56 protein-coding genes, 1 tRNA gene and 1 riboswitch (2 of these 58 only partly in view) are annotated in these 55,397 nt (G+C 73.8%); of the genes, 34 read left to right on the forward strand and 23 right to left on the reverse strand.

Going from position 1 to position 55,397, the window contains the following annotated elements:
* Nucleotides 1-59 carry the final stretch of a DMT family transporter gene (locus FHX32_RS01830; RefSeq protein ID WP_167178893.1) on the forward strand. Its footprint begins 268 nt before the window's first position, so the window shows 59 of its 327 coding nt (coding positions 269-327); the start codon falls outside the window, past its left edge; the stop codon is at nucleotides 57-59.
* Between the two features lie 9 nt (nucleotides 60-68).
* Here FHX32_RS01830 and FHX32_RS01835 read toward each other — a convergent pair whose 3' ends face one another.
* Both FHX32_RS01835 and FHX32_RS34365 read right to left on the reverse strand, forming a co-directional pair.
* The gene (locus FHX32_RS01835) at nucleotides 69-629 is read right to left on the reverse strand and encodes a hypothetical protein (RefSeq protein WP_167178895.1); all 561 of its coding nucleotides are present in this window, start codon (nucleotides 627-629) and stop codon (nucleotides 69-71) included.
* The gene (locus FHX32_RS34365; RefSeq protein ID WP_208417899.1) at nucleotides 626-901 is read right to left on the reverse strand and encodes a hypothetical protein; all 276 of its coding nucleotides are present in this window, start codon (nucleotides 899-901) and stop codon (nucleotides 626-628) included. Before FHX32_RS34365 ends, FHX32_RS01835 begins: the two co-directional genes overlap by 4 nt.
* Nucleotides 902-1,262: 361 nt before the next feature.
* On the opposite strand from FHX32_RS34365, the gene FHX32_RS01845 reads away from it, so the two are divergent.
* Entirely contained in the window at nucleotides 1,263-1,793 is a 531-nt protein-coding gene (locus tag FHX32_RS01845) for a GNAT family N-acetyltransferase (RefSeq protein ID WP_167178897.1), read from the forward strand.
* A gap of 54 nt (nucleotides 1,794-1,847) precedes the next feature.
* On the opposite strand, the gene FHX32_RS01850 is transcribed toward FHX32_RS01845, so the two are convergent.
* Nucleotides 1,848-2,891: an Imm1 family immunity protein gene (locus FHX32_RS01850; protein ID WP_167178899.1), complete on the reverse strand. Its 1,044-nt coding sequence runs from the start codon at nucleotides 2,889-2,891 to the stop codon at nucleotides 1,848-1,850.
* 162 nt (nucleotides 2,892-3,053) lie between these two features.
* On the opposite strand from FHX32_RS01850, the gene FHX32_RS01855 reads away from it, so the two are divergent.
* From FHX32_RS01855 to FHX32_RS01865, 3 genes are all read left to right on the forward strand, one after another.
* Nucleotides 3,054-3,935 carry a fructosamine kinase family protein gene (locus FHX32_RS01855; protein WP_167182070.1) on the forward strand — a complete coding sequence of 294 codons (882 nt, stop codon included), beginning with the start codon at nucleotides 3,054-3,056 and terminating at the stop codon, nucleotides 3,933-3,935.
* A gap of 143 nt (nucleotides 3,936-4,078) precedes the next feature.
* On the forward strand, nucleotides 4,079-4,459 hold the full coding sequence (locus FHX32_RS01860; protein ID WP_167178900.1) for a YciI family protein: 381 nt from the start codon (nucleotides 4,079-4,081) through the stop codon (nucleotides 4,457-4,459).
* Between the two features lie 13 nt (nucleotides 4,460-4,472).
* Nucleotides 4,473-5,717: a DUF6596 domain-containing protein gene (locus tag FHX32_RS01865; protein WP_167178902.1), complete on the forward strand. Its 1,245-nt coding sequence runs from the start codon at nucleotides 4,473-4,475 to the stop codon at nucleotides 5,715-5,717.
* Nucleotides 5,718-7,313: 1,596 nt separating this feature from the next.
* Here the strand turns inward: FHX32_RS01865 and FHX32_RS01875 are convergent.
* Nucleotides 7,314-7,970: a metalloregulator ArsR/SmtB family transcription factor gene (locus FHX32_RS01875; protein ID WP_167178906.1), complete on the reverse strand. Its 657-nt coding sequence runs from the start codon at nucleotides 7,968-7,970 to the stop codon at nucleotides 7,314-7,316.
* Between the two features lie 81 nt (nucleotides 7,971-8,051).
* On the opposite strand from FHX32_RS01875, the gene FHX32_RS01880 reads away from it, so the two are divergent.
* The 3 genes from FHX32_RS01880 to FHX32_RS01890 all read left to right on the forward strand — a co-directional run bounded on the left by FHX32_RS01880 (nucleotide 8,052) and on the right by FHX32_RS01890 (nucleotide 11,091).
* Nucleotides 8,052-9,413: an MBL fold metallo-hydrolase gene (locus tag FHX32_RS01880; protein WP_167178908.1), complete on the forward strand. Its 1,362-nt coding sequence runs from the start codon at nucleotides 8,052-8,054 to the stop codon at nucleotides 9,411-9,413.
* Complete coding sequence (locus FHX32_RS01885; RefSeq protein ID WP_167178910.1) at nucleotides 9,410-10,651, forward strand: MFS transporter; 1,242 nt, start codon at nucleotides 9,410-9,412, stop codon at nucleotides 10,649-10,651. The genes FHX32_RS01880 and FHX32_RS01885 overlap by 4 nt, the downstream gene beginning before the upstream one ends.
* A 101-nt stretch (nucleotides 10,652-10,752) precedes the next feature.
* Complete coding sequence (locus tag FHX32_RS01890; protein WP_486481065.1) at nucleotides 10,753-11,091, forward strand: ZIP family metal transporter; 339 nt, start codon at nucleotides 10,753-10,755, stop codon at nucleotides 11,089-11,091.
* 79 nt (nucleotides 11,092-11,170) lie between these two features.
* Here FHX32_RS01890 and FHX32_RS01895 read toward each other — a convergent pair.
* The 6 genes from FHX32_RS01895 to FHX32_RS01920 all read right to left on the reverse strand — a co-directional run bounded on the left by FHX32_RS01895 (nucleotide 11,171) and on the right by FHX32_RS01920 (nucleotide 16,976).
* A tRNA-Val gene (locus FHX32_RS01895) sits at nucleotides 11,171-11,245 on the reverse strand.
* A gap of 79 nt (nucleotides 11,246-11,324) precedes the next feature.
* Nucleotides 11,325-11,792, reverse strand: a complete 468-nt coding sequence (locus FHX32_RS01900; protein WP_167178912.1) for a peroxiredoxin — start codon at nucleotides 11,790-11,792, stop codon at nucleotides 11,325-11,327.
* Nucleotides 11,793-11,909: 117 nt separating this feature from the next.
* Nucleotides 11,910-12,347 (reverse strand): DUF3052 domain-containing protein, encoded by a 438-nt coding sequence (locus FHX32_RS01905; protein ID WP_088992571.1) that lies wholly within the window; start codon nucleotides 12,345-12,347, stop codon nucleotides 11,910-11,912.
* Between the two features lie 110 nt (nucleotides 12,348-12,457).
* Nucleotides 12,458-14,923, reverse strand: coding sequence for a transketolase C-terminal domain-containing protein (locus tag FHX32_RS01910; protein WP_167178914.1), 2,466 nt, complete (start codon nucleotides 14,921-14,923; stop codon nucleotides 12,458-12,460).
* 51 nt (nucleotides 14,924-14,974) lie between these two features.
* Nucleotides 14,975-15,376: a MarR family winged helix-turn-helix transcriptional regulator gene (locus FHX32_RS01915; RefSeq protein WP_167182076.1), complete on the reverse strand. Its 402-nt coding sequence runs from the start codon at nucleotides 15,374-15,376 to the stop codon at nucleotides 14,975-14,977.
* A 166-nt stretch (nucleotides 15,377-15,542) separates the two neighbouring features.
* Complete coding sequence (locus FHX32_RS01920; protein WP_167178916.1) at nucleotides 15,543-16,976, reverse strand: MFS transporter; 1,434 nt, start codon at nucleotides 16,974-16,976, stop codon at nucleotides 15,543-15,545.
* A 77-nt stretch (nucleotides 16,977-17,053) separates the two neighbouring features.
* On the opposite strand from FHX32_RS01920, the gene FHX32_RS01925 reads away from it, so the two are divergent.
* From FHX32_RS01925 to FHX32_RS01945, 5 genes are all read left to right on the forward strand, one after another.
* On the forward strand, nucleotides 17,054-17,833 hold the full coding sequence (locus tag FHX32_RS01925) for an AraC family transcriptional regulator (protein WP_167178918.1): 780 nt from the start codon (nucleotides 17,054-17,056) through the stop codon (nucleotides 17,831-17,833).
* Nucleotides 17,834-17,912: 79 nt separating this feature from the next.
* Nucleotides 17,913-18,392 carry a MarR family transcriptional regulator gene (locus tag FHX32_RS01930; RefSeq protein WP_167178920.1) on the forward strand — a complete coding sequence of 160 codons (480 nt, stop codon included), beginning with the start codon at nucleotides 17,913-17,915 and terminating at the stop codon, nucleotides 18,390-18,392.
* Complete coding sequence (locus FHX32_RS01935; RefSeq protein WP_167178921.1) at nucleotides 18,385-19,296, forward strand: ABC transporter ATP-binding protein; 912 nt, start codon at nucleotides 18,385-18,387, stop codon at nucleotides 19,294-19,296. Before FHX32_RS01930 ends, FHX32_RS01935 begins: the two co-directional genes overlap by 8 nt.
* Nucleotides 19,283-20,080, forward strand: a complete 798-nt coding sequence (locus tag FHX32_RS01940; protein WP_486480871.1) for an ABC transporter permease subunit — start codon at nucleotides 19,283-19,285, stop codon at nucleotides 20,078-20,080. The genes FHX32_RS01935 and FHX32_RS01940 overlap by 14 nt, the downstream gene beginning before the upstream one ends.
* A gap of 125 nt (nucleotides 20,081-20,205) precedes the next feature.
* The gene (locus FHX32_RS01945; protein ID WP_167178924.1) at nucleotides 20,206-21,879 is read left to right on the forward strand and encodes an alkaline phosphatase D family protein; all 1,674 of its coding nucleotides are present in this window, start codon (nucleotides 20,206-20,208) and stop codon (nucleotides 21,877-21,879) included.
* Nucleotides 21,880-22,015: 136 nt separating this feature from the next.
* On the opposite strand, the gene FHX32_RS01950 is transcribed toward FHX32_RS01945, so the two are convergent.
* Together FHX32_RS01950 and FHX32_RS34370 are read right to left on the reverse strand one after the other, a co-directional pair.
* Nucleotides 22,016-22,420, reverse strand: a complete 405-nt coding sequence (locus FHX32_RS01950; protein ID WP_208417902.1) for a YjbQ family protein — start codon at nucleotides 22,418-22,420, stop codon at nucleotides 22,016-22,018.
* A gap of 26 nt (nucleotides 22,421-22,446) precedes the next feature.
* Nucleotides 22,447-22,872, reverse strand: coding sequence for a hypothetical protein (locus tag FHX32_RS34370; RefSeq protein WP_208417903.1), 426 nt, complete (start codon nucleotides 22,870-22,872; stop codon nucleotides 22,447-22,449).
* 228 nt (nucleotides 22,873-23,100) lie between these two features.
* Here FHX32_RS34370 and aceE point away from each other — a divergent pair, with 228 nt between their 5' ends.
* Nucleotides 23,101-25,845: a pyruvate dehydrogenase (acetyl-transferring), homodimeric type gene (gene aceE, locus FHX32_RS01960; RefSeq protein ID WP_167178928.1), complete on the forward strand. Its 2,745-nt coding sequence runs from the start codon at nucleotides 23,101-23,103 to the stop codon at nucleotides 25,843-25,845.
* Between the two features lie 154 nt (nucleotides 25,846-25,999).
* Here aceE and FHX32_RS01965 read toward each other — a convergent pair whose 3' ends face one another.
* Entirely contained in the window at nucleotides 26,000-26,446 is a 447-nt protein-coding gene (locus FHX32_RS01965; protein ID WP_167178930.1) for an SRPBCC family protein, read from the reverse strand.
* Nucleotides 26,447-26,631: 185 nt separating this feature from the next.
* On the opposite strand from FHX32_RS01965, the gene FHX32_RS01970 reads away from it, so the two are divergent.
* Genes FHX32_RS01970 through gltX form a run of 3 tightly spaced genes read left to right on the forward strand, consistent with a single transcriptional unit; the run spans nucleotide 26,632 to nucleotide 30,714 of the window.
* Nucleotides 26,632-27,981, forward strand: coding sequence for a GH1 family beta-glucosidase (locus FHX32_RS01970; protein WP_167178932.1), 1,350 nt, complete (start codon nucleotides 26,632-26,634; stop codon nucleotides 27,979-27,981).
* Complete coding sequence (locus FHX32_RS01975; RefSeq protein ID WP_167178934.1) at nucleotides 27,978-29,255, forward strand: MFS transporter; 1,278 nt, start codon at nucleotides 27,978-27,980, stop codon at nucleotides 29,253-29,255. Before FHX32_RS01970 ends, FHX32_RS01975 begins: the two co-directional genes overlap by 4 nt.
* A 49-nt stretch (nucleotides 29,256-29,304) precedes the next feature.
* Nucleotides 29,305-30,714, forward strand: a complete 1,410-nt coding sequence (gltX, locus tag FHX32_RS01980) for a glutamate--tRNA ligase (protein ID WP_167178936.1) — start codon at nucleotides 29,305-29,307, stop codon at nucleotides 30,712-30,714.
* Nucleotides 30,715-30,733: 19 nt separating this feature from the next.
* On the opposite strand, the gene FHX32_RS01985 is transcribed toward gltX, so the two are convergent.
* Nucleotides 30,734-31,333: a copper resistance CopC family protein gene (locus FHX32_RS01985; protein ID WP_486480872.1), complete on the reverse strand. Its 600-nt coding sequence runs from the start codon at nucleotides 31,331-31,333 to the stop codon at nucleotides 30,734-30,736.
* A 247-nt stretch (nucleotides 31,334-31,580) separates the two neighbouring features.
* On the opposite strand from FHX32_RS01985, the gene FHX32_RS01990 reads away from it, so the two are divergent.
* Complete coding sequence (locus FHX32_RS01990; protein WP_167178940.1) at nucleotides 31,581-32,231, forward strand: hypothetical protein; 651 nt, start codon at nucleotides 31,581-31,583, stop codon at nucleotides 32,229-32,231.
* 42 nt (nucleotides 32,232-32,273) lie between these two features.
* Here the strand turns inward: FHX32_RS01990 and FHX32_RS01995 are convergent, their stop codons facing one another.
* From FHX32_RS01995 to FHX32_RS02005, 3 genes are all read right to left on the reverse strand, one after another.
* Nucleotides 32,274-33,200, reverse strand: a complete 927-nt coding sequence (locus FHX32_RS01995) for an NADP-dependent oxidoreductase (protein ID WP_167178942.1) — start codon at nucleotides 33,198-33,200, stop codon at nucleotides 32,274-32,276.
* 36 nt (nucleotides 33,201-33,236) lie between these two features.
* A complete protein-coding gene (locus tag FHX32_RS02000) occupies nucleotides 33,237-33,566 on the reverse strand; it encodes a hypothetical protein (RefSeq protein WP_167178944.1) in 330 nt (109 codons plus the stop codon).
* A gap of 100 nt (nucleotides 33,567-33,666) precedes the next feature.
* Nucleotides 33,667-34,206, reverse strand: a complete 540-nt coding sequence (locus tag FHX32_RS02005) for a hypothetical protein (protein ID WP_167178946.1) — start codon at nucleotides 34,204-34,206, stop codon at nucleotides 33,667-33,669.
* Nucleotides 34,207-34,472: 266 nt separating this feature from the next.
* On the opposite strand from FHX32_RS02005, the gene FHX32_RS02010 reads away from it, so the two are divergent.
* The 8 genes from FHX32_RS02010 to FHX32_RS02045 all read left to right on the forward strand — a co-directional run bounded on the left by FHX32_RS02010 (nucleotide 34,473) and on the right by FHX32_RS02045 (nucleotide 42,873).
* Nucleotides 34,473-35,663, forward strand: a complete 1,191-nt coding sequence (locus tag FHX32_RS02010; protein ID WP_167178948.1) for a histidine kinase — start codon at nucleotides 34,473-34,475, stop codon at nucleotides 35,661-35,663.
* 40 nt (nucleotides 35,664-35,703) lie between these two features.
* Entirely contained in the window at nucleotides 35,704-36,372 is a 669-nt protein-coding gene (locus FHX32_RS02015) for a response regulator transcription factor (RefSeq protein ID WP_167178949.1), read from the forward strand.
* Nucleotides 36,373-36,385: 13 nt separating this feature from the next.
* Complete coding sequence (locus FHX32_RS02020; protein WP_486480873.1) at nucleotides 36,386-37,678, forward strand: PucR family transcriptional regulator; 1,293 nt, start codon at nucleotides 36,386-36,388, stop codon at nucleotides 37,676-37,678.
* A gap of 79 nt (nucleotides 37,679-37,757) precedes the next feature.
* Nucleotides 37,758-38,927: an acyltransferase domain-containing protein gene (locus tag FHX32_RS02025; protein WP_167178953.1), complete on the forward strand. Its 1,170-nt coding sequence runs from the start codon at nucleotides 37,758-37,760 to the stop codon at nucleotides 38,925-38,927.
* On the forward strand, nucleotides 38,927-39,874 hold the full coding sequence (locus FHX32_RS02030; RefSeq protein WP_167178955.1) for a beta-ketoacyl-ACP synthase III: 948 nt from the start codon (nucleotides 38,927-38,929) through the stop codon (nucleotides 39,872-39,874). Before FHX32_RS02025 ends, FHX32_RS02030 begins: the two co-directional genes overlap by 1 nt.
* 84 nt (nucleotides 39,875-39,958) lie before the next feature.
* Nucleotides 39,959-40,198 carry an acyl carrier protein gene (locus FHX32_RS02035; protein WP_007072348.1) on the forward strand — a complete coding sequence of 80 codons (240 nt, stop codon included), beginning with the start codon at nucleotides 39,959-39,961 and terminating at the stop codon, nucleotides 40,196-40,198.
* Between the two features lie 2 nt (nucleotides 40,199-40,200).
* Nucleotides 40,201-41,427, forward strand: a complete 1,227-nt coding sequence (gene fabF, locus FHX32_RS02040; protein WP_167178957.1) for a beta-ketoacyl-ACP synthase II — start codon at nucleotides 40,201-40,203, stop codon at nucleotides 41,425-41,427.
* A gap of 21 nt (nucleotides 41,428-41,448) precedes the next feature.
* Nucleotides 41,449-42,873 (forward strand): carboxyl transferase domain-containing protein, encoded by a 1,425-nt coding sequence (locus FHX32_RS02045; protein ID WP_167178959.1) that lies wholly within the window; start codon nucleotides 41,449-41,451, stop codon nucleotides 42,871-42,873.
* Between the two features lie 46 nt (nucleotides 42,874-42,919).
* Here FHX32_RS02045 and FHX32_RS02050 read toward each other — a convergent pair whose 3' ends face one another.
* Complete coding sequence (locus FHX32_RS02050; RefSeq protein WP_167178961.1) at nucleotides 42,920-43,138, reverse strand: hypothetical protein; 219 nt, start codon at nucleotides 43,136-43,138, stop codon at nucleotides 42,920-42,922.
* 87 nt (nucleotides 43,139-43,225) lie between these two features.
* Here FHX32_RS02050 and FHX32_RS02055 point away from each other — a divergent pair, with 87 nt between their 5' ends.
* Nucleotides 43,226-44,125 carry a MerR family transcriptional regulator gene (locus FHX32_RS02055; RefSeq protein WP_167178963.1) on the forward strand — a complete coding sequence of 300 codons (900 nt, stop codon included), beginning with the start codon at nucleotides 43,226-43,228 and terminating at the stop codon, nucleotides 44,123-44,125.
* Between the two features lie 17 nt (nucleotides 44,126-44,142).
* Here FHX32_RS02055 and FHX32_RS02060 read toward each other — a convergent pair whose 3' ends face one another.
* Together FHX32_RS02060 and FHX32_RS02065 are read right to left on the reverse strand one after the other, a co-directional pair.
* Nucleotides 44,143-45,873, reverse strand: a complete 1,731-nt coding sequence (locus FHX32_RS02060; protein ID WP_167178965.1) for a glycoside hydrolase family 3 N-terminal domain-containing protein — start codon at nucleotides 45,871-45,873, stop codon at nucleotides 44,143-44,145.
* A 98-nt stretch (nucleotides 45,874-45,971) separates the two neighbouring features.
* Entirely contained in the window at nucleotides 45,972-46,463 is a 492-nt protein-coding gene (locus FHX32_RS02065; protein ID WP_088992547.1) for a DUF3145 domain-containing protein, read from the reverse strand.
* Nucleotides 46,464-46,773: 310 nt separating this feature from the next.
* Between FHX32_RS02065 and FHX32_RS02070 the strand changes: the two genes are divergently transcribed.
* Nucleotides 46,774-47,103 carry a hypothetical protein gene (locus FHX32_RS02070; RefSeq protein WP_167178966.1) on the forward strand — a complete coding sequence of 110 codons (330 nt, stop codon included), beginning with the start codon at nucleotides 46,774-46,776 and terminating at the stop codon, nucleotides 47,101-47,103.
* A 155-nt stretch (nucleotides 47,104-47,258) separates the two neighbouring features.
* Here FHX32_RS02070 and FHX32_RS02075 read toward each other — a convergent pair whose 3' ends face one another.
* Entirely contained in the window at nucleotides 47,259-47,963 is a 705-nt protein-coding gene (locus tag FHX32_RS02075) for a carbonic anhydrase (RefSeq protein WP_167178968.1), read from the reverse strand.
* 147 nt (nucleotides 47,964-48,110) lie between these two features.
* Between FHX32_RS02075 and FHX32_RS02080 the strand changes: the two genes are divergently transcribed.
* From FHX32_RS02080 to FHX32_RS02100, 5 genes are all read left to right on the forward strand, one after another.
* Nucleotides 48,111-49,037 carry an alpha/beta fold hydrolase gene (locus FHX32_RS02080; protein ID WP_167178970.1) on the forward strand — a complete coding sequence of 309 codons (927 nt, stop codon included), beginning with the start codon at nucleotides 48,111-48,113 and terminating at the stop codon, nucleotides 49,035-49,037.
* 178 nt (nucleotides 49,038-49,215) lie between these two features.
* A complete protein-coding gene (locus FHX32_RS02085) occupies nucleotides 49,216-51,333 on the forward strand; it encodes an AAA family ATPase (protein WP_167178972.1) in 2,118 nt (705 codons plus the stop codon).
* Between the two features lie 100 nt (nucleotides 51,334-51,433).
* Nucleotides 51,434-52,351, forward strand: coding sequence for a cation diffusion facilitator family transporter (locus tag FHX32_RS02090; RefSeq protein ID WP_167178974.1), 918 nt, complete (start codon nucleotides 51,434-51,436; stop codon nucleotides 52,349-52,351).
* A gap of 153 nt (nucleotides 52,352-52,504) precedes the next feature.
* Nucleotides 52,505-52,636: riboswitch (cyclic di-AMP (ydaO/yuaA leader) on the forward strand.
* Between the two features lie 13 nt (nucleotides 52,637-52,649).
* Complete coding sequence (locus tag FHX32_RS02095) at nucleotides 52,650-53,711, forward strand: coiled-coil domain-containing protein (RefSeq protein ID WP_486481066.1); 1,062 nt, start codon at nucleotides 52,650-52,652, stop codon at nucleotides 53,709-53,711.
* 151 nt (nucleotides 53,712-53,862) lie between these two features.
* Nucleotides 53,863-54,369 carry a DUF2269 domain-containing protein gene (locus FHX32_RS02100; protein WP_167178978.1) on the forward strand — a complete coding sequence of 169 codons (507 nt, stop codon included), beginning with the start codon at nucleotides 53,863-53,865 and terminating at the stop codon, nucleotides 54,367-54,369.
* Between the two features lie 160 nt (nucleotides 54,370-54,529).
* On the opposite strand, the gene FHX32_RS02105 is transcribed toward FHX32_RS02100, so the two are convergent.
* Nucleotides 54,530-54,997, reverse strand: a complete 468-nt coding sequence (locus tag FHX32_RS02105; RefSeq protein WP_167178979.1) for an SRPBCC family protein — start codon at nucleotides 54,995-54,997, stop codon at nucleotides 54,530-54,532.
* A 61-nt stretch (nucleotides 54,998-55,058) separates the two neighbouring features.
* Between FHX32_RS02105 and FHX32_RS02110 the strand changes: the two genes are divergently transcribed.
* Nucleotides 55,059-55,244: a hypothetical protein gene (locus FHX32_RS02110; RefSeq protein WP_486480874.1), complete on the forward strand. Its 186-nt coding sequence runs from the start codon at nucleotides 55,059-55,061 to the stop codon at nucleotides 55,242-55,244.
* 55 nt (nucleotides 55,245-55,299) lie between these two features.
* Here the strand turns inward: FHX32_RS02110 and FHX32_RS02115 are convergent, their stop codons facing one another.
* Nucleotides 55,300-55,397, reverse strand: the 3' portion of a protein-coding gene (locus FHX32_RS02115; RefSeq protein ID WP_167178981.1) for an STAS domain-containing protein. Its footprint extends 265 nt past the window's final position; the window shows 98 of its 363 coding nt (coding positions 266-363); the start codon falls outside the window, past its right edge; the stop codon is at nucleotides 55,300-55,302.

Consider the following 55,397-nt stretch of genomic DNA (forward strand, 5'->3'; position numbering starts at 1 on the left):
TCGGCCTCATCGTCGCCGGCGTGGTGACCCTGAACGTGGGCGGGGCGACGACGCACTGACCGGGCCGGCTACGTGAGGTCGACGAGCTGGGGCGGGACCTCGCAGGTCAGCCCCACCGAGTTCAGCCGCCGGGTGAGCGGCTCGCCGTCGGCGGTCGGCACCACGAAGTGCGGCCGGCGGCCGGCGGCGAGGTCGGCGGCGTACCGTTCGCGGGCCTCGACGAGGATCTCCCAGTCGGCCAGCCACAGGTTGGTCGGGCGGTCGTCCGCGAGCAGGTCCCGGTCCAGGCCGCGCACCGGCGCCACCATGTCGGTCACCGCGGCGTCCTGCTCGCGGATCGAGCGCACCCGCGCGTCGACGGGGGCGCCGGGAGGCGCGGCCTTCGCCGCCACCGTGGCACGCATCGTGGCGCACGCGCTCTCCGCAACCTCGCTGACCGGCGGATTGTCGATCAGCTCGGGCCGGTCGTGGTTCGCGTACGTCCAGAGACCGGCGCAGAACACGACGACGCCGCCGACCGCGATCACGACGACCAGGACGCCGCCGAGGACCCACCACCGCGCCGTGCCCCGCCCCGACGGCGCCGGCCCGGCGGCGGCCTCGGGCGGGAAAACGGGCGGAAGGCTCACTCCTGCATCGTGTCGCCCCCTGTCGACGGCCGGCGTCGGGCGATCGGATCGACTCTGATGCTCACCTGGTTGCCGAGTTCGCGGAACCCGAGCCGGCGAGCGAGCCGGCGGGAGGGCTCGGGGCGGGCGCGCCACTGCGGCAGCAGGTGGTCGCGGAGGGCGTCCGCCACCGCCGCGGCGGCGAGCCCCCGGCCCCGCGACCGGACGCCGGCCAGCACGGCGAGGTGAGCGACGGAGCCTGGCCACCGGCGGTGTCCGGCCGCCGCGACCACCCGGGAATCCTCCCGTAGGACGAAGACCGGTGACGTGACGTCCCGAGGCCGCTCTCCGCGGCCTCGTCCGCGGGGACCTCCGCGAGCAACCCGGCAACGTCCGGGTGTCCCGGCGGCAGCGGCGCCACGTCGACCGCCCACCCCGGCGGGCACAGCCGCGATTCGGCAGCCACCACCACCCGCACGCCGTCGGCGGGGAAGCTGGTCGGCACACCGGCCAGGTGCACCCAGAGATCCTGCGCGCGGCGCAGTGGGGTGGAACGCTGCATCGACGCATCCTCCCCGGGCGGGGCCCCGCCGGCCACCGACTTTGTGCCACCGAGTGGAGGTGGCCCGACCGGCGCTGGCTAGATTGCCTGCCGTGCGCACCATCACCAGCGACCGCCTCCTGCTGCGCCCCTGGCGCGACGACGACGCCGACTTCCTGCTGGATCTGGAGTCGCGCTGGGAGGTCGTCCGCTTCCTGGGCGCGCACCCCGCCACGATGAGCAGCCGCGCCGACGCCCTCGCCTCGATCGGCCGGCGGCGCGCCGTCGACCACCCGATCCACGGGATCTGGGCCATCACCACCGCCGGGGACGGCCGGCTGGTAGGGAACCTGCTGCTCAAGCCGATCCCCCGGTCGGCGGGCGAGCCCGCCGGCGGGCCGGGCGAGGTCGAGATCGGCTGGCACCTGCACCCGGACGCCTGGGGGCACGGCTACGCCACCGAGGCGGCCCGGGCCGTCCTCGACGACGCGTTCGCCCGGGGCCTGACCCGGGTGGTCGCCGTCACGGATCCGGAGAACCACGCCTCCCAGGCCGTCTGCCGGCGGCTCGGCATGACCCACCAGGGCCGTACGACGCGGTACTACGACGCCCCGTACGAGCTCTTCGAGAAGCTGCGCGGCTGACCGGCCGGTAGCGCCGTCACGGCGGCCGGTCCCGCCGGGCCGGGATGGGAAGCTCTACGGCTTGTCGATCCACTGGACAGTGACGGGGCGCCGGCCGGTGCGGAGGAACTCGTGCCCGGCCCGGCGGGCCTGCTCCTCGGTGAGCTCGAAGGGTTCGGTGTCGTCGGCGGTGAACCACGGGTCGGCGTAGGCGTGTTCGGCATCGCCGGCCGTCTGGCCGGGTGGGGCGCCCGAGGGCACCGGTCCCCAGCTGAGCATGATCTCTTCCTCGTCCTCCCAGACCAGCGCGGAGCTGTCACCGTGCAGGGTGATGTGCAGACTCCGCACGCCATCCTCGCTGACCAGCGTCACGCCGCTGGCCGGTACGCGGTCGAGGACGGCGTCCAGCACGGTAGGGCCGGTCACGGCGGTCCGGGCGTCGTCGATCCAGGCGTCCAGAGCGTTCACCGGTTCACCGGCGGTGGGGTGGCGCAGCCAATCCGGCACCGCGGTGAGCTGGTTGCCGGCCAGGTCGACCCGGGCGAGAGCGGTAAGGTCACCCAACGACTCCGGCAGCACGGTGAGCTGGTTGCCGGTCAGGAAGAGCTGGGTGAGAGCGGTCAGGTCGCCCATCGATTCGGGTAGCGCGGTGAGCTGGTTCTCGGTCAGGTCCAGCCGGGTGAGGGCGGTCAGCCCGCCCCACCAGTCCGGCAGCTCCGTGAGCTGGTTGCGGGACAGGTCCAGCCAGGTGAGAGCCGTCAGGTGACGGATCGGCTCCGGCACCGTTCGTAGCTGGTTGCCGGAGAGGCCCAGCCAGGTGAGAGCGGTCAGGTTGCCGAGTGACGCCGGCAGCGCGGTGAGCTGGTTGGCGCCCAGGCCCAACCGGGTGAGGGCGGTCAGCTCGCCCAACCAGTCCGGCAGTTCGGTGAGCTGGTTGCCGACCAGCAGCAGTTCGGTGAGGGCGGTCAGGTCGGCCAGCGACTCCGGCAGGGCGGCCAACGACAGGTGACTCAGATCCAGCGACGTGGCGCCGCTACGCCGTGCCGCCTCGATCCGGTCCCCACTGCTGCGCTGTGCCGCCTCGGCGTGGTTCCGGGAGTTGTCCATCGCGTCGGGCACCGGCCGATGGTCATGAATGCGGGCGCTGATGTCAAAGCAACGGTCTCCCGCTTCCGTGCGACCGGTCGTCCAGCGTTGCCGAGCCTCGCCGCTCGGGGAGTGCGACTGTTGTTCACATAAGATCTTGTGAACAAGCAACCGGACAGAGAGCGGCCCGTCGTGATGCGCTCGGCAACGTACCTGCTCGAGTGCTTGCTCCGGGCCGGGATGCGCGACGTCGTCGCGGTGGAGCCGGCGACGGGTGGGCTCGCGGCGCTCGCCGGCATCGCCACCCGCCGGGACGCGCCGCCGGTGTTCGTCAAGGCCTTCGTCGACGCGCCGGCCGACGACGTCTTCGTCGCGGAGGCCGAGGGGCTGGCCGCCCTGCGCGAACTCGGCGGCGTGGCGACGCCCGAGGTGATCCTGGCGGACCGGGAACTGCTCGTGTTGTCAATGCTGCGGCCGAGGCCGCGCAGCGAGACCTTCTGGCAGCAGTTCGCGCACGCGCTGGCCCGCCTGCACACGAGCACGACCCATCCGCGCTTCGGATGGCACCGCGACAACTGGCTGGGCCGCCGCCGGCAGATCAACACGTGGGACGACGACGGCTTCGCGTTCTTCGCAGAGCACCGGCTACTTCGGTGGCTCGGGCAGCCCCGCGTCGAGGCGGCGCTCGACCGCGAAGACCGGGCGGCGCTGGAGCGGCTGTGTCACCGGCTGCCGGACCTGCTGCCGGAGCGGCCGGCCTGCCTGACGCACGGCGACCTGTGGGCACAGAACGTCCTGGCCACCCCGGACGGCCAGCCCGCACTGATCGACCCGGCGGTGTCCTACATGTGGGCCGAGGTCGACCTCGCCCATGTGTGGTCCACCGCGCCCCCGCCCGAGGCGCACCGGTTCTTCGCGACCTATGCGGAGCTGACCTCCCTCGACAGCGACTGGCCGGCCCGCATGCCGATTGTCCAGCTGCGACAACACCTCGCCGTGCTGGCCCAGTTCGACGACGACTGGGGCGCGGCCGACCAGATCCGTGCCACCCTTGCCCCGTTCCGGCCCCGAACCTGACCGGAGCTGCCTTGAACGGAGTCACCGGGATGGTGTCGTATCAAGGCGCAGCCGTTCGTGGAACTGGTGTGCGGCGACCGGCCAGGCCGCCGGACACGAGGAGTCGGGAGAGCCCCCCGTCCGGGGACCGAGAGGAGACGACCATGACGGAGTACCTGATCACCTTCAACGACGAGTGGGTGCCCGAGCACACGGCCGAGGAGGTGCGCGCGAAGGCCGTGGCCGCCCGGGCCGTGATCGAGGAGATGCAGGCCGAGGGGGTCCTGATCTTCTCCAACGGTGGGCTGGACCGGTCCACCGCTGTATGCAGTGTCGAGTCGGTCGACGGCAAGCCCGTCTTCACCGACGGCCCGTACGTCGAGACCAAGGAACACCTCGGCGGCTTCGCCGTGGTGGAGGTGCCCGACGACGCGGCAGCGCGGTACTGGGCCGGCCGGCTCGCGACCGTGCTCGACTGGCCGCAGGAGGTGCACCGGTTCCGAGGCCCCGGAGAGGCTCGGCGTTGCGGCTCCGGGGTGAAGTGAGCCTGCTGAAGCCGTGACCGGTCCCACCGTCGAGCAGGCGATCACCCGTCTTCACCGCGAGGAGTGGGCGCGGACGGTCGCCGGCCTCGCGCGCCGTTTCGGTGACCTCGACGTCGCCGAGGAAGCGACGGCCGAGGCGTTCGTAGCGGCTGCGGAGCGGTGGCCGCGCAAGGGCGTACCGCCCAACCCCGGCGGCTGGCTCGCCACCACCGCGACCCGCAAGGCGATCGATCGGCTCCGTCGCGAATCGCAGCGCGACGCCAGGCACCAGGCGGCCCGGATCTGGTACGACGACACCCCTGCCGAGCCGACCGGTCCGGTCGAGGACGACCGGCTCAGACTGGTCTTCACCTGCTGCCACCCCGCGCTCGCGATGGAGGCCCGGGTGGCGCTCACCCTGCGCCTGCTCGGCGGCCTCACCGTCGCCGAGATCGCCCGCGCCTTTCTGGTGCGGGAGACCACGATGGCGCGACGGATCACCCGCGCCAAGGCGAAGATCAAGGCGGCCCGCATCCCCTACCGGGTGCCCTCGGCCGACGACATCCGCGAGCGGCTCGCCGGCGTGCTCGCGGTCGTCTACCTCGTCTTCAACGAGGGCTATCTCGCCAGCGAGGGAAACGCCCCGGTGCGCGTCGACCTCACCGACGAGGCGATCCGCCTCGGCCGCCTGCTCCGAACGCTCCTCCCGGACAACGGCGAGGTGGCCGGCCTGCTTGCCCTGATGCTCCTCACCGACGCCCGGCGGCCGGCGCGCGTGTCCCGCACCGGGGAGCTGGTGACCCTCGACGAGCAGGACCGCGGCGCATGGGACCGCGCCCTCATCGCCGAGGGCAACGCCTTGATTCGCGAGCGGATCGAGGCGGTGGCGACCGGCGGTGACCCACCCGGGCGCTACCAGTTGCAGGCGGCGATCAACTCGGTCCACACGAATGCCCCGTCCGCCCGGGACACCGACTGGTCCACGATCGTCGCCCTCTACGGACGCCTGGTGCTGCTCGACCCCTCACCGATCGTGCGGCTCAACCGGGCGGTCGCGGTCGCCGAGGTCGACGGCCCCGGGGTCGGGCTCGCCGAGGCCGACCGGCTCGCCGAGGTCCTCGACGGCTACCACGCCTTCCACGCCGCGCGCGCTGACCTGCTGCGGCGACTCGGGCGCAGCGGCGAGTCGCGGGCGGCGTACGACCGGGCCATCGGTCTCGCCGGCAACCCCGCGGAGCGGACCTACCTCACCCGTCGCCGCGACCAGCTCGCCGGCTGACCGACGCGTGCGGCCAGCCCGTTTCAGCACCGTGGGCGGCATGACCGGACTGTGGCCGTTTTGTCGCGTACGCCTGGATGGCTGACCGCGTCCCGCTGCCCGAGGCCTTCCCTCGGGGTCGACGATGGGGTCGGGGCGCTCACCGTCGTCGCCGGTACCAGGCCGGTCCTGACCTTCGTTCGCGACCGGTCATGAGCGACGCACGGAGCGCCGGGTGATGCCGTCCGGGGCAAGGCCACCTTGCCTCTCGCCCAGGCTCGGGCCCACGGCGGCGGCTCACCGCAGGACAGCCGAGAAGGCCCGGTGAGTTCTGCGGTTCAGCCGAGTACCGCTCTGGACGCGGTGAGCGACCTGCCCGCAGCCGATGCCCAACCGACTGGGCGATGAGCCGTCCGGGGCGAAGGGGCACGGTCTCGTCGAAGGCGACCGGAACCTGGATCGGCCAGGGGCTTTCGGGAGGAGGCGGGGCGAGCAGTTCCCAGCAGGAGCCCCACCCCAGGGCGAACCGGTTACGCCCGGCGATCAGCGGGTCGAGGAAGACGCGGGCGACGAGGGCAGCGGAGTTGCCGCAGTGGCCCTGCAGCACGATATGAGGACGCGTAGACATGATCTCTCTTCGGACGTGACGGAAGGCATGGGGAAAGAGCCGACGGTGACGTCGGCGACCGATGCACTGGGCAGGTGTCAGGTCTAGAGAGCAGGCGGCGTCACGCGGGGTGAAGTCCTCTCGTGGGTGCGTCGGAAGAAGATCCAGCTACCAGGTTGGGCGGGACGGGTTGGCGGGGCCACCCATTTTTGTCCCGGTGCCGAGCACGGTGCGCCGCCGTCCGTCATCGCTGCTACGCCGTCGATCAACGGACCAGCGGATGGAAACGGACGGCGGGCCCATGGTCCTTGGACCGTCGCCGCGGTCCGCCTACTGCCACACAGGGTCAGGGCGTGATGTCGGTTGCACGGATGAATGAGCGGGCACGATGGCCCCGACCCCGGCCCCGACCCCGGACCTGCCGTCAATCGCCGCTACGCCGGTATGCGCGTTTGACGTTCTCCCCGCCCTAAAGGGCGGGGATTCCCTCCGCGCTGCGCGCGGAACAGCGCGCGGCGCCCGAGCGGATTCCTGCGTAGCCGTCGTGTGCACGTTGGCAGCCCGGGTCTTTCGCTGCCTGCCGATCAAGGCAGGGACTCGGACGGTCGTGCTTCGTCGTAGTTGATCAGAGGGTGCGGACCGGGTCGGCCTCGACGATCCATGCGGCGCGTTCATCCATCGTGGAGCGGGCGGCCTCGGGATGAGGCGGGTGGAGCCAGGTGATGGCGCCGACGGGAGGACCTCGCGTGGCCGCCAGGGCTGGGCTGCATCGGTGGGCACGCTGGCGGCGGCGACCTGCACCGCATAGGTGGGCCGACCGGGAGTGGGAACCGGGCCGAGGTAGGTGTGGCCGGTGAGGTGGCACCAGGCGGGCAGGTCCAGTGGCGCGGCGGGGTCGGTGACGATGAGGTGGATGACGGTGCCGGCGGGCGCCGCGACGGTGCGGCGGCGCAGCTCGATGAGGAGTTGCACGCAGCGGCGGTCGCCGCCGTCGAGCACGACTGGGCGGTTCACGCGGCGATGGGCAGGTCGGCCAGACGCCATTCGAGCATGCCGTCGGCGAGGCGGACGGCACGGCGACCTCGGGCGGTCAGTAGTCGCACGGCGTCGTGGGCCAGGACGCAGTAAGCGCCGCGACAGTACGCCACGATCTCGATGTCGTCGGGAAGTGCGGCAAGCCGGTCGTCAAGCTGGTCCAGGGGGGCGGACACCGCGCCGGGGATGTGACCGGCGGCGTACTCCTCGGCTGGGCGCACGTCGACCACGACAACGTGCCCGGCCGCGAGTCTGCGCTGCAGTTCCTGCCGCGTGACGGCCTCGGTGTCCTCGCTGCCGAGGTAGGCGTCGCGGGCGGCGACGACCTGGGGCGACCGGGCACTCGCCACGTCGCGGAGCAGGGCGTACAGAGCGGCGACGTCCGGGCCGGCGAGCCGATAGTAGATCTTGGTGCCTTCGCGGCGGGTGGCGGCGAGCCCTGCCTGCCTCAGGGTCTGCAGGTGCGCCGAGCAGGTGGAGAGGCCGAGCCCGGCGGCGGCGGCGAGGTGCTCGACGCTGCGCTCGCCCTGGGCGAGCAGGTCGAGCAGTTCGAGGCGTTTGCCGTTGCCCAGGGTCTTGCCGACGTGTGCCAGCGACTCGAACAGCTCCGCCTTGGCGGTTGGATCACCCATGCTCGTCATCCTCCAAGATTCCGTGGAATAGTGTATTACCAAGCGAGGTGGCGCCGCCACCACCGGAGGGGAGGGTGCCCCATGGATGTCTGCGAGCATTTGGTTTCGCTGGTCGACGAGGGCTTGGGCAACAGCGCCTACCTGCTCGACGTCGGTGACGGCCGCGCACTGGCTGTCGATCCGCCACGCGACCTGCGGGCGCTGCGCTCGGCGGCCGCCCGACGTGGCCTTCGAGTGGCGTGGGCGGCTGACACCCACCTGCACGCCGACTTTCTGACCGGCGCGGTGCAACTCGCCGCGGACGACGGCGCGCAGGTCTTGGCGTCAGGCGCCGGGATGCGCCGCTTCGACCACCGTGGTCTGGTCGACGGCGACGAGGTCGACCTTGGCGGGCTCACCCTGCGGGCGCTCGCCACACCCGGGCACACCGACGAGCACCTGTCGTTTCTCCTGCTCGACGGGTCGACACCGGTGGGGGTGTTCACCGGCGGTTCGCTGATCGTCGGCTCCGCCGCCCGCACCGACCTGCTCGGCGACGACCGCACCTTGGAGCTGACCCGGGCCCAGTACGCGTCGTTGCACCGCCTCGCGCAGTTACCGGATGCCACGCAGGTATGGCCGACCCATGGTGCGGGCTCGTTCTGCTCGGCCCCGCCCGGCGCCGCACGCACCTCCACCATCGGCGCGGAAAAGGCGCACAACCAGCTGCTGGCCGCTCCGACCGTCGACGCTTTCGTCGACCAGTTGCTGGCCTCCCTCGGCTCCTACCCGGCGTACTTCCGTCGGCTGGCCGAGGTGAACCGGCGCGGCCCCGTCGTCCTCAGCAGCGCCCCGCAGTTGCCCGGCCTGGCCATGGACGAGGTGCGCCGACTGGCCGCGAACGGGGCCGCCATCGTCGACGTGCGTCCTGTAGCCCAGGTGGCCGCCGGTCACATTCCGGGCGCGGTGGCGATCCCGCTACGGGCGCAGTTCGCCACCTGGCTCGGCTGGCTCCTGCAGCCGGACACGCCGATCGTCATAGTGCGAGATCCAGAGCAGGACCCGGAAGACATCCTGTGGCCGGCGTGGAACATCGGCGTGAACCGCATCGTCGGCGAGCTGGCCGGCGGTATGCACGCCTGGACGGACGCCGGCGGCGAGGCCGTCACGACCCGACTCGTCACCCCGCACGAGGTCGACGGCGCGGTGCTGGACATCCGGCAGACCACCGAGTACGTCGCGGGGCACCTCCCCACGGCGGTCCACCTCGAGCTCGGCGACCTTCCCACGGCCCCTGACGCGGCCCCCGGCGGCCCGACTGTGGTGATGTGCGGGCACGGCGAACGCGCGATGACCGCTGCCACCCTGCTGGAGCGCACTGGCCGCCGCGACCTGGCCGTCCTCGTCGGCGGCGCCCAGGACTGGGCTGCTGCGACCGGCCGGGCCCTGCGGGAGGGAGCATGACCAGCCCCGCCGCCGCGCTGCACCTCGGCCTGCGGGCCAACGCCGCCCAGTTCACACTGCTAGTCGCGGTCAACGCCCTCGTCGGCGGGCTGCTCGGCAGCGAACGCATCGTCCTGCCCCTGCTCGCCGAGCAAGAGTTCCACCTCACCGCCTACACCGCGGCCCTCACCTACATCTTCGCCTTCGGCGCCACCAAGGCCGCCACCAACTTCTTCGCCGGCGCCCTGTCGGACCGCTACGGCCGAAAGCCGGTCCTGATCGCCGGGTGGCTTGCCGGCGTCCCGGTCCCCCTCATGATCATCGGGGCGCCGTCCTGGGGCTGGGTCGTCGCCGCGAATGTCCTGCTGGGCATCAGCCAGGGCCTGGCGTGGTCCACCACCGTCATCATGAAGATCGACCTCGCCGGCCCCACCCGGCGCGGCCTGGCCATGGGACTCAACGAAGCCGCCGGCTATTTCGCCGTGGCCACCACTGCCCTGCTCACCGGCTGGCTGGCCGCCGAACACGGGCTGCGTCCGGCACCATTCCTGCTCGCCCTCGCCTACGCCGCGCTCGGCCTCGGTCTCTCGCTGGTGTTCGTCCGCGAGACGCTCGGCCACGCTCGTCTGGAAGCCGCCACTCACACTGGCAGGCACCACTCCGCCCTATCCACCGCCCGGGTCGCTGCGCTGACCTCGTGGCGCGAGCCCGCCCTCTCCTCGGCCAGCCAGGCCGGCCTGGTCAACAACCTCAACGACGGCCTCGCCTGGGGGCTGTTCCCCCTGCTGTTCGCGACGAGCGGCCTGTCCCTGACCCAGATCGGCGTCCTCGGCGCCCTCTATCCCGCCGTCTGGGGCCTCGGGCAGCTCGCCACCGGCCAGGCCTCCGACCGCTACGGTCGCAAACCCTTCATCGTCGCCGGCATGCTCGCCCAGGCCGCCGCGCTGGCCTGGATCGCCCTCACCGACAGCTTCGTCGGGTGGGCTGTCGCCGCTGTCCTTCTCGGCGCTGGCACCGCGGCGGTCTATCCAACTCTCCTCGCCGCCATCGGCGACGTTGCCCACCCCACCTGGCGGGCGCGCGCTGTCGGCGTCTACCGGCTCTGGCGTGACGGAGGATTCGCTGTCGGCGCCCTACTCGCCGGGGCTGTCGCCGACCTCGCCGGAATCCGCGCCGCGGTCTGGGTCGTCGCCGCACTCACCGCAGCCTCCGGCCTCCTGGCCTGGGTACGCATGTACGAGACCCACCCACGGCACTGACCTCTGATCAGCAGTGGAAACGTAAGCAAGTTGCCGAGTGCGGTGCTCGGCCGGGGCAAGACTCAAGGCAAGGCGGCCACTGGCAGAGGAGCAGGCTGGGCATCGTCACCTGGCTGATCGCCGCCGCGCACGAGATACCGCAGGAGATCGGCGACTTCGGCATCCTCGTCCACAGCGGGTGGACCCGTCGCCGTGCCCTGGTCTGGAACCTGGTCTCCGCCTCGACGGTGCTGCTCGGCGCGCTCACCGCATACGGACTGTCCGGGCACTTCGACATAGCCGTCCTGATCCCGTTCGCCGCCGGCAACTTCATCTACATCGCGCCGGCCGACCTGGTACCCGAGCTCATCACGAAGCCGGCCGCCCACGACAAGGCCATCCACACCACCGGATTCGCCCTGGGACTGGTCCTGCTCTTGAGCGTCGCCCTGGCCACCTGACCGGCGCTGCACTGACGTCAGGCACCCGCCCGGTCACCGGAAGCAGCTCGGATCCGGGCGGGTGTCGCCTGGTCAGATGTGGTGGGCGCGGCAGGTTTCGAACCTGCGACCCCTCGCTTGTAAGGCGAGTGCTCTCCCGCTGAGCTACGCGCCCGGAACGCCCGTACGGGGCCGGAGGTTGGCAAGCTTACCCTGCCCGCCACCGGCCCGGTCGCACGGCGTGCCCGACCGGGTCAGGCCGCGGCGGCCTCGGCCAGCGCCTTGCGCCACGCCTGCTGGTCGCGCGCCTCGCCCGGGCCGTTGCGTTCGGCGAAGCGGACCACGCCGGCTTTGTCGATCACGAACGTGCCCCGGTCGGCGAAGCCGGCGGTCTCGTTGAACACGCCGTACGCCTGGGCGACTCCACCGTGCGGCCAGAAGTCGGCCAGCAGCGGGAACTGGTAGCCCTCCCGGTCGGCCCACACCTTGTGGCTGTAGACCGAGTCGACGCTGACGGTCAGCACCTGGACCTGGTCGTTGACGTAGTCGTCGAGGTTGTCCCGCACCTCGGCCAGTTCGCCCTGGCAGGTGCCGGTGAAGGCGAGCGGGTAGAAGACCAGCAGCACGGTGCGCCGGCCGCGGAAGTCCGAGAGCCGGACCTCCTGGTTGTTCTGGTCCTTCAGCACGAAGTCCGGCGCCTCGGCGCCCACCTCGATCGGCATGCCAGCTCCTGGGGTCGAAGTCGGGACGGCACCCAGCCTGTCACACCCGGCGGCGGCCGGGTGTGGCCGCCGGGCGGGGCCGCCGGCGGCAGCCGCTGCCGGACGGGGCGGAAGCGCCTACTTGCGGCTCTTGGCGCCGCGGCGCAGGACGAGCCGCGCCCCGCTCCAGTCCCGGCCGGCGTTGACGGTCGAGGTCTGCTGGAGGCCGGCGGTGGGTGCGGACTCGGCGATCTCGCTCGGCTCGACGTGCCCCTCGCGCCCCGCCTTGGGCGTGAGCAGCCACACGACACCGTTGTCGGCCAGCGGGCCGAGGGCGTCGACGAGGAGCTCGAAGAGATCACCGTCGCCGTCGCGGTACCAGACCAGCACCGCGTCGACCACCTCGTCGGTGTCCTCGTCGACCAGCTCTCCACAGCGGTCGGTCAGGGCGTCCCGGAGATCCTGGTCGACGTCGTCGTCGTACCCCATCTCCATGACGACCATCCCCGGCTCGATCCCGAACCGGTCCGCCAGGCTGCGTACCCCGTCGGCGGCCTGACCAGCGGTCGCGCTCACTGTCGCGTGCCTCCTCATCTCATCCCTGCTGGCGACGTCGGCGACGCCGTCAGGCAAAGTCCACACAGTTGTGGCTCCCCGCGCAAGTGGCGCACCGGGTGGAACGGAATTTACCGTGCCAGGAGCGTACGGGCACCCTGGGTAATGGCTTCCTCGGAGACCAGAACCTGACGTGCCGCCGGACCCAATGGTACAAACGAGTCAACTCCGGCAACTCGCCGCGCCGCACCGACATATCCGGCATCGACCAGAGCGGCGATCACCCCCTCGCCGACCCCGCCGGAGCGGCGGGTCTCGTCCACCACCAGCACCCGGCCGGTCGCGGCCGCCTCCCGGATGATGTCCGCCACCGGCAGCGGCGCCAGCCAGCGCAGGTCCACCACCCGGGTGCCGATCCCCTCGTCGGCGAGCGTCGCGGCCGCGCGCAGCGACATCCGTACGCCGTTACCGAAGGTGATGATCGTGACGTCCTCGGCCGAGCCGACGCCGTAGACCCGGGCCCGGCCGATCGGCACGTGCCCGCTCACCCAGGCGCCCGGCTCGGGATAGCCGGCCAGCCACTCGCCGTCGCCGTCGGCGTACAGGTCGCGGGTGTGGTAGAGCGCGATCGGCTCCAGGAAGACGCAGACGCTGCCGTCCACCGCCGCGCTGGCCAGGCAGGTCCGCAGCATCGGCGCGGCGTCGTCCGGCCGCGCCGGCACCGCGATCACCAGGCCCGGCACGTCCCGGAGTACGGCCACCGAGTTGTCGTTGTGGAAGTGCCCGCCGAAGCCCTCCTGGTACGCCAGCCCGGCCACCCGCACCACCATCGGGTTGCGGAACGCCCCCTGCGAGAAGAACTGCATGGTGGCCGCCTCGCCGCGCAACTGGTCCTCGGCGTTGTGCAGGTACGCCAGGTACTGGATCTCCGGCACCGGCAGCAGCCCGGCCAACCCGGCGCCGAGCCCGAGCCCGAGCACCGAGGTCTCGTCGAGCAGCGTGTCGAAGACCCGGGCCGCCCCGAACCGGTCCCGCAGCCCCTTGGTCACCCCGTACACCCCGCCCTTGGCGGCCACGTCCTCGCCGAAGACGGCCATCTGCGGGTGGTCCAGCATCCCGTCGGCGAGCGCGGCGTTGATGCTCTGCGCCAGCGTCAGCGGGCCGGCCAGTTCGGGCGGCTTGCCACCGAACGACTCCGCTCGGGCGGCCGCGCCGGTGCCGCTGGCCCGGGCCGCCGCGTCGGCCACCGCCCGGGCCACCCGCACCGGCCGCCGGGGCGCGAGCGGGGCGACCACCTCGGCCGGGGCGGTCAGTTTCGGCTCGTCGAGCACCTCCTCGGCGATCCGCCGCACCCGCCAGCCGATCTCGTCGTACCGGGCCAGCAGGTCCGCGCCGGTGGCCACGCCGGCCGAGACGAGCAGCCGCGCGGTGCCGACGACCGGGTCCCGCTCCAGGTCGGCGGCGATCTCCTCGGCTCCGCGGTACGCGGTCTCGACGTCCGCGCCGGCGTGCCCCATCAGCCGCACGGTGGTCAGGTGCAGTACCGCCGGCCGCCGGTGCCGGCGCACCCAGGCGGCCGCCTCCGCCGCCACCTCGTACGCCCGCGGCAGGTCGGTGCCGTCCGCGGCGAAGTAGCGGATCCCCGGCCTGGCCTGCAACGCCGTGGCCACCCAGCCCTTCGGGGAGCGGACGCTGATGCCCAGCCCGTTGTCCTCGCAGACGAAGAGCACCGGGATGCGCAGGCCGGTGTGGTCGTACCAGCCGGCGGTGTTGAACGCGGCGGTGGCGCTGGCGTGGTTGACCGAGGCGTCGCCGAAGGAGCAGACCACGATGGCGTCCGGTGGCCAGGGCGTGTGTTCGGCGCCGCCGCCGCTGCCGATCCGCACCCCGGTGCCGGTGCGCCGCCCGGCCATGTCCAGCCGGCGCAGCCGTTCCACCGCCAGCCCCATCCCGACGGCACGCGGCAGGTGCGAGGCGATGGTCGACGTTGTCGGTACGACCGCCAGGTCGGCGCGGCCGAAGACCTTGTGCCGACCGCCGGCGATCGGCTCGCGCGCCGAGGCGACCATTCCGCGCAGCACGTCCCGGGCCGCCTCGGCGTACCCCCGGGCGAACGGCCGGTCCACGGCGGGCCCGCCGGCGTCCTCGCCGCTCTCCGCGCCATCCGCGGCCTCGTCGGCGGCCGGGACCTGGTCGGCGGGGGTGTCCGCGGCGCCGGTCGCGCCCGGCGTGCCGGCGGGAACGGATTCGGCGGTGGCCTGCGCGGCCCGGACGCAGTAGAAGGCGCCGGAACGGTAGTGCAGCAGCGCCGGGTCGGTGGCCCGTACCGCGGCGGCGACCGCGGCGTTGCCCTCGTGGCCGGCCGAGCCGATCGTGTAGTAACCCTCGCCGAAGCTGCGCAGCCAGCGCCCGGCGAGGTCGAGCTGCCGGCTGGTGACCTGCGCGTCGAACAGGTCGAGCGCCTGCGCGCCGGTCAGCGCCGCGCCGTCGGTGACCGGCTCGGCCGGGTCACGCCGCTGCTCGGGGGCGGCCAGCGCGGCCAGCGCCTCCCGGAGCCGGTCGTCGAGATCTTGCGGGGTGGTCACGTCGGACAGCATTACCGACGAAGGCCCGGCTCGCCCAGTCGGACACGAACCGCCCCCGGCTGCTCAGTCGGTGCCGCAGGCCTCCGGGCAGCCGCCGTCGGAGACCTTCCAGACCAGGTCACGAAGGGTGGACAGTTCGTCGGTGGTGAGCCCGGCGAGCAGGCGGGAGTCGGACATCACCTCGTGCACCCGCTGCCGCATCCGGCGGCCGGTGTCGGTCACCACCAGGGTCTTCTGCCGCCGGTCGGCCGGGTCCACCTTGCGCTGCACCAGCCCGGCCTGCTCCAGCTTGTCGACCAGCGCGGTGACGTTGGAGCGGTCGCAGCGCAGCTGCTCGGCGAGGTCGCGGGCGGGCAGCGGACGGTCCGGGTCGAGCTCGTGCAGGGCCCGGGCGACCGCCGGGGTCAGCCCCAGCGCGGCGATCTCGACGTCCTGGTGGTGCCGCATGGCGGAGGCGACGTGCATGATCCGCCGCACCGCGTCCCCGGCCAGCCCGGAGCGCCGGTCCACGTCGGGCCCGGTCGAGGGAACGGTGCTCTGCGCCACGCTCCCATCCTACTTTGCCGCCAAATAGTTGAGCAGCTCCACTATTAAGCACACCCTGGTCACCCGGATGCGGCGTCCGAACCCACTACGTCGCCGACGGTGCCCGCTCCCGCCGCGACCCGTCGCGCCGGGCATCCGGCCGGTGAGCCGGCGGGGCGGCCGCCCGGCGGGAGCGGTGGGCGGCCACGGCGCCCACCAGCAGGAGAGCGGCCGTCGCCGTGGCGGCCGCCCCCGGCGACCGGGTCAGGTGAAGCCCGCCGAGGAACGCGACGCCCAGCACGGCGGCCAGCAGGGTGCCGGTGGAGACCAGCGCGGAGAGCGCCGCCGCCGCGCCGACCGGCACGGCGGCGGCCAGCCGGGCGACCAGCGGGCTGAACGCCGCGGCGTGCGCGGCGCCGCCCACCAGCAGCAACGCGGTCGCTCCCGGCCACGGCCAGCCGTCCCGGGACAGCGCCCAGATCGCCAGCACCACCACGGCCAGCACCGGCGGGCCGGCCACCGGGAGGAGGTCGCGCCACCGCCCGGGCAGTCGCGGCACGCTCAGGCCGCAGAGCGCGAAGCCGGCGGCGTACGGCAGGAAGGCCAGCCCGGCGGCGAGGGCGCTGCGTCCCAGCCCGTCCTGCAACCAGAGCGTGAGGTTGAACAGGAAGCCGGCGTAACAGCCCATCACCGTCGCGGCGGCCAGCAGACCGGTCGTCACGCCGGGCAGCCGCAGCACGGTCACGTCGAGCAGCGGCGACCCGCCGCGCCGGGCGAGCCGGTCCTCGTACCGCAGGAAGAGCCCGAGCCCGGCGGCGCCGGCGGCGGCCACGGCCGGCACCGACCACCCAGGCCACCCCAGGTCCCGGCCGAGCACCAGCGGCACCACCAGGGCGAGCATCGCGGTGGAGAGCAGCAGCACCCCGGGCGGGTCGAGCGCCTCCCGCCGATGCCCGTCCGGTGGTGCGGCGAGCACCCGCCGGCCCAGCGCCAGCAGCAGCACCCCGACCGGCACGTTGACCAGGAACGCGGCCCGCCAGGCGAGCCCGCCGAGGTCCAGGGTGACCAGCAGGCCGCCGACGATCTGCCCGGCCGCGACCCCGAGCGCCAGGATCATCGAGTACGCCCCGATGGCCCGGTTCCGGGCCGCGCCGTCGAACCGGGCCTGGATCAGCGTCAGCACCTGCGGCACGAGCAGGGCCGCGGTGGCGCCCTGGAGCACCCGGGCCACCACCAGAGCGCCCGGCCCGGGAGCCAGCCCGCAGGCGAGCGAGGTGACGGTGAAGCCGGCCAGGCCGAGCAGGAAGACCCGGCCTGGGCCGTGCCGGCTGCCCAACCGGGCGCCGGTGACCACCAGCACGGCGAAGGCCAGCGTGTAGCCGGCCAGCACCAGTTGCGCCAGCGCCGGCGGGCCGGCCAGGTCGGCCCGGATCGTCGGCGCGGCGACCGCGGCGATCGAGGTGTCCATCGAGGCCATCGCCTGCCCGGTCAGCAGGACGACGAGCAGCGCGGCACGCCGCTTCGAGGTCGACTCGCTCATGCCGGCCACCCTGCCGGCGGCCGGGCCCGCCGTCTTGTCGATCCTTGCGCCCGCCGGCGCTGGCTACCCTGGCCGGCATGCGGACCAGCACCGTGCTCGCCAGCCATCCGGACTTCCGGATCCAGGCCGTGCGCTGCCGCGACGACCACACCCGCTGGTCGGCGCCGGAGCGCAACTCCGCGTACGGGATGGTGTTCACCCGCCGCGGCGGCTTCCGCCGGCACGGACGCGGCGGCGAGGAGTACGTCGACCCGACCGTGGGCTACCTGACGGTGCCCGGCGAGGAGGAGCGCTTCGCCCACCCGGCCGGGGGCGACGACTGCACCTCGCTGCACCTGTCGGAGCGGCTGTGGCGGGACCTGTTCGCCGACCGGCCGGTGCCGGCCGTGGTGCACGTCGACGCCCGGGTCGACCTGGCCCACCGGCTGCTGCTGCGCGCCACCACCCAGCCCGACCCGGACTTCGCCGGCGCCGAGCGGCTGGTCCGGCTGGTCGCCGGGGCCACCGGGCCGGCTCCCGGCGCGCCGGAGCGGGACCGGCCGCTGGTGGCCGCGGCCCGGGCGGCGGTACGCGACGGAGCGCCCGAGGCGGCCGGACTGCTGCCGCTGGCCCGGGCCCTCGGGGTGTCGCCGTACCGGCTGAGCCGCTCCTTCCAGGCGCTGATCGGGGTGCCGCTGACCCGGTACCGCAACCGGCTGCGCGTGGGGCGGGCACTCGACCTGCTCGCCGAGGGGGCCGACCTGGCCACCGTCGCGGCGGAGTTGGGCTTCGCCGACCAGGCCCACCTGAGCCGGACGGTCCGCGCCCAGCTCGGGCAGACCCCGGGCCGGCTCCGCCACCTGCTCCGCGACGGCTGACCCCACCCGGGCTTCCGTATCGCGGCTCCGGCGCGTACTCTTCGTTCAGAACTTATTGAACGTTCGGAACGAGGAGATGATGACGGAACTGACCGCCCAGCGCCGGTACGCCGAGGACGCCGCCGTCGTCCTCAGCGGGCTCGGGCTGCCACCGGCCTACGGCAAGCTGCTCGGTTGGCTGCTGGTCTGCGACCCCCCGTGGCAGACCAGCGGGCAGCTCGCCGAGGGGCTCGGGCTCTCCAAGGGTTCGGTCAGCACCGGCATGCGGCTGCTGGAGACCAGCGGCGTGGCCCGCCGGGTGCCGGTGCCGGGCCACCGCGGCCACGCGTACGAGGTCCGGCACGACGCGATCATCCGGATCGCCGCCGACGCCACCAAGTTCCGGGCGTCCCGGGAGCTGATGGAACGCGGCCTGGCGATGGTCGGGGGTGCGGACGCCCCCGGCAGCGAACGGCTGCGCGTGATGCGCGACTTCTACGCGTTCGTCGAACGCGAGGTGCCCAAGCTCGTCGAACGCTTCGAGGCCGAATACCAGGAGAAGGGGGAGAGCGATGGCTGAGCTCGCCATCGAGACGGAGAAGCTGGTCAAGACGTACGGCCGCAACCGCGGTCTGACCGGGCTGGACCTGCGGGTCGAGCGCGGCGAGGTGTACGGGTTCCTCGGCCCCAACGGGGCCGGCAAATCCACCACCATCCGGCTGCTGCTCGACCTGATCCGCCCGACCAGCGGCCGGGTCGGCGTGCTCGGCGCGGACCCCCGTCGTGACGGGGTGGCGCTGCGCCGCCGGATCGGCTATCTGGCCGGCGACTTCGTCGTCGACGGCCGGCAGACCGCCCGCGAGCTGCTGACCTACCTGGGTAACCTGCGCGGCGGGGTGCCCCGGGCCAGGATCGAGGAGCTGGCCGACCGGCTCGACCTGGACCTCGGCCGGCGGATCAGGGGGTTGAGCAGGGGCAACCGGCAGAAGGTCGGCGTGGTGCAGGCGTTCATGCACGATCCGGAGCTGCTCATCCTCGACGAACCAACCAGTGGGCTGGACCCGTTCCTGCAACAGGAGTTCCTGTCGCTGGTGCGCGAGGCGCGGGCCGGCGGGCGGACGGTCTTCATGTCCTCGCACGTGATGAGCGAGGTGCAGCAGACCGCCGACCGGGTGGGCATCATCCGCGAGGGCCGGCTGGTGACCGTGGCCCGCGTCGAGGAGCTGCGCGAGCAGGCCGTCCGGAAGGTCGAGATCAGCTTCGCCGACCCGGTGACCGAGGCCGAGTTCGCCGACCTGCCCGGCGTCAGCGAGGTCAGCGTCACCGGCAGCACCCTGCGCTGCCGGCTGGACGGGCGGGCCGACGCGCTGGTCAAGGCCGCCGCCGGGCACACCGTGGTCGGGCTGCTCTCCGAGGAGCCGGACCTGGAGGAGATCTTCTTCGGCTACTACTCCCGCGAGGAGGGCACCCGTGTTGCTGCGTGACCCGTTCACCAAGGCGCTGCACGACGCGCGCCGGTCGCTGCTCGGCTGGACCGTGGCGATCGTCGCCGTCGGCGCCCTGTACGCCTCGTTCTGGCCGACCATGCAGTCGCCGGAGATGATGCAGGCGATGGAGTCGTACCCGGAGGGATTGCTGGAGGCGCTCAACTACAGCAACCTCACCAGCGCGGCCGGCTACCTGGGCAGTGCCGTCTACGGGCTGCTGGTCCCGTTGCTGGTCGCGGTCTTCGCCATCGCCGCCGGAACCCGGGCGGTGGCCGGCGACGAGGAGGCCGGCACCCTCGATTTGGTGCTGGCCCATCCGGTCAGCCGGGCCCGGCTCGCCCTGTTGCGCTTCGCGGCGGTGGCGGCCGGCATCGTCGCGGTGGCCGTCCTGCTCGGCCTGGCGATGGTCGCGCTGAGCGGGCCGGCGCAGTTCGACGGCATCGGCACCGGCGGCTTCGCCGCGATGACCGTGCACCTCATCCTGTTCGGAACGACCTTCGCCGCGCTCGCCTTCGCCGTCGGTGCGGCCACCGGGCGGCGGGCCGCGGCGCTCGGCGCCGGCGCCGGGGTGGGCGTGCTCGGCTACCTGGCGAACTCGGTCTTCCCGCAGGTGGAGGGGCTGACCTGGGTACGGGAGCTGTCCCCGTTCCACTGGTACCTGGGCGGCTCGCCGCTGGTCGACGGGGTGCAGCCGGCCGGCGCGCTGCTGCTGCTCGGCACCACCGCGTTGCTGGTCGCCGCCGGCACCACCGCCTTCAACCGGCGGGATATCGCCGTTTGAGCAACCCGGAAGGGCTCCTTGTTCGGCCGTTGGCGACGACGAGGAGCCCTTCCGGTCATCTTGCGGTCACCCGCGCTCGGGACGCTTCCCAGGTCGGCGAGAAACCGGACTTTGGGGAGGAATTCGTGGCACTGTCCCGACGAACGATCCTGATGAGCGGCGCGGCGCTCGGCGCCGCCGGCGCCGTCGGCCTGCCCGCGGCGGCCGGGGCGGAACCCGCCGCCGGCCCGGCGCCGTCCACCGGCACCCGGCGGCTGGCGTATCCGTTCACCCTCGGCGTGGCCTCCGGCGACCCGGACCACGAGGGCTTCGTGCTCTGGACCCGGCTGGCGCCCCGGCCGCTGGCCGGGGACGGCCTCGGCGGCATGCCGGACCGGGTCGTGCCGGTGCGGTGGGAGCTGGCCGCCGACGAGCGGTTCCGGCACGTCGTCCGGCGCGGCGTGGCCTGGGCGCGGCCCGGGTCGGCGCACAGCGTGCACGTCGAACTGGACGGGCTGCTGCCTGGCCGGGAGTACTTCTACCGGTTCCGGGCCGAGGGCCACCTCTCCCCGGTCGGCCGGACCCGCACCGCCCCCGCGCCGTGGAGCATGCCGGCCGCCCTGGCCATGGGCTTCGCCTCCTGCTCCCAGTACGAGCACGGCTACTTCACCGCCTACCGCCGGCTGGCCGAGACCGAGCCGGAACTGATCCTGCACCTGGGCGACTACCAATACGAGTACGCGCCGGACACGTACAACGCGCCCGGCGGCAACCCGCGTGACCACGAGGGCCCGGAGACCCGGACGCTGGCCAACTACCGGCAGCGGCACGCCCAGTACAAGACCGACGCCGACCTGCAGGCCGCGCACGCCGTCGCGCCGTGGGTGGTGGTCTTCGACGACCACGAGGTGGAGAACAACTGGGCCGACGAGACGCCCGAGGCGCCGGACCCGGAGTTCGCCGCCCGGCGGGCGGCGGCCTTCCAGGCGTACTACGAGAACATGCCGCTGCGGCGGACCTCCGTGCCGCGCGGCATCGACATGCAGCTCTACCGGCGGGTGCGCTGGGGCCGGTTGGCGACCTTCCACATGCTCGACACCCGGCAGTACCGGGACGACCAGGCCTGCGGTGACGGCTACCGCGACTGCGCCGCGGCCGCCGACCCGGCCCGGTCCATCACCGGCGCGGAGCAGGAGGCCTGGCTGCTGGACGGCTTCCGCCGCTCCGACGCCCGCTGGGACATCCTCGGCCAGCAGGTCTTCTTCGCCCAGCGGGACAACAACGCCGGGCCGCTGACCGTCACCAGCATGGACGCCTGGGACGGCTACGTCGCCGCCCGCGACCGGATCACCCGCGGCTGGCTGGCCGCCGGGGTCCGCAACCCGGTGGTGCTCACCGGGGACGTGCACGCGCACTGGGCCAGCGACCTGAAGCTCGACTACGCCGACCCGACCTCCCGGACGGTCGGCACCGAACTGGTCTGCTCATCGATCACCTCGGGCGGGGACGGGGCCGACTCGGCCACCGGCTCGCACCCCTGGCTGGCGTTCAACCCGCACCTGCGGTTCCAGAACAACCTGCGCGGCTACGTCCGCACCACGATCACCCCGGGTCAGCTCACCGCCGACTTCGACGTGCTGCCGTACGTGAGCCGGCCGGGCGCGCCGGCGCACACCCGGGCCCGGTTCGTCATCGAGGACCGGGTGCCGGGCCTGCACCTGACCGGGGACCACCCGCTGCCGGCCGCCGCCGCCCGCCGCTCGGCCGACACCGTCGACGAGGGCCGCCGCACCGTCGAGGCGGAAACCGCCCGCCCCTGACCACCGCCGCCCGTCCTCGGGCCACCGAGGCGGCGCACATACCGAGAAAGAGTGGCCATTCCGGCTGGGATGGCCACTCTTTCTCTGTATGTGCCGCGCCGTCGGGGTGGCGGGTGGTGGGGGGGTCTGTGGGGCGTCAGCCGGGGAGGAAGGAGAGGCGGACCTTGCGGGACGGGTTGTCGCCGTTGGTGTCGACCAGGCAGAGGGACTGCCAGGTGCCCAGCGCCAGCCGCCCGTCCAGCACCGGCAGCGTCGCGTACGGCGGGAGGAACGCGGGCAGCACGTGGTCGCGGCCGTGCCCGGCGGAGCCGTGCCGGTGCCGCCAGCGGTCGTCGGCGGGGAGCAGGTCCTCCAGCGCGGCGAGCAGGTCGTCGTCGGAGCCGGAGCCGGTCTCGATGATCGCCAGCCCGGCGGTGGCGTGCGGCACGAAGACGTGCAGCAGGCCGTCGCCCTGACCGGCGACGAATCGCTGGGCCTCGCCGGTGATGTCCCGGGCGGTGGGCCGGGAGCCGGTCTGGACGCTGATCACCTCACTATGCATACGTCGCATTCTGCCCCAGCCTGCGGTCAGTAGCTGCCGCCACCGCCGCCGGAGTCGCCGCCCCCGCCGGACCAGCCGCCGCCGGAGTCGCCGCCACCCCACCAGCCGCCGCCGGAGTCACCCCCGCCCGACAAACCGCCGCCGGACCCCGCGCCGGACCGGTCACCGGCCGGGTCGTCCCGGCCGTAGTCGCGGTCGCTGTACTCCGCGCCGACGTCCCCGCTCGGGCCGACGTACAGCGTGCCCGCCGCCGCGTCCTGCGGACGGTGCCGGCCTCGGGGACGCCGTGCGTCCCGGACCAGCCCGACCCCGAGCAGCGCCAGGGTCGCGCCCAGCGCCGCGATCATGAACGCCCCCGGTGACACCAGCCAGCCGGCCACCCCGCCGACCGCCGTGCCGACCACCCCGACGGCGGTCATCGCCCCGCCGAGCACCACCGGTCGCCATCTCATGCCGGCAGGGTAGGGAGGCCGGACAAGCCCGCCCGGCAGGCGGCCCGCAACCGATCCCCTGGCCGGCCGGATCGCCGCGGAACGTGGTCCGGCCGGCCGATTGCGCAAAGTTACTGGTGGGTACCTGTGTCGAGCGTCGCGTCTCGGGGCGGTGGACGTGACGGCAGGTGGCACCAGGGGGCAGGATGGCGCTAGAGACCTATCCCATACACAACCGAGGGAACGCCAGTGGCCACGGAACGCAAGCGCCCGGTGATCACCGCCGGTCTGCCGAGCCAGCTTCCGGACATCGACCCTGAAGAAACCAGCGAATGGGTCGAGTCGCTCGATGGTGTCATCGACGAGCGCGGAACCAAGCGCGCCCGCTACGTCATGCTGCGCCTGCTGGAGCGGGCCCGCGAGCGCCAGGTCGGGGTGCCGTCCCTGACCACCACGGACTACATCAACACCATCCCGCCGGAGCGCGAGCCGTGGTTCCCGGGTGACGAGCACGTCGAGCGGCGGATCCGGGCGTACGTCCGGTGGAACGCGGCCATGCTGGTGCACCGGGCGCAGCGCCCGGAGATCAGCGTCGGCGGGCACATCTCCACCTTCGCCAGCTCGGCCTCGCTCTACGAGGTGGGCTTCAACCACTTCTTCCGGGGCAAGAACCACCCGGGTGGCGGCGACCACATCTTCTATCAGGGCCACGCCTCCCCCGGCATGTACGCGCGGGCGTACCTCGAGGGCCGGCTCACCGAGCACCAGCTCGACGGGTTCCGCCAGGAGCTGTCCCACCCGGGCGGCGGCCTGCCGTCGTACCCGCACCCGCGGCTGATGCCGGACTTCTGGGAGTTCCCCACGGTCTCCATGGGCCTGGGCGGGCTGAACGCCATCTACCAGGCGCGGTTCAACCGCTACCTGCACCACCGGGGCATCAAGGACACCTCCGACCAGCACGTCTGGGCGTTCCTCGGCGACGGTGAGATGGACGAGCCGGAGACCCTCGGCGCGATCGGGGTGGCCGCCCGCGAGGAGCTGGACAACCTCACCTTCGTGATCAACTGCAACCTGCAGCGGCTGGACGGGCCGGTCCGCGGCAACGGCAAGGTCATGCAGGAGCTGGAGGCGTTCTTCCGGGGCGCCGGCTGGAACGTCATCAAGGTGGTCTGGGGCCGGGAGTGGGACCCGCTGCTCGCCGCGGACACCGACGGCGCGCTGGTCAACCTCATGAACACCACGCCGGACGGCGACTACCAGACCTACAAGGCGGAGTCCGGGGCGTACGTGCGCGAGCACTTCTTCGGCCGCGACCCGCGCACCCGCAAGATGGTCGAGCACCTCAGCGACGACGAGATCTGGAACCTCAAGCGGGGCGGCCACGACTACCGCAAGCTCTACGCGGCCTACAAGGCGGCGATGGAGCACACCGGGCAGCCGACGGTGATCCTGGCCAAGACGATCAAGGGCTGGACGCTCGGCTCGCACTTCGAGGCCCGCAACGCCACGCACCAGATGAAGAAGCTGACGCTGGAAGACCTCAAGACCTTCCGCGACCGGCTCTTCCTGGACATCCCGGACAAGGCGCTGGAGGAGAACCCGTACCTGCCGCCGTACTACACGCCGGGTGAGAAGTCCGACGAGATCGCCTACCTGCACGAGCGGCGCAAGCAGCTCGGCGGCTACCTGCCGTCGCGGCGCACCGAGGGCAAGCGGCTGACCATTCCCGGTCCGGAGCGGTTCTCGGACGTCAAGCGGGGCTCGGGCAAGCAGAAGGTGGCCACCACGATGGCCTTCGTCCGCCTGCTCAAGGACATCATGAAGGACAAGGAGTTCGGCAAGCGCTGGGTGCCGATCATCCCGGACGAGGCCCGCACGTTCGGCATGGACTCGCTCTTCCCCACGGCGAAGATCTACTCGCCGCACGGGCAGCGGTACACCGCCGTCGACCGGGAGCTGTTCCTGTCGTACAAGGAGGCCCTCGGCGGGCAGATCCTGCACGAGGGGATCAACGAGGCCGGCTCGGTCGCCTCGTTCACCGCCGCCGGCTCGTCGTACGCGACGCACGGCGAGCCGATGATCCCGATGTACATCTTCTACTCGATGTTCGGGTTCCAGCGCACCGGCGACGGGCTCTGGGCGGCCGCCGACCAGATGGCCCGGGGCTTCCTGCTCGGCGCCACCGCCGGCCGCACCACGCTCAACGGTGAGGGCCTCCAGCACGAGGACGGTCACTCGCATCTGCTCGCCGCCACCAACCCGGCGGTGGTCGCGTACGACCCGGCGTTCGCGTTCGAGATCGCGCACATCGTGGAGAACGGCCTGCACCGGATGTACGGCGAGGCGCAGGAGAACATCTTCTACTACCTCACCGTCTACAACGAGCCGATCCTGCAGCCGGCCGAGCCGTCCGACGTGGACGTCGAGGGGCTGCTCAAGGGCATCTACCGCTACTCCCCGGCGCCGCAGGTCGACGGCGACGCCCCGAAGGCCAACCTGCTGGCCTCGGGCACGGGCATGCAGTGGGCGCTGCGGGCGCAGCAGCTGCTCGCCCAGGACTGGGGCGTGGCCGCCGACGTCTGGTCGGTGACGTCCTGGACCGAGCTGCGCCGGGACGCGGTCGAGTGCGAGGAGCACAACCTGCTCAACCCGGGCGCCGAGCAGCGGGTGCCGTACGTCCAGCGGAAGCTGGCCGACGTCGACGGGCCGAAGATCGCGGTCAGCGACTGGATGCGCGCGGTGCCGGACCTGATCGCCCGCTGGGTACCCGGCGACTACACCTCGCTCGGCACCGACGGCTTCGGCATGTCGGACACCCGGCACGCGCTGCGCCGGCACTTCCACGTCGACGCCGAGTCGGTGGTGGTGGCGACGCTGCGGCAGCTCGCGCTCCGCGGCGTGGTGCCGGCCACCGTGCCGGCCGAGGCGGCCAAGAAGTACGCCATCGAGGACGTGACCGCCGCCCCGGTCGGCGAGACCGGCGGCGACAGCTAGGCAGCACGCGAGGAAGGGCCCGGCGCGATCCGCGTCGGGCCCTTCGTCGTCCCCGCGACCCGAGAGCGGGGCAGGCGCGATGAGGCGGTGGTCCGGTGTCCCTGGCGGGGACCCGGGCCACCGCCGTCGCGGGTGACGCCAGGACGGAGCCCGGTCAGCCGACGGCGGCCAGGTCGGTCAACCGGGCGAGCGAGTCCTCCAGGTCGGCGCCGACCCGACGCAGGCCGAGCCGGAGCAGGGCGGCCTTGACCGGGCCGGCCGGCCAGCGTACGACGATGAGCCGCACGATCGTCCCGCCCTCCTCCTCGTCGGGGGTGAGCTGGACGTAGATCTCGGTGCGCGCCTCCGCCCGGGCGCCGGCGCCCTTGGCGCGTTCGCGCCAGCCGATCAGGGTCGGCTCCTGATAGGCAATCACTTCGGCCTCATGCGCCGCGCCACGTCCGGCCTGGACCAGCTGCCGCCGCCCGAAGCCCTCCCCCGAGAGCACCTCGGCCGCGCGGACCCCCGCCAGCCAGGCCGGCAACTGCTCGGCCCGCTGCACGACGTCCCAGACCGCTTCCATCGGCGCCGCCACGTGCGCACTGCGTTCCACGAGGATCATTTCCGTCTTCCTCCAGTGAGGACATCCCACGATATCGGCACTCTATGCACAAATTCGGACTTACCTGGACGGGTTCGGAAAAGACACGCCGAAAACCATTGCCTTGTGGTCGACGAGCGCCTATGGCGTATTCACCGGCCGCGCCCTAGAGTCGCGAACACGTTTCGTGTTCACCGGGAGGGCGCATGCCGACCGAACCGATGCCCGACTTCCCCGCCGGCTTCCGCTGGGGCGTCTCGACCTCCGCCTACCAGATCGAGGGCGGCGTCGGCGCGGACGGCCGGGGACCGTCCATCTGGGACACGTTCGCGCACTCCCCGGGCCGGATCGTCGACGGCAGCACCGGTGACGTGGCGTGCGACCACTACCACCGGCACGCCGAGGACGTCGACCTGATGGCCGGACTCGGCGTCTCCGCGTACCGCTTCTCGATCGCCTGGCCCCGGGTCCAGCCCGGCGGCACCGGCGCGGCCAACCCGGCCGGGCTGGACTTCTACGACCGGCTGATCGACGACCTGCTGGCCCGCGACATCGACCCGGTCGCCACGCTGTTCCACTGGGATCTGCCGCAGCCCCTCGAGGACGCCGGCGGCTGGCTGAGCCGGGACACCGCGCACCGCTTCGCCGAGTACGCCGATTTGACCGCGGCCCGGCTCGGCGACCGGGTCAAGCTCTGGATCACGCTCAACGAGCCGTTCGTCCACATGAGCCTCGGGCACGGCATGGGCGTGCACGCGCCGGGCCGGATGCTGCTCTTCGACGCCTTCCCGGTCGCCCACCACCAGTTGCTCGGCCACGGTCTCGCGGTCGGCGCGCTGCGCGCCCGCAGCGCCAGCCCGGTCGCCATCGCCAACAACTACTCACCCGTGCGGCTGGCCGGCGAGACCGACGCCGACCGGGCCGCCGCGGCCGCGTACGAGGCGCTGCACAACCGGCTCTTCACCGACCCGCTGCTCGGCCGCGGCTACCCGGCCGGGCAGGACTTCGACCCGGCCCTGGTCCGCGACGACGACCTGGCGGTGATCGCCGCGCCGATCGACGTGCTCGGCGTCAACTACTACAACCCCACCGCGGTACGCGCCCCGGAGGAAGGCTCCCCGCTGCCGTTCGAGCTGGTGCCGCTGGACGGCTACCCGCGCACCGCCTTCGACTGGCCGGTCGCGCCGGACGGGCTGCGTGAACTGCTCGGCTGGCTGCGCGACACCTACCGCGACGACCTGCCGCCGATCGAGATCACCGAGAGCGGCTGCGCCTACGACGACGCCCCGGACGCCGCCGGGCGGGTGCCGGATCCGGAGCGGATCGCCTACCTCGACGGGCACCTGCGCGCGGTCCGGGCCGCTCTCGACGACGGGGTGGACGTGCGCGGCTACTTCGTCTGGTCGCTGCTGGACAACTGGGAGTGGGCGGAGGGCTTCACCAAGCGCTTCGGCCTGGTGCACGTCGACTTCGACACCCAGGTCCGCACCCCGAAGTCCTCGTACGCCTGGTTCCGCGACCTGATCGCGGCCGGACGCCGGACGCCGGCGGCGTGACCACCGTCGACCCGACGCCGGCCTCGCTGCCGGCGGCGCTGGCCGAGCCGACCGTCCCGGTCCGGCGCGGCTGGATCGCGCTGATCTTCGCGGCCAACCTGGGCGTGTGGATGGCCTTCTTCACCCCGATCCAGGTGCTGCTGCCACAGCAGTTGGAACGGATCGCGCCGGCCGACAAGGAGGCGGCGCTCGCGCTGGTCACCGGCCTCGGCGCGCTGGCCGCGGTGATCGCCAACCCGCTCGCCGGCGCACTGTCGGACCGGACCTGCCTGCGCCTGGGCGGCCGGGAGTTCGGCCGCCGGCACGTCTGGACCGCCGGCGGGGCGCTGCTCGGCGCGGCGGCCCTGGCGCTGCTGGCCCAGCAGCGCACCGTGCTCGGGGTGGCGCTCGGCTGGGTCGCCGCGCAGGTCTGCTTCAACGCGATGCTGGCCAGCCTCACCGCCGCGGTGCCGGACCGGGTGCCGGTCATCCAGCGCGGCGGGGTCTCCGGCTGGGTGGGCATCCCGCAGGCGCTCGGGCTGGTGCTCGGCGTGGTGCTGGTGACCGCCGTGGTGACCGGCAACGCCACCGGCTACCTGGCGGTCGCCGTGGCGGTGCTGCTGCTGGCGTTGCCGTTCACCCTGGTCACCGCCGACGACCCGCTGCCCCGCGCGCACCGGCCGGCACTGCGGCTGCGCGCGCTGCTCGCCTCGATGTGGGTCTCCCCGCGGGCCCACCCGGACTTCGGCTGGGCGTGGATCACCCGGTTCCTGGTCCAGCTCGGCAACGCCCTCGGCACCCTGTACCTGCTCTACTTCCTCACCGACCAGGTGCGGCTGGCCGACCCCGAGAACGGCCTGCTGGTGCTGATCCTGCTCTACACGGCCGGGCTGGCCGCGACCGCGGTGCTGGCCGGGCGGCTCTCCGACCGCTCCGGCCGGCGGAAGGTCTTCGTGATCGCCGCGGGCGGCATCATGGCGGTCGCGGCGCTGCTGCTCGCCGTCGCGCCGGTCTGGCCGATGGCGGTGCTCGCCGCGCTGCTGCTCGGCGCCGGCTACGGCGTCTACCTGTCGGTCGACGCCGCGCTGATCACCCAGGTGCTGCCCCGGGCCACCGACCGGGCCAAGGACCTCGGCGTGATCAACATCGCCAACTCCGCCCCGCAGGTGCTCGGTCCGGCGCTCTCCGCCCCGCTCGTGGTGCATCTGGGCGGCTATCCGGCGCTCTACGCGGTCACCGCCGCGGTCACCGTGCTGGGCAGCGTGCTGGTGCTGAAGATCCGTACGGTGCCCTGACCGGTACCCCTGGCCGAATCCGGTCGCGCCCCGCCGTAGGCTGGAGGACGTGACGGTACGTGTACGCTTCGCCCCCTCCCCGACCGGTATGTTCCACGTCGGCGGCGCCCGCTCGGCCCTGCAGAACTGGATCTACGCCAAGCAGCAGGGCGGGGTGTTCGTGCTGCGCATCGAGGACACCGACGCGGCGCGGAACAAGCCGGAGTGGACCGAGGGCATCCTCTCCGCGCTGGACTGGATCGGCATCGAGCGCGGCAGCTACGAGGGCCCCTACTTCCAGTCGCAGTACGCCGGCGAGCACCGGGCCGCCGCGGCGCGCCTGTACGAGTCGGGCCGGGCGTACTACTGCGACTGCACCCGGGAGGCGGTGCAGGCCCGCACCGGCTCGCAGTACCAGGGCTACGACGGCTTCTGCCGGGACCGTGGCCTCGGACCGGGCGAGGGCCGTGCACTGCGTTTCCGTACCCCCGACGAGGGCGAGACCGTGGTGGTCGACCTGATCCGCGGCGAGCCCACCTTCGAGAACAAGCTGATCGAGGACTTCGTCATCGCCCGCGGCGACGGTTCGCCGGTGTTCCTGCTGGCCAACGTCGTGGACGACATGACCATGGGGATCACCCACGTGATCCGGGCCGAGGAGCACCTGCCGAACACCCCGAAGCAACAGCTGCTCTGGGACGCCCTCGGGGTCAAGCCGCCGACCTGGGCGCACGTGCCGGTGGTGGTGAACGAGAAGCGGCAGAAGCTGTCCAAGCGGCGCGACAAGGTCGCCCTGGAGGCGTACCGGGACGAGGGCTACCTCGCCGCGGCGATGCGCAACTACCTGATGCTGCTCGGCTGGGCGCCCTCCGGCGACCGGGAGATCGTGCCCTGGTCGGTGATCGAGGAGGAGTTCCGGCTGGAGGAGGTCAACCCGTCGCCGGCGTTCTTCGACGAGAAGAAGCTGCGCGCGTTCAACGGCGAGTACATCCGGGCGCTGCCGATCGAGGACTTCGTCGCGGCGTGCCAGCCCTGGCTGACCGGCACCGGCACGATCGCGCCGCCGCCGTGGCAGCCGGCCGAGTTCGACGCCGGCGCGTTCGCCGCGGTGGCCCCGCTGGCGCAGACCCGGATCGCGGTGCTCAGCGAGATCGTGCCGAACGTCGACTTCCTCTTCCTCGCCTCGCCGCTGATCGACGAGGCGGCCTGGGCGAAGGCGATGAAGGAGGGCTCGGCGGAGCTGCTGGAGGCGGCGATCGCGGCGTTCGAGACGCTGGAGTCCTGGGACGCCGAGTCGCTCAAGGCCGCCCTGGAGACGGTCGGCGCGGAGCGCGGACTCAAGCTCGGCAAGGCGCAGGCCCCGGTCCGGGTCGCGGTCACCGGTCGTACCGTCGGGCTGCCGCTGTTCGAGTCGCTGGAGGTGCTCGGCCGCGAGCGCACCCTGACCCGGCTGCGCGCCGCCCGGGTCCGCCTGGTCTGACCTCGGTCGACCTCGGGCGTCAGCCGCGGGCGGAGCGGCGGCGCAGCAGGAGGCCGGCGACCAGGGCGGCGAGCAGCACGGCCCCGCCGAGCGCCCAGAGCCAGCCCCGGCCGCCCGAGTCCGTGCGCTCCTCGGCCGCCGGCACGGCGGAGAGGCTGGCGTCCGCGCTCGACGCGGCCGCCGGTCCGCCCGACGGCGACGCCGGTGGGACGGCGGTGGCCGGGGCGGTGGCCGACGCCGAGGGGTCGGCCGGCGTGCCGGTGGTGAGGGTGAACCGCACCTCGCCGGAGACCGGGTGCCCGTCGCTGGAGGCCACCCGGTAGCCGACGATGTAGAGCCCCGCCCGGCCGGGCTTGAACGGCAGGCGGACCCGGTTGCCGGTGAAGGTCGGCGCGCCGCCCAGCGCGGCCACGTTGTCCGGCCCGGTGACTGTGATCTTCGTCGTGGCCGGGTCCGGCTTGGCCAGGAACCGCAGTTCGATCCGGGCCGGCGCGGTCGCCACCCGGGCGCCGTCGCGCGGATCGCTGCCGGTCAGCGAGTTGTGCGCGGCCGCCGGCGTCGCCGGCAACAGAGACACGCCGAGCGCCACGCCGAACACCGCTGGCCAGGTACGCGCCACACGTGCGACCCTGCCCCCCATGAGCCCCTCCGCAAAGGTACGATCCGCCCGCTGATCAACGGCTGCCGCACATTAGTCGAGCCGAGATCGCAAATAGTTCCAAATACTGTTCCACCAGCTGCAACCGAACGACGTTCCGCGGAGTCTCTGAGGTGGGTCCCGGCCTGTGGCCATGGTCACCTCCGTCCACCAACCACGCGCGTGACCTGCAGCGAAGCCATCCATCGAACGGGGCGAGGAGGCGGCGATGGTCCGACGGATGAGGCGACTGGTCGCGGTACTGGTCGGCGGGCTGGCGGCGACGCTGGTCGCGGCGGCCGCCGCGGGGCCGGCGACGGCCGCTCCGAAGCCCCCGCCCGCCGGCGTGGACATCACCGGCGACGGGCTGGCCGAGCCGCTGCGGCTGCGCGCCGAGTCCCACCCGCAGCACGTGGTCGCCGTCATCGACCAGGTCAACTTCCTGCCCGGCACCGGGCAGAAGACCGGCCCGAAGGCGGCCGACCTCGGTCCGAAGTACACGGTCGTGGTGTTCGCCGGCGACACGCCGAAGCAGACGTACGACCTCTATCCCAAGGCGAAGGGCGGGCCGCGGGTGTTCCGGCCGGCCAAGCAGCCGGACAACCGCAAGACCAACGCGGGCTGGTTCCTCGGCCGACTGTCCATGTCCGAGACGCTGCGCACCGCCGGGGTGCCGCTGGAGCGGGAGTTCGACACGGTCAGCGGCGGCGTCGGTGGCGGCGAGCGGGTGATCCCGGAGGACGCGCTCGACCCGGCCCGGGACATCGACGAGGCGCTCGGCGAGATGCAGCGCCTGCTGCTGCTCAACGGCGCGGTGGTGCTGGTGATCACCCTCGGCCTGGCCGGGATCGCGTTGCTGATCCGCCGCCGCACCAGGTGACCGGCGGCGCGGGCGCCGGCCCCACCCGCGCCCGCGCCGGGGTCAGAGCTCCAGCACCACCTTGCCCCGGACGTGCCCGGACTCCACCAGCCGGTGCGCGTCCGCAGCCTCGGCCAGCGGGAACGTGCGTGCCACGTGGACGGCGAGCCGGCCGGCGTCGACCAGCCCGGCGAGCAGGCTCAGGTCCGCCGTCGACGGCTTGACGAACAGGTAGCTGCCGCCCAACCGGGTGACGTGGTCCGGATCGGCCGTGGAGACCAGCCGGGCCGGCCGCTCCAGCAGCTGGGCCGAGACGTCCAGCGCGTCGCCGCCGAACAGGTCGAGCGCCACGTCCACCCCGTCCGGAGCCACCGCCCGGACCCGGTCCAGCAGGCCGTCGCCGTAGCTGACCGGCTCCGCGCCCAGCGACCGGACGAAGTCGTGGTTGGCTTCGCTCGCCGTGCCGATCACCTTGTGCGCGCCGAGGGCCCGGGCGAGCTGCACGGCCAGGTGGCCGACCCCGCCGGCCGCACCGTGCACCAGGACGGTGTCCCCGCTGCCGGTGCGGACCGACTGGAGGGCCTGGTAGGCGGTGAGCCCGGCGAGCGGCAGCCCGCCCGCCTCGGCCCAGGACGCCTGCACCGGCTTGTCGGCCAGCGTCCGCTCCGGGGCGGGCACGAGTTCGGCGTACGTGCCGTGTTGGATGTCGTCGCGCCGGACGTACCCGATGACCTCGTCGCCCACCGCGAACCCGGTCACCGCGGGGCCGACCGCGGCCACCACGCCGGCCGCGTCCCACCCCGGCACCAGCGGGAAGTGGCTGGGGAAGGCGCCGGCCAGGTGCCCCTCGCGCACCTTCCAGTCGACCGGGTTCACCCCGGCGACGCGTACCCGCACCAGGACCGTGTCCGGGCCGACCGGCGGCTCCGGAAGCTCGCGCACGGCGAGCAGGTCGGCCGGCCCGTACGTGTCGATGGCGATCGCCTTCACGACCACCACGCTAACCGGCGGGACGAGCCCGCGTGGTCAGCACCAACGGTGCGGGGGCCGCTCCCGGCGGAGCGCGCGCCGCGGCGGGCGGACCGGCCCGTGCCGGTGCGCGCCCGCCCAGCCGGGCAGCTCGCTGCGGCAACCCCCGGCGCCGGCCGGCTCCATCTCGCCGGGCGGCGCCGGCTCGACGGCCCGCTGCCGGGGCACCGGCGGATCCTCGTCGGCCCGCTCGGGCTGGCGGCCCGGCTCGACCGGCGGGCCGCCGACCAGCCGGCGGTGGTGCTTGGCGACCGGCTGCGGCTCGTGGTGACCCGGCCGGCAGGGCTCGCCCTGGGCGCAGCCGTGGTCGGCCTCCCCGTGCGCCATCCCGGTCTCCTCACGCTCGCCGTCGCCCGCCGGTGCTGGCCCCGACGTGCCCTGCCACCGTACTGGCCGGGACCGACGAGCCGTGCAGCGCATACCCGGGTCAGCGGCGGGCCCGGCGGGGGAAGATCGTCTCCCAGAGCGGGAAGGCGACCAGCCAGATCACGATGGCGAGGGTGAGCTTGCCGATCCAGTTCGCCAGCTCCCGGGTCCGTTCCGCGTCGTCGACCCAGAGGATCGCGGCGCCGAGCAGTCCGCAGGCGATCGCCCAGCCGACCAGGCCCTTGCCCCACTCCCGCCACTCGTACCGGGTCCGGGCCCAGCCGGCGCGGGGCGGCTTCACCGGCGGCGGGCCACCGGCGAACCGGTGCGCGAACCGCTGGTCGGCCCAACGAACCATCGAGTGGCCGAAGGCCACCGAGAACCCGAGGTAGGCGGCGGCCAGCCCGTGGGTGAACTCGGCGGTCGCGCCGCGCCGGAGATCGACCACGGTCGCCGCGAGCAGCACCAGGTCCACCAGCGGTACGCCGATCAGCAGCGCCGCGCCGAGCCGTGGCCGGCGCAGCGGATAGCGCGCCAGCAGCCCGGCGCCGAGCACCACCCAGAACCCGATCTCACACGCGACGATGACCGTCAGCAGCATCTCCGCCCCTCCCCGTTCCTGCGGTCACCAGCCTCTCCCGGCCGGCGCCCGCCGGCCTCGACGGCGGAGAGGAGATCCGGCTCCATCCTTCGACGGACCCGGACCCGGACCCGGACCGCGCGGCCGGCCGGCGGGCGGCACGGGCCGGGCACAGCCGCCCGCGACGGGCGTGCGGTCGCGCATACCTCCTTCGGGGGACGCGGACCGGCGGGACCTCCTCCACCGGTCGGAGCCCGAGCGGTCCCGGCTGTGGTGGGATCTGTGCCATGCGACCGCCAGCATGGCTCGGGCCCGGCACCCTCGGCCGCGACCTCGCGCTGAGCGGCGGATCGCTGGGCGGCGGTCTGGTCGTCCACGCCCTGAGCACCCGGCCCCAGCTGCCCTGGACCCCGGACGTGCCGGCGGCGCTGTACCTGGTGCCGCTGGTGGCGGTCTGCGTGGCGGTCGGGCTGCGCCGGGTCGCCAGCCGGGCCAGCCTGGCGCTCGGCACCGTGGCGGTGCTGGCCGACCTGGCGCTGGGTGTTTCCCTGGCGACCGTCCTGGTCTACACCCAGGTGATCTACGACGCGTGCGTGTTCGGATCCGCGCGGACCTGGCGCTGGCTGCTGCGGGTCACCGTCGGGCTGAGTGTCCTCGGCGCGGTGCTCGGGGTGGCACTGGCCCGGGACTGGCGCGGGGTGGGGGTCGGGGTGCCGGTGGTGCTGGTCGGGGTGCTGCCGGTGCTCACCGGGATCAGCGTCCGGCAGTACCGGGACCAGGCCGCGGCCGAGCGCGCCCGGGCCGAACAGACAGCCCGGCTCGTCGAGCTGGACCGGCGGCAGGCGGTGAGCGCGGAACGGGCCCGGATGGCCCGGGAGCTGCACGACGTGGTCGCCAACCACCTGAGCGCGGTGGCCATCCACGCCACCGCCGTGCTCTCCGTGCCCGGGCTCGACCGGGACCAGGTCGACCGGGCGCTGCGGGTGATCCGGGAGAACAGCGTGCAGGGGCTGGCCGAGATGCGGCAGATGATCGGCCTGCTCCGGGAGCCGGCGGCGGGCGGACCGGCGGCGGACGCGCCGGACGAGGCGACCCGGGCCCGGCTGAGCGAGGTGGACGGGCTGGTCGACCGGGTTCGCGCCGCCGGGCTGACGGTACGGGTGCAGTGGCACGGAACGCCCCGCGCGCTGCCGGTCGGGGTGGATCTGGCGGCGTACCGGATCGTCCAGGAGTCGCTGACCAACGCCCTCAAGCACGGTGCCGGCCGGGCCGACCTGGTGATCGCGTACGAGCCGGCGGCGGTGGTGGTGAGCGTGACGAACCCGGTGCGCGCCGGCGGTGACTCGCTGACCGGCGCGGGCGCCGGGTTGGTCGGGATGCGCGAGCGGGCCGTGCTGCTGCACGGCCGGTTCGTCGCCGGCCCGGAGGGCGGCAACTGGCGGGTCCGGGCGGAGCTGCCCACGGAGGCGACGCCGTGACCGGTCGTGCCGCCGGACGGCGATCGGACGGGAGGGTGTCATGACTGAGGTGATCCGGGTGCTGCTCGCCGACGACCAGGCGGCGGTCCGGGCCGGGCTGGCGTTGATCCTGGCTGGCGCGCCGGGCGTCGAGGTGGTGGCCGAGGCGGACGACGGCGTCGAGGCCGTCCGGCTCTGCCGGGAGCTCCGCCCCGCCGTGGCGGTGCTGGACGTGCGGATGCCTCGGCTGGACGGCATCTCGGCCACCCGGGCGATCGTCGCCGACCGGCTCGCCGACGTGCTCGTCCTCACCACCTTCGACCTCGACGAGTACGTCTTCGGTGCGCTCCGGGCCGGGGCCGCCGGCTTCCTGCTCAAGGACACCGACGCCGAGGGGCTGGTGGCGGCGGTACGGACGGTCGCCCGCGGCGAGGGGTTCATCGCCCCCGCGGTGACCCGGCGACTGATCACGGCGTTCGCGGCGACCGCTCCGGCCGCCTCCGCCGCCACCCGGGCGGCGGTGGCGGCGCTGACCCCGCGGGAGCGCGACGTGCTGGCGTGCCTCGGGCTGGGTCTGTCCAACCAGCAGATCGCCGACCGGCTGTCGATGGCGGAGAGCACCACCAAGACCCACGTCAGCCGGATCCTCGCGAAGCTCGACCTGCGCAGCCGGGTGCAGGCCGCCATCCTGGCCCAGGAGCTGGGCCTGCCCGCTCCCCCGTCGGCCTGACCGCCGGGGCGGAGTGAAGCACCTGGTCAGGGCATGTCAGGCTGGAGCGGTGAACGAGCCGGGCGGTACCAAGCTGTCGGCCACGCTGCGCCGGATCGAACGCGCGGCGGGGGCGCTGGCCACCGCCAGCGTGGCCCGGATGGACGAGACCCTGCCCTGGTTCCGCACCCTCCCGGCCGACCAGCGTTCCTGGGTCATGCTGGTGGCCCAGGCCGGCGCCCGCTCGCTGGTGCAGTGGCTGCGCGACGGTGGCGGTACCGCCGACAGCACCCAGGAGGTCTCCGACGAGGTCTTCGCCGCCGCGCCGCAGGCGCTGGCCCGGTCGATCAGCCTCCAGCAGACCGTCGCGCTGATCAAGGTGACCATCGACGTGGTCGAGGAACAGGTCTCCCACCTGGCCGCGGAGGGCGAGGAGCAGCAGCTGCGCGAAGCCGTGCTGCGCTTCTCCCGGGAGATCGCGTTCGCCGCCGCCCGGGTGTACGCCCGCGCCGCCGAGTCGCGCGGCGCCTGGGACGCCCGGTTGCAGGCCCTGCTGGTGGACGCGCTGCTGCGCGGCGACTCGCCGGACGTGCTGGCCAGCCGGGCCGCCGCGCTGGGCTGGTCGGACGCGCCGCCGGTGGCGGTGGCGGTGGGCCGCTCCCCCGGCGGCGAGGTCTCCGCCGTCCTGCACACCGTCTACCGGCAGGCGCGGCGGATCGGCGTCGAGGTGATCGGTGGCGTGCACGGCGACCGGCTGGTGATCGTGCTCGGTGGCGCCGCCGACCCGGTGGCCGCCACCGGGAAGCTGCTCAGTGCCTTCGGGGACGGGCCGGTGGTGGTCGGTCCGGCGGTGCCGAGCCTGGACGAGGCCACCGAGTCGGCCCGCGCGGCGTTGGCCGGCTTCCGGGCCGCGCCGGCCTGGCCCACCGCGCCCCGGCCGGTGCCGGCCGGCGACCTGCTACCGGAGCGGGCGCTGGCCGGGGACGCGGAGGCGCGCCGCCGGCTGCGGCACGACGTGTACGCGACGCTGGTACGCGCCGGAGGCGAGCTGCTGGAGACGCTGGACGCCTTCTTCGCCGCCGGCGGGACGCTGGAGAGCGCGGCGCGCGCCCTCTTCGTGCACCCGAACACGGTCCGCTACCGGTTGCGGCGGATCGCCGAGGTCACCGGCTTCTCCCCGCTCGCGCCGCGGGACGCGTTCGCGCTCCGGGTGGCGCTGACGGTGGGCCGGCTCGACCCAGTGGTCCCGGTGGTCCCGAGCCAGACAATGGCCCCGGGGGTTGGTAAAACCTCACAGACGGGTGATGACCACCGCCGATTTTTGTAGGATCCCTCCAAAGGTCCTAGTGTGGTTTGGTGGCGGTCGGCACAGCGCTACCCACGCGTATCCGGGAGAGTCTGTAGACGTGCTCGCCGTACTCTCTCCCGGCCAGGGTTCCCAGAAACCCGGCTTCCTGACTCCCTGGCTCGACCTGCCCGGCGCCGAGGCGCGGCTGCGCTGGTGGTCGGCGCTGGCCGGGGTCGACCTGGTGCACCTCGGCACCGCCGCCGATGCCGACGAGATCAAGGACACCGCCCGCACCCAGCCGCTGCTGGTGGCGGCGGCGCTGCTGGCCGGCGAGCACCTGCCGATGTACGACGTCGCGCTGACCGTCGGGCACAGCGTCGGCGAACTGGGCGCGGCGGCGCTGGCCGGGGTGCTCCCGGCGGAGGCGGCGATCACCCTGGCCGGGGTGCGGGGTCGCGAGATGGCCGCCGCCTGCGCGTTGGAGCCCACCGGGATGGCCGCCGTGCTGGGCGGCGACCCGGACGAGGTGCTCGCCGCGATCGAGGCGCACGGGCTGCACGCCGCCAACCGCAACGGCGCCGGCCAGATCGTCGCCGCCGGCGCGGTGGAGCACCTGGACAAGTTCGCCGCCGAACCTCCGGCCCGGACCCGGGTCATCCGGCTCCAGGTGGCCGGGGCGTTCCACACCCCGTACATGGCGCCGGCCGAGTCGGCGCTGGCCGCGGTGGCCGCCGGGATCACCCCGGCCGACCCGAGCCGGATCCTGCTGTCCAACCTCGACGGCGCCGCGGTCAACCACGGCCGGGAGCTGGTGCAGCGGCTGGTCCGGCAGGTCACCGCGCCGGTCCGCTGGGACCTGTGCATGCGCGCGCTGGCCGACCTCGGGGTGACCGGGGTGATCGAGCTGCCCCCGGCCGGCACGCTGGCCGGTCTGGTCAAGCGCGAACTCAGGGGCGCCGGCGCGCCGGAGATCGTCACCGTGAACACCCCGGACGACCTGCCCGCCGCCCGGGACCTGATCGCCCGGCACGGGATGGCGCCGAGTCACGAGCCGACCATCTCGTTCCGGGTGGTGGTGGCCCCGTCGGCCGGCACCTTCGCGCCCGCCGCGGGCCTCGCCGAGGGCGAGTCGGTCCGGGCCGGCCAGGTCATCGGCCAGGTCACCACCCGGCAGGGGCCGGTCGAGGTGACCGCCCACGACAGCGGCGTGCTCACCGAGTGGCTCGCCCACCACGACGACCCGGTCGCCCCGGGCCAACCGCTCGCCCGCATCGGAGGACAGCACTGATGGCTGCCGGAAGCCGCATCGTCGCCCTGGGCCACTACCAGCCCTCCCGGGTGGTGACCAACGACGAGATCGCCCAGCTCGTGGAGACCAGCGACGAGTGGATCCGGGACCGGGTCGGCATCGTCACCCGGCGGATCGCCGACGGCGAGACGGTGGCCGACATGGCCGCCGCCGCGGCCGGCAAGGCGCTGGCCAACTCGGGGCTGACCGCCGCCGACATCGACCTGGTCGTGGTGGCCACCTGCACGTCGGTGGACCGCAGCCCGAACGTGGCCTGCCGGGTCGCCGCGAAGCTCGGCATCACCGCGCCCGGTGCGTACGACATCAACACCGCGTGCTCCGGGTTCGCGTACGCGCTGGGCACCGTCGACCACGCCATCCGGGCCGGCGCCTCGCGCAACGCCATCGTCATCGGCGCCGAGAAGCTCTCCGAGTTCACCGACTGGACCGACCGCTCCACCTGCATCATCTTCGGCGACGGCGCGGGCGCCGCGGTGGTCACGGCCACCGCCGACGGCGAGCCCGCCGGGGTGGGCCCGGTGGTCTGGGGCTCGGTGCCGGAGAAGAGCGACGCGGTCCGCATCGAGGGCTGGCGGCCGTACATCCAGCAGGAGGGGCAGGCGGTGTTCCGCTGGGCCACCACCGAGCTGGCGCCGCTGGCCCGGCAGGCCTGCGAGCGCGCCGGGGTGGACCCGGCCGAGCTGGCCGCCTTCGTGCCGCACCAGGCCAACGCCCGGATCATCGACGGCATCGCGAAGCGGCTGAACATCCCCGACGCGATCATCGCGAAGGACATCGTCGAGTCCGGCAACACCTCGGCGGCGAGCGTGCCGCTGGCCCTGTCCAAGCTGGTCGAGCGGCGCGAGGTGCCCTCCGGCGCCCCGGTGCTGCTGTTCGGCTTCGGCGGCGGCCTGACCTACGCCGGTCAGGTCGTCCGCTGCCCCTGAAGACCCCTCCGGTGCGCCAGCGCCGGGGAGACGGCCGGCACCGCCGCCGTCGAGTGAACCCCCGATGAGAGGAACCAGACCACAATGACCCGTGACGAGATCACCGCCGGCCTCGCCGAGATCCTCGAGGAGGTTGCCGGGGTGAACCCGGACGACGTGGCCGAGGGGAAGTCCTTCACCGACGACCTGGACGTCGACTCGCTCTCCATGGTGGAGGTCGTGGTGGCGGCCGAGGAGAAGTTCGGCGTCAAGATCCCGGACAACGAGGTGCAGAACCTGAAGACCGTCGGGGACGCCGTCAGCTACATCGAGGCGCAGTCCTGATCATGAGTCGCCCCGACGTCGTCGTCACCGGGCTCGGCGCGACGACCCCGCTCGGCGGGGACGTCGCGTCGACCTGGGACGCCATGGTCGCCGGCCGCTCCGGGGTGGGTCCGCTCACCCAGGAGTGGGCGGCGGAACTGCCCGTCCGGATCGCCGCACAGTTGGCGGTGGAGCCGTCCGAGGTGCTGGAGCGGGTCAAGCTGCGGCGGCTGGACCGGTCCGAGGCCATCGCCATCATCGCGGCGAAGCAGGCCTGGGCGGACGCCGGCCTGGCCGACTCCGGGCTGGACCCGGAGCGGCTGGCGGTCAGCATCGGCTCCGGCATCGGCGGCGCCACCACCCTGCTCGCCCAGGACGACATCCTCGAGTCGTCCGGGCCGCGCCGGGTCTCCCCGCACACCGTGCCGATGCTGATGCCCAACGGCCCGGCCGCCTGGGTCGGGCTGGAACTCGGTGCCAAGGCCGGCGTGCACTCGGTGGCCAGCGCCTGCGCGACCGGTGCGGAGGCGATCGCGCTGGGCCTGGACATCATCCGCGCCGGCCGGGCCGACGTGGTGGTGGCCGGCGGCACCGAGGCGGTCATCCACCCGTTGCCGATCGCCGGGTTCGCCTCGATGCGGGCCATGTCGACCCGCAACGACGAGCCGGAGCGGGCCTCCCGTCCGTGGGACAAGGGCCGGGACGGCTTCGTGCTGGGCGAGGGCGCCGGGGTGGTCGTCCTGGAACGGGCCGACCACGCCGCCGCCCGGGGGGCCCGGGTGTACGCCCGCCTCGCCGGCGCCGGCATCACCTCCGACGCGTACGACATCGTGCAGCCGCATGCCGAGGGCGAGGGCGCGATCCGGGCGATCGCGAAGGCCATCGCCGACGCGGACGTGGCCAAGCGCGACATCGTGCACGTCAACGCCCACGCCACCTCGACACCGGTCGGCGACATGCTGGAGATCGGCGCGCTGCACCAGGCGCTCGGCGACCACCCGGTGCTGTCGGCGACCAAGTCGATGACCGGTCACCTGCTGGGTGCGGCCGGGGCGCTGGAGTCGATCGCCACCATCCTGGCCATCCGGGACGGTGTCGTTCCGCCGACCATCAACCTGGAAGACCCCGACGACGGCCTCACCATGGAGGTGGCCGCCCACAAGGCGCGCCACATGGAGATCCCCGCCGCGTTGAACAACGCGTTCGGTTTCGGGGGCCACAACGTGGCTCTCGTCTTCGCGCGGGCCTGACCCACCGCCCGGGAGGCTGATGTGACCAGCACCGCCGTCGGCGCCGACCCCTCGACAGTGGACCACCGCGACCCCGAGGTGCGGCTGCGGGCGCTCTTCGACGCCGGCACGCTGCGCCTGCTGGCACCCCGGGACACCTCCGGGGTGCTCTGGGCGCGGGGCGAGGTCGAGGGCACGCCGGCCGTCGCGTACGCCACCGATGCCACCCGGATGGGTGGCGCGATGGGCAGCGACGGGTGCCGGCACATCGTCGACGCGATCGACACCGCCGTGCGGGAGCGGGTCCCGGTGCTCGGCCTCTGGCACTCCGGCGGGGCCCGGCTCGCCGAGGGCGTGGTCGCGCTGGACGCGGTCGGTCAGGTCTTCGCCGCCATGGTCCGGGCGTCGGGCCGGGTGCCGCAGATCTCCGTGGTGCTCGGTCCGGCGGCCGGCGGCGCCGCATACGGGCCGGCGCTGACCGACGTCGTGGTGATGAGTGGCGCGGGCCGGATCTTCGTGACCGGTCCCGAGGTGGTCCGCAGCGTCACCGGCGAGCAGGTCGACATGGAGCGCCTCGGCGGCCCCGAGCCGCACGGCCGGCGCTCCGGCGTCGTGCACGTGACGTGCCCGGACGACGGGACCGCGCTGGCCGAGTCGCGCCGGCTCGCCGCGCTGCTGGGCAGCCAGGGCCGGCTCTGCCCGGACGACGTGCCGGCCGAGGGCACGGAGGGCCACGACCTGGCCGCGCAGATGCCGGCCGAGGCCAACCGCGCGTACGACGTCAAGCCGGTGGTCGCGGCGCTGCTCGACGCACCCGGCGTGGAGCTGCACGCCAAGTGGGCGCCGAACATCGTCACCACGCTCGGCCGGTTCGCCGGCCGGACGGTCGGCGTGATCGCCAACAACCCGCTGCGCCTCGGCGGCTGCCTGGACGCCGCCAGCGCCGAGAAGGCGGCCCGGTTCGTGCGGATGTGTGACTCGCTCGGGGTGCCGCTGATCGTGCTGGTCGACGTCCCCGGCTACCTGCCCGGCCTGGGCCAGGAGTGGGACGGCGTGGTCCGGCGCGGCGCGAAGCTGCTGCACGCCTTCGCCGAGGCGGTGGTGCCGCGGGTGACCCTGGTGACCCGCAAGGCGTACGGCGGGGCGTACATCGCGATGAACTCCCGCTCGCTCGGCGCGTCCGCGGTCTTCGCCTGGCCGAACGCGGAGGTCGCGGTGATGGGCGCCAGCGCGGCGGTGAACATCCTGCACCGCAAACGGCTGGCCGCCGCCCCCGCCGACGAGCGGGAGGCGCTGCGCGCCAAGCTGATCGAGGAGCAGGTCCGGGTCGCCGGCGGGGTCAACCGGGCGCTGGAGATCGGCGTGGTGGACGACGTGATCAAGCCGGCGGAGACCCGGCGCCGGATCGCCGAGGCGCTCGCCGGCACGCCGGCCGCCCGGGGCGCGCACGGCAACATCCCGCTGTAGCGGCGGCCGATCCCCGACCGCCACCCGTACGGTCGCCCGCGATCACTCAGCCCCGGTTGCGCGGGTGGCGCTTGGCGGTGCGCTCGTTGCCCCGGCGGTAGTTGCCGGTCCACCGCGCCATCACCAGCTGCGGGTCGTCCTCCACCTCGGCGAGGAACTCCGCGGCCCGACCGCCCCGCAGGGTGCCGGCCACCCGCCCGTGATGGGTGATCACCACCGTGCCGTCGGCCCGCTGCACGTACCCGAAACCCTGCGCTGTTCCCATGCCGGCGAGGCTGCCAGCTGCCGCCCACCACCGCGAACGGTTTTCCGGGTTGACTCTCCAGCGGCTGGAGACAGGAGGCTGACCGACGTGGACGACCGCACCGAACTGTTCACCATCGGGCAGCTCGCCCGCCGGACCGGCCTGTCGGTCCGGACCATCCGCTTCTGGTCCGACCTCGACCTGCTGCCGCCGACCGGCCGTTCGCCGGGCGGCTACCGGCTCTACGACGCGGCCGCCGTGGCCCGGCTGGAGCTGCTGCGCACCCTGCGTGAGCTGGGCATCGGCCTGGACGACGCGCGCCGGATCGTGGACCGGCAGAGCACCGTCCGGGACGTGGCGCGGGCACACGCCCGGGCGCTGGACGCGGAGATCCGGACGTTGCGGCTGCGCCGGGCGGTGCTGCGGTCGGTCACCCGACGTGGCAGTACGACCGAGGAGTTGAGACTCGTGAACGACCTGGCCCGGCTCTCCGCGCGGGAGCGGCAGCAGATCATCGACGACTTCGTGGCCGAGGTGTTCGCCGGCGTCGACGGCCCGGCCGCCGGGCTGGCGCAGGCCATGCGGGCGCTGCCCGCCGACCTGCCGGACGAGCCGAGCGACGAGGAGGTGGACGCCTGGCTGGAGCTGGCCGAGCTGGTGGCCGACCCGGACTTCCGCCGCCGGGTACGCCAGATGGCGGTGGCCGGGGCGGGCGACGCGACGCCACCCCCGCCGGAACCGATGACGAAGCTGGAGCTGGCGCGTGCCGCGCTGGCCGCCGGCACCGATCCGGCCTCGCCCGAGGGGCGGGCGGTGCTGGACCAGATGGTGGACCCGAGGCTCACTCCGGAGCAACGCCGGGCGCTGGCCGATTCGATCGCCGCCTTCACCGACCGGCGGGTGGAGCGGTACTGGCAGCTGATCGGCGTGCTCAACCGCCGGCCGCCGTTCGAGCCGGCGGTGCCGGCCGTGGAGTGGCTGGTCGCCGCCCTCCGCGCGGCCGGCTGAGCCGACGTCGTGCCCGGTCAGGCGGCGCAGGTGGTGGCGGGCAGGCCGGGCACCTTGACCGGGGACCGGCCGGACGGCTGCGCCTTGCCGGCCAGCACCCCGGCGAGCGCGGTCATCGACGCCCGGCTGGACGAGTAGGTCGCCAGCAGCGTCGGCGACTTCGCGCTCCCCAGCACGTACGGGGTGTCCATGGCGACCGTGACGGCGGCGTCGGCGCGCAGGTCGCCGGCGCCGTCGCCGTAGCCGACCAGGTGCACCACCGTCCCGCCGCTCGGCACCACCTTCACCCCGGCCGCGGTCAGCGCCTCGGTCAGCGCCGCCCGGGTGTGGTTCCGGCCGCCGGAGGAGGTCACCGTCACCGGGCCGCGGACGCCGCCGCCGCAGCTGCCGCGCAGCACCGTCACCGCCGCCGCGGCCAACCGCTGCGCCGCCTCCCGGTGGGCCGGGGCGGCCAGCGTGGACAGCTCGGGAGCGGGCCGGTCGGCCAGCTTGAACTTCATGGTCAGCACCCGGGTGGCCGCGTCGACCAGACGGGTCCGGGGCAGCGAGCCGTCGCGGAGCGCGGCGAGCAGCCCGTCGTACGCCTGGCCGACGTGCGGCGGCATCAGGATCAGGTCGTTACCTGCCTTGAGCGCCCGCACCGCAGCCTCCCCCGGCGACCAGCGCTTGGCCGGCGCCATGTTCATCCCATCGGTGATCACCACGCCCTGGAAGCCGAGCTGGCCGCGGAGCACCTCGGTGAGCAGCTTGTGGGAGAAGGTGGCCGGGGTGCCCGGGTCGACCGACCGTACGTCGAGGTGGGCGGACATCACGGCCATCGCGCCCGCGTCGATGCCGGCGGTGAACGGCGGCCACGCCCCGGCGGCGAGCGCCGCCCGGGACTGGTCGAGCACCGGCAGGTCCTTGTGCGAGTCGGCGGCGCTGTGGCCGTGCCCCGGGAAGTGCTTGACGGTGGCCGCCACGCCCGCGCCCTGCAGGCCGCGCACCGCGCCGCCGACCTGCGCCGCGGCCCGCTGCGGATCGGCCCCGAAGGACCGGGAGCCGATCACCGTGCTGCGGGCGGCGAGCACGTCGGCGACCGGGGCGAAGTCCAGGTTGACGCCCATCGCGGCGAGTTCGGTGCCGGCGGCCCGCCAGGCGGCCTCGGTCAGCGCCGGGTCGCCGGCCGCGCCGGCGGCCAGCGCGCTGGGCAGCAGGGTGACCCCGTCGGTGATCCGGGTGACCACGCCGTGCTCCTGGTCGGTGCCGATCAGGAACGGGGCCGCCCCGGTGGGCAGCTCGCCGGCGGCGGCGCGCAGCCCGGTGGTCAGCTCGCGGACCTGCTTCGGGTTGTCGACGTTGGTGGTCTCCTGGTTGCCGCTGGTCGGGTCGTCGGCGCTGAAGCCGACCAGGATCAGCCCGCCGAGCCGGTACTTCGTGACCATCTCGGCCGGGGTGTCCACCCCGGCGAGGGCCCGGTTGCCGGCCGCCGAGCCGGGTGAGACCTTGGTCGCCGCGTCCCCGTACGCGTAGGGCATCAGCACCTGGCCGACCAGGTCCTCGTCGGCGAGCGTGCCGACCAGGGCGGCGGCCCGGGCGGCGGGGTCGCCGGTGGGGGTGGTGGTCGGGGTCGCCGCCGGCGCGGAGCCGCTCGCCGCCGGGGTGGAGCGTGGGCGGTCCGGCTTGTCCGCGCAGCCGGAGAGAAGCAGTGCGGTCAGTGCGGCGAGCGCGACGCCGGCACGTCGCGGAGATATCGACACGCGAGCCATCCCACCAGTTCGACGCTTATCGGGGCAACCCGACCTTACGCGCGCCGACCCGCCGGGTGCCGCCGCGCCGGGGCGCGGCCACCCGGCGCACGCGGCGGTCAGCCGACCCGGGTGAGCAGGGTCACCGGTGCGCCGTCCCCGGCGTAGCGGTAGGGCTCCAGTTCGGCGTCCCAGGCGGTGCCGAGGGCCTTGTCCAGCGCGTGCGCCAGCGCCTCCGGCGCCCGGGCGCCGGCCATGATGCTGCGCAGCCGGTCCTCGCCGAGCTGGATGTCACCGGCCGCGCCGACCGTGGCCCGGAACAGCCCGCGGCCCGGTACGTACATGAAGCGCTCGCCGTCGGCGCCGGGACTCGGCTCCTCGGTGACCTCGAAACGGATCATGGGCCACTGCCGGAGGGCAGCAGCCAGTTCGGCGCCCGTCCCCGGACGACCGGTCCACCCGCACTCGGCCCGGCGGGCGCCGGGATCGACGGGCTGAGCCGTCCACTGCAGGTCGACCGGCGCGGCAAGGACGCGCGCGATCGCCCACTCGACGTGTGAGCACACGGCGAGCGGGGTCGAGTGGACGTATACGACGCCACGCGTTGGCACGGTGACCTCCCGGAGAGCGAGGTGCGTCTTCCCCTACGACCTCACGCCCGAGTGGCTACTGGAACACATGATGACTGGTGTGACGGATGGTGCGCCACCGAATCGGAAAATTCGCCGGCCGGAATAGCCGGACGGGTGACCGCGGTTGAGCCTCTCGAACGCGATGACCAGCCAGGGATCGTGGTCGTGTACAGTTCCATCGGCGGCCTGTGCCGCGCACATCTTCCGCGGGCCGACGCCCCCTTCCGGGCATCACCCGCACAGCCCCCGGACGTTCCGTCCTCCCGTACGTCTTGCAAGGAGTACCTCCGTGGCGAGCAACACCTCTAAGACCGCGCGCGCGTCCGTCCGGGCCGGCCAGGCTGGCCAGGGTGGCGCCCTCAGCGTGCTGGGCGAGTTCAAGTACGTCATCCCGCTCAACGGCGGCAAGCACGCCTACGTGCGGAACCTGACCAACGGCAAGACCGCGCACCTGCGCACCGACTCCGATGCCTTCATCGAGGAGATCCGGGTGCTGGCCGCGGCCGGCCACGCCGCCAAGATCCGGGCCGAGCTGAACACCCTCAACGCCGCCCACCCGGGCGACGGCTGGGACGCCACCGAGAAGCGCCTCGTCGAGGCAGGCGTCTTCGAGGCCTGAGCCTCCCCGAGCACCATCCGGAAACGCCCGTCGGGACCCCCCCCCGACGGGCGTTTCCGCATTCCCCACCCTCTGCGCACCTTGATCATGAAGTTGTTGCGACCCGCACCGGCGTGTCGCCGCAACAACTTCATGATCAGCAGGGGCCGGGCCGGTCAGGGGGCGGGGTTGAGGAGGGTGACCTGGGCGGTGGAGAGGTCGTAGAGGGCGCCGACGACGTTTACCCGGCCGGCGGCGACGGGGGCGGACAGCAGGGGGTCGGCGCGCAGGGCGGCCACCGTGCGGAGCACGTGCCGGCGGATCGCCATCGGGTGCGCGCCCGGACCGTCGACGCCCACCTCGTGCACCGCGGGGGCGATCTGGTCGACCAGGTGGGCCAGCGAGCCGCCCGGCCGCCGCCCGCCGCGCACCGCGTCCAGCGCCGAGGCGACCGCTCCGCACCGCTCGTGCCCGAGCACCATCACCAGCGGTACGCCCAGCTCGTCGACGACGTACTCGATCGAGCCGAGCACCGCGCGGTCCAACACGTGCCCGCCGGTACGGATCACGCAGATCGAGCCGAAGGTCTGGTCGAAGATCGCCTCCAGCGGCACCCGCGAGTCGATGCAGCCCAGCACCACCGCGTACGGCTGCTGGTCGCCGGAGGCGCTGGCCGCCGCGGCCGTCACGTCGTGCCCGTGGATCGGCTGGCCGCTGACGAACCGCCGGTTGCCGGCCAGCAGTTCGGCCAGCGCGGCGCGCGGCGTGCCGCCGGCCGGACGGCCGTCCGGCGAGGCACCACCGGCACCACCGAAACCACCGGCACCACCGGCACCACCGGCACCACCGGCACCGGTCGGGGTTGCCCGCGGGGAGCGCATGTCCCCCAGCTTGCTCGGGCCCGCCGCCCGGCGGTGCCCGGTTGTGAATCTTCTTTCTGGGCGGTTGGCGTGGTGTCATGGCGGGTAGCCGGTGTTACCACCGGGTATCCCCGGTGTTGCGGATCCGTGCGGCCCGGGGAGGTGGCGATGCCGGAGCAGCTCGACCTACGTCTGTCCGACGACGTACGCCTGCACGTGGAGTGCACCGGGCCGGCCGACGCCGAGGTCACCGTGGTGCTGCTGCACGGCTGGACGCTGGACGGACGCAGCTGGCACCGGCAGCTCGCCGCGCTGCGCGACGCCACCGCCGGGTCGGTGCGGGTGGTCACCTACGACGCCCGCGGGCACGGCCGGTCCAGCTGCATGGCGCTGCCGACGGCCACTCTGGCCCAGCTCGGCGACGACCTGGCCGCGGTGCTGGCCGAGGTGGCCCCGACCGGCCGGGTGGTGCTGGCGGGGCACTCGATGGGCGGCATGACGGTGATGGAGTACGCCCACCGGCACCCCGAGCACTTCGCCGCCCGCGTCGCCGGGCTGGTCTTCGTCGCCACCACCGCCGAGGGGCACACGCACACCGTCTACGGCCTGTCGCCCCGGATCGCCCGGTTGATCCGGTTGGCCGAGACCACCGGGGCCGGCGTACTGGCCCGCTGCGGGTCCTGGCGGCCGCCGCGGGCATTGCTGCGCGCGTTGCGTCCCAGCATCCGCTGGATGCTCTTCGGTGACCGCTGCGATCCGTCCGACATCCGCCTGGTCACCTCGGCGGTGGCGCGCGCCTCGCTGCGCTCGATCGGCGGCTTCCGCGCCTCCATCGGGGCGCAGCACCGGCTGGAGACCCTCGCCGCGCTCGGCCACCTGCCGGCCGCCGCGCTGGTCGGCGACCGGGACCGGCTCACCCCGCCGCCGTGCGCCGAGTCGATCGCCGGGGCGCTGCCCGCCACCGACCTGACCGTCTGCCCCGGCGCCGGGCACATGCTGATGATGGAACGGCCGGAGGAGGTCAACGCCGCCCTGCTCGGGGTGGTCCAGCAGGTCACGCAACGGCCGGCGGCGCCGACGGCGCCAGCCGGCTGAGCCCGGCCGGCGGGTCACCCGGTCCGGGCCGGGTGGGCGGCCGACGGGTCGCCGGGGTCACGGATCGCGTACGCCGCGGCCGCCGGTCACGGCGCTGCCGTACCCTCACCCGGTCAGCCCCGGCGCGCGGCCGCACGCCCCGTCGCGGCCGTCCACCGCCGTCGGAGGAGTGCGAGCGTTGACCGACCAGACCACCCTGGAACAGGAGATCGCCGTCGAACAGCGGCATCTCGACCGGGTGTACGCCCGACTGGCGGAACTGCGCCGGTCAGCGGTCCGCGCCGAGCGGGAGGGCTACCGGCTCGCCCGGGTGGGCAACTTCGGCGCGCTGGTGGAACGGGACGCGATGGTCTTCCACGCCGCGCAGCGCCGGCACGTGCTGGACGCCGAGCACGAGGGGCTGGTCTTCGGCCGGCTCGACCTGCGTGACCGCCAGGTGCTGCACGTCGGGCGGCTGGGCATCCGGGACGAGAACGCCGCCATCCTGGTGGTCGACTGGCGGGCCCCGGCCGCCGCCGCCTTCTACCGGGCCACCCCGGCGCAGCCGTTGAACGTGGTCCGCCGTCGAATGATCCAGTCGTCCGGCGAGCGGGTCACCCGGATCGAGGACGACCTGCTCGATCCGGCCGCCGCGCCGGCCGACATGGCGGTGGTCGGCGACGGGGCGCTGCTCGCCACCCTCTCCAAGGCCACCGGCCGGGGCATGCGCGACATCGTCGCCACCATCCAGCGGGAGCAGGACGAGGCGATCCGCTCCCCCGGCTCCGGCGTGACGATCGTGTCCGGCGGCCCGGGCACCGGGAAGACGGCGGTGGCCCTGCATCGCGCCGCGTACCTGCTCTACTCCGACCGCAGCCGGTACGCCGGCGGCGGGATCCTGGTGGTCGGCCCGTCCACGGTCTTCGTCGAGTACATCGCCTCGGTGCTGCCGTCGCTGGGCGAGGACACCGCCACCCTGCGCTCGCTGGGCAGTCTCTTCCCCGGGATGACCGCCACCCGCACCGACCCGCCGGAGGTGGCGGCGGTGAAGGGCTCGCTACGGATGCGCCGGGTGCTGGAGCGGGCGGTCCGGGACGCGGTGCCGGACGAACCGGCCGAGCTGCGGCTGCTCTACCGGGGCGAGCTGCTCCGGCTGGAGCGGGCCGAGTTGGACGCGATCCGGGACCGCGCGCTGCCCCGGGGCGCCCGCCGCAACGAGGTGCGCCGGGCCGGCTTCGACGGCGTCTTCGCCGCGCTCTGGGCGCAGGCCCGCCGGCTGAACATCGGCCGGCTGCCGGAGCAGCGCGCCTTCGAGGACGAGCTGGCCGACCGCCCGGAGTTCCGGGAGTTCCTCAAGGCCTGGTGGCCCCGGCTGCACCCGCGGCACGTGCTCGGCTGGCTGGCCGACCCGCAGCGGCTGCGCCGGTACGCCGGCGGCATCCTCTCCGGCCGGGAGATCCGGCTGCTCACGGCCGCGTACCGGACGCTGGACAGCGAGGGGCTGACCATCGCCGACGTCGCGCTGCTGGACGAGCTGGACGCGCTGCTGGGCAAGCCGGTGCGCCCGGCCCGGCCGAAGCGGGACCCGTTCCAGCTGGCCGGCGGGATCCGTGAGCTGAGCACCTTCGCCGACCGGCAGCGGGCCACCCGCGAGGCGGCCCGGCAGCGCCCGGAGGATTACCGGGAGTACGCCCATGTGGTGGTCGACGAGTCGCAGGACGTCTCGCCGATGCAGTGGCGCATGATCGGCCGGCGGGGTCGGCTGGCGTCCTGGACGGTGGTCGGCGATCCGGCGCAGACGGCGTGGACCGGCGACCCGGAGGAGCTGACCCGGGCCCGGGACCAGGCGCTGGGCCGGCGCAAGCGGCACCGGTTCACGCTCACCACCAACTACCGCAACTCGGCGGAGATCTTCGCGGTGGCGGCGGCCGAGATCCGCCGGCTCTATCCCGATCTGCCGCTGCCCACCGCGGTCCGCTCCACCGGGGTCGACCCGGTCGAGCTGGTGGTGCCGGCCGCGGAGCTGGAGACCGCCGTGGTGGAGGCGGCCTCCGCGCTGCTCGCCGGGGTGGAGGGGACGGTCGGCGTGATCACGCCGGTGCCGCGCCGGGCCGAGGTCGCCGGCTGGCTGGGCGGGCTGGGCACGCCCCGGCTCCAGGTGGTGACCAGCCTGGAGGCCAAGGGCATGGAGTACGACGGGGTGGTGCTGGTCGGGCCGAGCGAGATCCGCGCCGACCCGGGCTCCGGCGTACGCACCCTGTACGTGGCGCTCTCCCGGGCCACCCAGCGGCTGACCACCATCGACCCGACCGCCTGACCCGGGATCCCGGGCCGGTGACGGTCGCCCCGACAGTTGCATACATAGCGATGTGAGCATATATTTGACCGGGTCCGGACGGGCGGCGGAGGGTGTTCGCGTGGGCGCAGGTCATGACCACCACCACGGGTCGGCGGTGAACGCGGCCCACCACCACCGGAGCCGGCTCTGGGCCGCTTTCGGCCTGCTCACCGCGCTGATGGTGGTGGAGGCGGTGGCCGCTTTCCGGACCGGCTCGCTGGCCCTGCTCTCCGACGCCGGGCACATGTTCACCGACGTGCTCGGCATCGGGATGGCCCTCGCCGCGATCGCCGCCACCCGGCGGGCGAGCGGCGACCCGCAGCGCACCTTCGGGCTCTACCGGCTGGAGGTGCTGGCCGCGCTGGCCAACGCCGTGCTGCTCTCCGGCGTCGCGGTCTACGTGGTGGTCGAGGCGGTACGCCGGTTCGGCGACCCGCCCGAGGTGCTGGCCGGCCCGATGCTGGTGGTGGCCGTCCTCGGCCTGCTCGCCAACGTGGCCGCGTTCGCGCTGCTGCGCTCCGGCGCCCGGGAGAGCATCAACGTGCGCGGGGCGTACCTGGAGGTGCTCGGTGACCTGCTCGGTTCGCTCGGCGTGATCGGGGCGGCGCTGTTGATCGCGGTCACCGACTGGTGGTGGGCGGACCCGCTGGTGGCGGTCGGCATCGGCCTGTTCATCCTGCCCCGCACCTGGCGGCTCGGGCGGGCCGCGCTGCGCATCCTGGTGCAGGCCGCCCCGGAGCACCTCCAGGTCACCGCGGTGCACGACCGGCTGGCCGCGGTGCCCGGCGTGGCCGGCGTACACGACCTGCACGTCTGGACGCTCACCTCGGGCATGGAGGTGGCCTCGGCGCACCTGACCATGGCACCCGGCGCGGACGTCGGCCGGGTGCTCGCGGCCGCGCGCACCGCCCTGCACGAGGACTTCCGGATCGAGCACGCGACGTTGCAGATCGAGCCGGGAGCGGCGCCTGGGGTCTGCGGGTCGGTTGAGTGGTAATGAGCACAACCTTAAATCTGGGTGTGTATTGTGCGCTTATGCCGGACTTTCCAGTGACCACACAGACACCGTCAGTCACATTCGCTGCACGGGTCACAGTGGCACCGGTAGGCTCGGTTCCGGCCTCCGCCAGGCGGCACGCACCGGTGCCGGCGGTGGCCGCCGCCTAATCGCCCGACGAGGCGAGCCGGGGAACCATGTACCTGGGGTGCATCCGCGTCAGCGGTAGGGATCTTCCGTCCCGAACCCGTCAGCTAACCCGGTCGGCGGCTGACGGAAGGACACACGCATGCCAGTAGTGGCACCCGTACGACGTACCGCCGCCCGGATGGCGGCACTGATCGTCACCACTCTCGCAGTCGGCGTCGCCATCGCGCCGGTCACCACACCGGCCAGCGCCGCCGCGCCCACCGCCGGCCTGCTCGCCGCCGCGCCCGGTCAGGACGAGGAGGGCGGCACGCCCGCCCTGCGGGCCCAGCTGGAGGCGGCCAGCAAGGGCTACCTGGACGCCAAGGCGGCGCTGGACAAGTCGGTCAAGCGGCAGAAGGAGTTGGGCGTCCAGCTCCAAGCCACCGAGCGCGAGCTGGCCGAGCGCAGCAGCAAGGTCGGCGAGATCGCCGGCGTGGCGTACCGCGCCGGGCGGCTCGGGGCGGCCTCGGCGCTGCTCAACAGCAGCTCGCCGGAGGGCTTCATGGACCGCGCCGCAGCGCTCGACGCGGTCGCCGCCAACGAGGACCGGGCGCTGCGCAACCTCCAGGAGACCCGCGACGAGGCGAACCGGACCAAGCTCGCCCTGGACGGCGAGATCCGCGAGCAGCGCAAGCAGGTCACCCTGATGGCCAAGCGCAAGGAGCAGGCCGAGCGGGCGCTGACCGTGGCCAACGCGAAGGCCTCCGGCGACACCTCCAACCGGGGCACGTCCACCGCGACGGCCAAGCCGGCCCCGCGCAACGCCGACGGCTCCTGGCCGGCCGAGTCGTGCAGCGTCAACGACCCGACGCCGGCCAACGGCTGCATCACCCCGCGCACCCTGCACGCGCTGAACCAGGCCAAGGCGGCCGGCTTCACCCGGTACGTCTCCTGCTACCGCTCGGGCGGTTCGGGTGAGCACCCGAAGGGCCGGGCCTGCGACTTCGCGGCGCAGAAGAACGGCTTCGGCGGGGACGCCACCGGCGGGGACAAGACGTACGGCAACAACCTGGCCGCGTTCTTCATCAAGAACGCCGACCGGCTCGCCGTGCTCTACGTGATCTGGTACCGGCAGATCTGGCTGCCCAGCAGCGGGTGGAAGTCGTACAGCGGGGCGGGCGGCGACCCGTCCAGCGACCACACCAACCACGTGCACCTGTCGGTGTACTGACCCCCGGCCCCGGTGACCCGTCCACGGCGGCGGGTCACCGGGTACGCCGGACGGGCGGGCCGCCACGCCCGGCGCTACGCCCCCGGACGTAGGCCGGGTGTCGTCACCGGCCCGACGACCCGCGCCCGGTACGACGGCAGCATCGTCAGGTATGAGCCGACTCCCGCCTCCCGCCCGCAAGGCCCTGCTCACCCTGCACCTGGTCACCTCGCTCGGCTGGCTCGGCGTCGACCTGGTCCTGCTCGCGCTCGGCGTCGCCGTGCTGCGCGGCGCCGACCCGGCGGCCGTCTACCCGATCTCCGCGCTGGTCGGCACCGTGCTCTTCGCCCCGCTGAGCGTGGCCGTCTGGCTGGTCGGCGTGGCGAGCGCCCTGCTCACCCCGTGGGGCCTGCTGCGGCACCGCTGGGTGCTGGTCAAGTTCCTGCTCACCACGGTGATGACCGGGCTGGTGCTGTTCCTGCTCACCCCGACGCTGCGGCACGCCGGGGAGGCCGGCGCGGCGTTCCCGGTCCGGGACCGGATCGACCTGGTGGTCGCCCCGTCGGTCTCCACCACCCTGCTGATCGTGGCGACCGTGCTCTCCACGTACAAGCCGTGGGGCCGGCTGGGGCGGGCAACCCGCACGCCCGCTCGGCGCCCGACCACGGCGGTCCGCTGAGCCCACGGCGCCGGGCAAACGACGGCGGTCCACTGAAACTGGCGCGGCACCCGCCCACGGCGGCGGGCCGCCGAGTCCGCGCAGCGCCGGGCCCCGGCAGCGGACCGCCGAGCCCCGGCTCACGACGGGTGTCCGCCGGTCGGCCGGGGCTCCGGGACGCTCAGGCGGGAGCCGGCGGGTCGGCCGGGCCGCGGTCGAGCACCGCGCCGAGCCGGGCGGCCAGCCCGAGGTGGGCCGAGCGGGCCTGCCGGAAGGCGTAGCCGAACAGCGGCGCCGGCGCGGTCAGCGTGATCTCCACGTCGATCCGGACCCCGTCCGGCTCGGCCCTCAGCCGGGTGCGGTTGCGCACCGTGGTGGCGGGCCTCTGCCGCGCCACCGTGACGATCTCGTCGGTGCCGACGACCAGGACGTCCGCCCGGTAGGTGACCGGAAACCGCAGCGGCCCGGCGGCCAGCCGGTCGGTGATCGCGTAGCTGGCCAGGGCGCCGGGGCGGGTCCGCAGCCGCCGGACCCGGACGATCAACGGATGCAGCTCCGCCTGCCGGGCCGGATCCGCGAGCAGCGCCGCCGCCCGGTCCACCGGGCAGCGGGCCTGGACGGTGTAACTGAAGGAATCCCGCTTGAGCACACCGTCTCCCCACCGTCACTGGTCGGACGATCGTCGCCCACCGCTGGCCCGCCTGGCAACGGTGGCCGAGTCCGGCCACGGCTACGTGCGGACCTCGCTGGAGGAGCCGGGGCAGTCGGTGCAGCCCGGCACCGACCTGGCGCTGCTGGCCGAGGGATACGCGTCGGTCACGGCGATCCGCGCGGTCACCGAGGTGACCGACATCGACCTCTCCGGCCTCGACGCGGCGACCGGCCCGGGTGGGTGAGCGTCACCGGCTTGACCCCCGGACGCTGGGCGCAGCCCGTCGGGTCGGCCCGTGGTCAGGCGCCGGGAAGGACCTCCGGAGCGGGGGCGCCGGCGTAGTAGGGCTCGGGGGCGCCGAAGAGGCCGAGCAGTCCGGTGACCCAGAGCTGGCGGT

It is taken from the genome of Micromonospora sp. CNZ280 (assembly GCF_011759515.1).

Bases quoted from the DNA above. Each gene is read 5' to 3' on its own strand.
- FHX32_RS01855 (WP_167182070.1), top strand. From the start codon at position 3,054: ATGCGCTCGGCAACGTACCTGCTCGAGTGCTTGCTCCGGGCCGGGATG.
- FHX32_RS01860 (WP_167178900.1), top strand. From the start codon at position 4,079: ATGACGGAGTACCTGATCACCTTCAACGACGAGTGGGTGCCCGAGCAC.
- FHX32_RS01875 (WP_167178906.1), bottom strand. From the start codon at position 7,970: ATGGGTGATCCAACCGCCAAGGCGGAGCTGTTCGAGTCGCTGGCACAC.
- FHX32_RS01880 (WP_167178908.1), top strand. From the start codon at position 8,052: ATGGATGTCTGCGAGCATTTGGTTTCGCTGGTCGACGAGGGCTTGGGC.
- FHX32_RS01885 (WP_167178910.1), top strand. From the start codon at position 9,410: ATGACCAGCCCCGCCGCCGCGCTGCACCTCGGCCTGCGGGCCAACGCC.
- FHX32_RS01900 (WP_167178912.1), bottom strand. From the start codon at position 11,792: ATGCCGATCGAGGTGGGCGCCGAGGCGCCGGACTTCGTGCTGAAGGAC.
- FHX32_RS01910 (WP_167178914.1), bottom strand. From the start codon at position 14,923: ATGCTGTCCGACGTGACCACCCCGCAAGATCTCGACGACCGGCTCCGG.
- FHX32_RS01915 (WP_167182076.1), bottom strand. From the start codon at position 15,376: ATGCACGTCGCCTCCGCCATGCGGCACCACCAGGACGTCGAGATCGCC.
- FHX32_RS01920 (WP_167178916.1), bottom strand. From the start codon at position 16,976: ATGAGCGAGTCGACCTCGAAGCGGCGTGCCGCGCTGCTCGTCGTCCTG.
- FHX32_RS01925 (WP_167178918.1), top strand. From the start codon at position 17,054: ATGCGGACCAGCACCGTGCTCGCCAGCCATCCGGACTTCCGGATCCAG.
- FHX32_RS01930 (WP_167178920.1), top strand. From the start codon at position 17,913: ATGACGGAACTGACCGCCCAGCGCCGGTACGCCGAGGACGCCGCCGTC.
- FHX32_RS01935 (WP_167178921.1), top strand. From the start codon at position 18,385: ATGGCTGAGCTCGCCATCGAGACGGAGAAGCTGGTCAAGACGTACGGC.
- FHX32_RS01950 (WP_208417902.1), bottom strand. From the start codon at position 22,420: ATGCATAGTGAGGTGATCAGCGTCCAGACCGGCTCCCGGCCCACCGCC.
- FHX32_RS34370 (WP_208417903.1), bottom strand. From the start codon at position 22,872: ATGAGATGGCGACCGGTGGTGCTCGGCGGGGCGATGACCGCCGTCGGG.
- FHX32_RS01965 (WP_167178930.1), bottom strand. From the start codon at position 26,446: ATGATCCTCGTGGAACGCAGTGCGCACGTGGCGGCGCCGATGGAAGCG.
- FHX32_RS01970 (WP_167178932.1), top strand. From the start codon at position 26,632: ATGCCGACCGAACCGATGCCCGACTTCCCCGCCGGCTTCCGCTGGGGC.
- FHX32_RS01990 (WP_167178940.1), top strand. From the start codon at position 31,581: ATGGTCCGACGGATGAGGCGACTGGTCGCGGTACTGGTCGGCGGGCTG.
- FHX32_RS02000 (WP_167178944.1), bottom strand. From the start codon at position 33,566: ATGGCGCACGGGGAGGCCGACCACGGCTGCGCCCAGGGCGAGCCCTGC.
- FHX32_RS02005 (WP_167178946.1), bottom strand. From the start codon at position 34,206: ATGCTGCTGACGGTCATCGTCGCGTGTGAGATCGGGTTCTGGGTGGTG.
- FHX32_RS02010 (WP_167178948.1), top strand. From the start codon at position 34,473: ATGCGACCGCCAGCATGGCTCGGGCCCGGCACCCTCGGCCGCGACCTC.
- FHX32_RS02015 (WP_167178949.1), top strand. From the start codon at position 35,704: ATGACTGAGGTGATCCGGGTGCTGCTCGCCGACGACCAGGCGGCGGTC.
- FHX32_RS02030 (WP_167178955.1), top strand. From the start codon at position 38,927: ATGGCTGCCGGAAGCCGCATCGTCGCCCTGGGCCACTACCAGCCCTCC.
- FHX32_RS02035 (WP_007072348.1), top strand. From the start codon at position 39,959: ATGACCCGTGACGAGATCACCGCCGGCCTCGCCGAGATCCTCGAGGAG.
- fabF (WP_167178957.1), top strand. From the start codon at position 40,201: ATGAGTCGCCCCGACGTCGTCGTCACCGGGCTCGGCGCGACGACCCCG.
- FHX32_RS02050 (WP_167178961.1), bottom strand. From the start codon at position 43,138: ATGGGAACAGCGCAGGGTTTCGGGTACGTGCAGCGGGCCGACGGCACG.
- FHX32_RS02060 (WP_167178965.1), bottom strand. From the start codon at position 45,873: ATGGCTCGCGTGTCGATATCTCCGCGACGTGCCGGCGTCGCGCTCGCC.
- FHX32_RS02075 (WP_167178968.1), bottom strand. From the start codon at position 47,963: ATGCGCTCCCCGCGGGCAACCCCGACCGGTGCCGGTGGTGCCGGTGGT.
- FHX32_RS02080 (WP_167178970.1), top strand. From the start codon at position 48,111: ATGCCGGAGCAGCTCGACCTACGTCTGTCCGACGACGTACGCCTGCAC.
- FHX32_RS02100 (WP_167178978.1), top strand. From the start codon at position 53,863: ATGAGCCGACTCCCGCCTCCCGCCCGCAAGGCCCTGCTCACCCTGCAC.